Raw genomic sequence first — 56,784 nt, 5'->3', positions numbered from 1 at the left:
GGGCAGGCTAGGCACCTCGGTCTCAACTTCCGCACGAACACGCGCGGCGAGCCCCCCTCGAAGTTAGGCACAGGTTCGGCAGTCTGGTCCTTTCGGGGGCACGCGAAGTGGCGGTGACGCACCACTCGCCGCGCTGATGATCAGCTCGTGCGAAGGGCACTCCTGCGTCGCCGACCCGAGCGGACGGCGTCACCAGCCGCCGCGGGTTGGCGTGTGCCCTTTCCGGCTGTCGTCGGGCATTGGCATTTCGGCCCGCAAGCCCAGAAGTCGGATGGGACGGTCCGGTTCGATTCCGGCCGCGAGGTCTAGGGCCCGGGCGAGGACTTCGGACCGGTCGAAGGTCTCGGCGATTTTGTGGGCGTAAGTCTTGGTGATGAAGGGTGCGTACCGAACCTTCAGGGTCAACCCGATCACGGGCCTACCTTCGGCCGCGACATCCTGCAGGACATGCGCAGCCAGCTCCCTGACAGCGTCCTCCACTTGGGCAGAATCGGTCAGGTCGCGCTGGAACGTGGTCTCACGGCTGTGCCCGCGGGCAACCCACGGGGTGTCGTCCACGACGCTGGCTCCGTCGCCACGTCCGAGCTCTGCGTACCACGGGCCCATCCTGGGGCCGAACTCGGGGATCAGGTACTGGGGGTCGGACGCGGCGAGCTCGGCAACCGTGGTGATACCGAGCTTGGCTAGCCGGGCCGAAACCTTGGCCCCGACGCCCCACAGGTCCTTGGTGGGCCGGGGGCCCATGACGTCGAGCCAGTTCGCGGCGGTGAGGCGGAAGATGCCGGCCGGCTTGCCGAAGCCGGTGGCGACCTTGGCCCTGACTAAAGTGTCGCCGATGCCCACGCTGCAATGCAGCCGCGTTTGCTCGAGGACAGCCGTCTGGATCTGGCGGGCGTAGGCCTCCGGATCCCCGTCTCGATGCCCACGAAGGCTTCGTCCCAGCCCAGCACCTGCACGGTCGCGCCGGGCTGCGCGCGCAGGGTAGCCATTACCGATTCGGACGCCTCTAGGTAAGCCTGGTGATCGACGGGCAGAATCACGGCGTCGGGCACTTTTCGAGCCGCGATACGCAACGGCATTCCGGAGCCGACGCCGAACGCCCGGGCTTCGTAGGACGCGGTAGAGACCACGGCCCGTTCCGTAGGGTCGCCCCGACCGCCGACAATGACCGGCTTACCCGCAATCTCCGGCCGCCGCAGTATTTCGACGGCCGCAATGAACTGGTCGAGATCTACGTGCAGCACCCACCGGGTTCCGGTCACGACACCAGTGTGCCCTATACGTCCCCGGCAGGCATCGACTCTCCCAGCCGCTATGGGGAATCTCAGCCTCGCTCGGGCGGTTCCCGTTACAGTTCTCAGCTTCCTGATGAGCTCTTCGACCGCACGGACATCGCCAACGACACGAGTGAGCCAACTACGAGGACAACTCCGGAAACGACCGACCACGGAGAATCGCCGTGACCAGAGGAAAAAACGTAGATGGAGTAGGAGCCAAGGATAAGTGCGATCAGAAGCCAGATCGTCGAATTGCGATTCACGGAGAATTCCCTAGAGGTTTGGTAGCCGATCGGGCTGGTCGCGACAAACGGGAAACTTCAGCGTCAGTCTGCTTGAAGCGCGCGGACAGGCCCTCAAACCCTGCCGGCTGCAGTCCGCCCTCTCATCCAATCCGCGAGATCGGCGGATGTCAAGTGAAGATTTATGGGGCAAGAAGCAAAGTTAGGCACTTCATAGGCGTGTCGCCCCGACTTCGGCGGAATCACGGGCTTCTCGTCCGTTGAAAGTTGGGCACTCGCGGCGCGTCTTCGGAGCGCCTGAGCCCCGCGACACCCGCCCTCCTAGCGACCAAGCACCGAATCTGCGATCTGCCTTGCCGCCTGGTCCGCTGTGATGTGCGTGGTGTCGACGACCTCTGCCTCATCGTGCAGCCAGGTGCGAGCCGCCTCGGCGTATGGCTCCAGGTACGCGAAGCGGAACGTTGAGGGACCGAGGACCTTGTCGTTCTGGATGCGGTCACGGAGCGTGGCCTGGTCTGCGTGCAGCACGAAATGCTGAATCGGGATGCCGTGCTCGGCGAGACCTTCGCTGATCTCGCGCCAGTAGCTCTCGACCAAGACAGTCATTGGCATCACCAGCGTACCGCCGGTGTACTCGATCACGCGCCGGGCGGTTTCGACAACAAGCGGTCGCCACGGCTCCCAGTGCTGGAAGTTGTCCGTCGCTGGAAGCCCCGGCTTGATGTCCATGAGCACCTCGCCGACCTTCTCAGCGTCGAGGACGCGCGAGTCGGGCAGCAATCGCTGCACCAGCTCGCTCGTCGTCGTCTTTCCCGCTCCATGGGTGCCGTTGAGCCAAACGATCATGGAACGGACTCTAGTGCCAACGTCCGTCCGGCCAGAGGCCAGACTGGAGATGTGGAACTCCGGCATGTGTCCCCTGATGACTGGCAGCTGTATCGCCTCGTGCGCAGGCGCGCCCTGGGCGAAGATCCCCAAGCATTCACCTCCACGCTCGCCCAATGGTCAGGCAAGGGCGACACGGAACAACGGTGGCGGTCGCTGCTTGAGAAACAGAATGTGCTCAATCTGATTGCCATGCTTGACGGACGACCTGTGGGCACGGCAAGTGGCATACCCGGCGACAGCCCCTCGTCGATAACCATCGTCGCGATGTGGGTCGCCCCCGAGGCTAGAGGCAAAGGTATTGCCCGCAAGCTGATCGCCGCAGTGGAGTCATGGGCCGGGAATGGCGGCGCAAGCTCCGTCCGACTTTCGGTGATGTCCGACAACACCTCGGCGATCGGATTCTACGAAAAGCTGGGTTTCGCATTCGACGCGGACGCACAACGGCTCCGATCAAACGACGCGCGGCGTGAGCTTGCGATGACCAAGCCGATCGGTCGCCGGGACTGACTCAGGCGGGCTTGAATCGTGAGGCCACCGCCCCGCGGATCGCGGCGACGTCAACATCACCAGCGGCTTCCTGCAGAAGCTGTTTGACCAGCCTTCGCGGAGACAGCACGGGTATCTCGCGAGTCGTGAACATGCCCCCGATCAGAGGCCAATCCGCCTCCACAAAACAGAGAGCCCCAACGACGCGAGGGCCAGGGACGAGTCTGCGCAGCACGTCGACTTGCTTGAGCACCCCATCGACGAGCTTTGTGCAGTCACGCCGACCGACGAGAAGCTTCTCGGCGCGCGGCCGGAGGATCCCGCCCTCGATCTTCAACTCGGGCCGCCCCTTGTAGCGCTTTGCGTCGATCACCCATATTGCGCTGGGAGTTATCACGATGTGGTCGATGTTGGCTTGCGAGCCGGGGATTCGCCGATCGTGGAGGACTGCGATTCCATGGTCAGCCAAGGAGTCAAGGCGAGCCCCGAGGCGTTCCTCGCCAATCGCACCCCGTTCCCAGGCTTTGGTGCTCTGTCGCTCCTCAGAAAGGGCGACGGCGATGCCTCCGAAGCGGCCCCATTTCTCACGGAGCCTCTGCTCGTCTTTCGCCTTGCGGCGGTCGTATTCACGCCGGGCCGATAAGCCGGCAACACCAGACTCTGCAAGCGAGGTCACGTCGGAAAGAGACTCTAGATCCGCAGCGGGAGGCTCACCGACCTCATTGGCGCACTCCAGGCAGATAACGGTCCTCGTCTCGCTGTCGTAGATCGCTTCCGCCCGAGCCGGAAGCGACTTAGCGCACACCCGGCACGTCCCGGCGTACCGGAGCCTCATCTTCTTCATAGCTCGTCTGGCGACGGTGGTTCGAACTGGATTATCCACTCCTCGAGTTTGGCCTCCGGGATATGAAAGGTGCCCGCCGGAAGCTGGGCATTCCTGGCTCTGATGCGTTCGCGGAGGCATTCTTCGGAGACGTCGGCGAAGTGAACCTTGAATCCCGCACCGAGGTTCTGAGCCTTGGCTCGAAACTCGTTCCGCTCGCTCCTGGCCCAGAACCCGAAGTCCAGGATCACGTCCACACCGAGGGAGAGAACCCTTGACGTCGTTTCCCATAGGAGACGCTCGATCGTGGAGTGCCGAGTGTTATGTGCTAACCAATCCGCCTCGTCGCTTTCATCATGCACGTCAGCTCCGAACAACCGGATGTGCCATTCATCAACGGTGAGGCGTAGGGCGGAGAGCTCGACTTCGAGCTCCCGAGCCAAGGTGGTCTTGCCGCTGCCGGGCAGTCCCACCATCAGATGAAGCGTTGCCATCAACCCCCACCGCGTCTGCGTGAAATTGGAACGCGACCAGCTCCCGCTAGCCGCCGGTGAACACCGCCAACGATAGTGGAGGCGCCTAACCGTCCGATAAATGCTGGACTTCGTCGGACTACGGGTTCAAGAGCTCAGCAGGCTGAAGTCGACGACATCCACCGCGGCGTCGTGAGGCATCTGTGGGTAGTGCTGACGGAGTGCATCAAGGTATCCCTCCGTCGAGCCGCCATCCGGGAGCCGAAGGCGTTCTGCAGTGAGCTCATCGAGGCGGAAGCGGTTCACCGCGCGAATCTCTCCGTTCAGCGAGGCGTGCTCCTCATCGTCCTCGAAGTAGAAGATCGCCTGGCCAACCGCGACTCGCTCGCCCCAGCGGACGGTCGAGGTCTTCTCACCGTTGGCAACGGCATCGTAGTAACGCTTGTTGAAGCGCAGCACGCGGGTAGCGCGAGAATCCGGGAAGAAATAAGTGTCAGGTAGAAGTTCAACGATCTGGCGCATCTCGGGGCCCGTCGCCGTCGGCACCGCCACAATCGCGTCCGGGTGCAGGTCGAGGATCACCTGTCGACATCGGCCGCAGGGCGGGATGAGACCGCGCCCGTCATCACCCGCTGCGGCGATCGCCACAAGAGGACCAGCGTTGACAGCGGCGGCGGCACCGAGCACGACCAGTTCGGCGCACGGGCCGCCGGTGAAGTGATGGACGTTGACGGCGGTGTGGATCCGCCCGCTCGTGTCCATCGCCGCAGCCGCGACGGTGTGGTTGGGGTCTTCACCGAGTGTTCGCGCCATGGCCTCCGCCGCGTCGATCACGCGACGTTCAGAGAGAAGGGGCTCCATGGCCCAGAGTCTCGCATGGTGCGGCTGAGGGTTACGCCACCTTCCCGCGTATGTTCCTGATCCCTCCGCCTCCGGCTAGGCCTACAGCTCTCGCCGGTCTGGCGGGCCTCCATCGTCCGTCGAGAAGCATGAGCGATCGCTTCATTCTTGTCTGCCGACGACTGAGGTCGACTGGAATCGATATTTTCGCCTCCAAATCGCAGATGAGATCTTCTTGCCCTTGGCCAGGCGGCGCATTTCGGCGTTCCCAATTCGCGGCGACGCGACTATGCTGCGACAGGGATTCCCAAGGAGCTGAAATGAGTAATTCCGAGACGAGTTTCCCACCGAGTCGGGGAGCATCAAGAGCCTCCCGATACTGGCTTGCCTTGAGCGCGATCTTCGGCCTCGCTCTCGAGGTGGCAGTCTTCGCAGAACCCGCGTGGTTTTGGCTCTTCGTGCCCGTATTCGCACTCGCGCTCTACTGGCTGGCGAGGCACTTCGGACAAGTAGATGCCTGGGTCCGTGGACGCTCAATGCCCGGATGGCTCAGCGCGCTCACCTTCATGTTCGGCCTAGCCGCGTTCCAACTCCACGGAAACGAGGCTGCGGGCTGGATTGGCACCGGGCTCAGCGTGCTGGGATTCGCCGTGATGCTCGCGCTCTTGAACCGCTTTGGCACCTTCCAGCGGCCAGTTGAATCGACAAATGAGGGGACGGAGTAGCCCAATGGGGGCGATCAAAAGGCGATTCATCTACGTCGGAATCCTCGTGTGGGTTGCCAGCATCGTGCTTGATACGGCGAGCTCTGCCATTCTGCGTGCGATCGCGGTAACACTGACTCAAAATGGAGTGCCCATCGTGGGTGTGACGGAGTCCATCCTCGGTACGGTCAGGTTGGGCCTCGCACCCCTCGGCGCCATTCTGATTGCAATCGGTATCGCACTGCATTGGCTCCGAGATTACCTACCGAATGCGCCTGCCTCGGCTGATCAGGACATCGAGCAAGCGCAACCCTGACGCCCGCACCTGTGCGCTGTGGTCGGTCGGTGGCACGCGCGCAGGGGAGTCTGAGGTCATGACTGTTCTCCGCCTCGTCGTTGCCATCGGCTTCTTCATCGCCGGAACTCTGTCGATCGGCCCAAATCCGCTCGCCGGTAGTCTGGTGCTGTTGGCGAGCACGCTAGCAATTGTGATGCTCAGGCGGTCGCGCCGAGGATCTCGCCCGGGCTCCGCGAGACGCGGCGCCGACTAGAGCCTCGGCTTGGCGACGATCCGATGAGCGTAGGCCGAGCAGCGCGGTCATTCGCGCGACGCCGGAGACTGCGATCGACCGCGGCCGTGCCCACTCTTTGTTGCCTTGCCGGGCCACGGCCATCGATCTTCGCAAAACCAAGGCTCGTGAAAATCGAGGCTCCGAGCCAACCCCACCAGTGGGGTCATGGTCAAACGTAGGGGCCGCCGTTCCGACATCCGGACCACTGAGGGTTCAGATCTCGGAACACGCAGATTGGGAAGAACTACCACTTAAATTCGGCAGGAGAGCCACCGAATCGTGCTGCGGATACCAGGCCGCACCTCATCACGAAATAGGATCCAACCGTCAGCCGACCTGTAATATTGCGGGGCGGACCATCCACACAATCCCGGAATTTGCATTCCGGGCGTAACTGGGGGTGCGTAATCGATGGTTTCAACAACGTTACGACAAACGATTCTGAACATGATTATTGCGGCAATATCGACCTTGGCACTTTTTATGGCTTCACTGACGCCAGCATCCGCGGCTCCGCCGCACACCGCTGACCAGGCCTCCGGCATCGCTATCACGCAGCCAACCCCGCAACAGCGCGAAGCGGCCCTCGCGAAACTTGGGGCCGCCAAGAGTACCGACCCAGTGGGGTTCGGCCAGCGGATGAGAATGCTCCAGAATGCAGATGCGCTGAACCGCTTTCTATTTGCAGACGCCCGGTTCGACGGCAGACAGCAGCAAGAATTCGTGGCTGCATCTATGCCAACAGATGCGCTACAAGGGCTCATCGAAATGACTTACGCTGGCATGCTGAAATTCGAGTTCGTGAAAAACTCGAACGGGCAGCCGGCAGCGAAGGTCTCCAAGGGCCATCCTCGGCCACTGATCGGCGGCGGTCTTGGTACGACATCCATCAGGCCTGCGGGGCTAGACTCGCTGCCGCAGTGCCCATCTGCGTGGGCGGCCTTCTGGGCGTGGTACGCGAACACTACGCTGGTGTGTGAAGCGCTCGGGTTCTTTGGTCCGTGGACTGCCGCCGGGTGCTACCTAGCGCTTGCGCTAGGAGGCATGGTCATCGATTTCAACATGAGCTGCTGATCGAGGAGGGAAAGGACCAATGACGGAATCAAGGAAATCGTCACGTCAGTATTGGCTGGGTCTCTCCCTGGTGTACGCAGTGTCGTTGAGCGTCTTTACGCTCGCCCCTGATTCGTGGCCGCTCGTTTTCGTGATGGCGGCCCTCCTCTTCCTCATCGTTCAAGCGGCCTACTACGGGCAGATCGGTCGGAAAATTCAGGGGACGTTTGCGACGGCCACACCTGGGGTTGGCCTGCTTGCCATGACCGGCGGCGCGATTGCCATATTGCTTCGCGGATCGCAGGCAGCCTATTGGGCCGGTCCCCTACTGAGTGTCGCGGGATTCGTTGCCATGTTCTTCTTCTTGAACCGGTTCGGCCGGTTTTACTCGGGCTCACGAGACGACCAAGGATCGGCGTCGCCATCGTCGTGATGCCGCCGGGCTGCGGCCCCCTTCGATTGACTTAGGGAACCGCCCCATCCTCACGCGAACGCCGCCCGTTCCGGCCGCCTCCGGTTCGCACATGCCGGCCGTGCTCGCCCCCTCGGCCGGCCTCCGCCGTCGTCCGCTCTTTGTCCTCGGATCCGCGCAAGGGGACCTCGCGCAGCGTCAGTACGAGGACGAAGGCGAGCGCGATCGCCGGGATGGCGTAGACGAACATTCCAGTGAGCGCGTTCGAAAACGCAAGCTCGAATCCCTGCCGCAGCGCCGCCGGCAGCCTCGAGATGAGCGCCGGGGTGATCGAGTCCGTGCTCGGCAGGTGGGACGCGGCCGCCGCCGGGAGGTGCTGGGCGAGCTGGTCGGTGAGCCGGCTCGTGAAGATCGAGCCGAATATCGACACCCCGAGGGAGCCGCCCACGAGCCGGGCCACAGTCACGGTCGACGTCGCTGTGCCCACATCCGGGATCGCCGCCGCGTTCTGGGCGATGACGACCATCACCTGCATCGTCAGCCCGACTCCCAGTCCCAGAATCACCATGTACACGCCTGAGGTCAGCCGGTCCGTGTCCACGCCCATGGTCGAGAGCAGATAGAACGCCGTCCCCACCACGAGCGAACCGACAATCGGCGACCACTTGTAATGCCCGGTCCGGCTGATGATCTGACCCGAAACCACGGCCGCCACGATGAGCCCGGCCATCATCGGGAGGAGCAGCAGCCCCGAATTCGTGGCGCTCGCCCCGGAGACGATCTGCAGGAACAGGGGCAGGAACGTGATGCCGCCGAACATCGTGAAGCCGACGATGAAAGTGACGGCTGCGGAGATGTCGAACGCAGGCAACCGGAACAACCGCAGCGGGATGATCGGCACGGTCGCGGCCCGCTCGGCGAACACGAACCCGACCAGGAGCACCGCTCCCGCGGCGCCGAGGCCGTAGATGGTGGGCGAGTCCCAGGCGACGGTCGTGCCGCCCCACGTAGTCAGGAGCACAATGCAGGTCAGGGCCGCGCCGAGCAGGACGGCGCCCAGAAAGTCGATCCGCCGCTCCCCTTCGCGGCGTGGCACCTTGAGCACTTTACTGACGACGGCGAGGGCGACGGCGCCGATGGGCAGGTTGATGTAGAAGATCCATCGCCACGAGACGGAGTCGGTGAGGTAGCCGCCAATGAGCGGGCCTGCAACCGACGCGAGGCCGAACACGGCACCCATGTAGCCCTGGTATCGGCCGCGTTCGCGGGGCGTGACGATGTCCGCGATCGTCGCCTGAGCGCCGACCATGAGCCCGCCGCCGCCCACGCCCTGCAGGGCCCGGAACGCGATGAGCTGCGCCATGCTCTGCGAGAGGCCCGCGGCCACCGAGCCGATGAGGAAGATGACGATCGCGATGAGGAACAGCGGCTTGCGGCCGTAGAGGTCGCCGAGCTTGCCGTACAGCGGCATCACGACTGACGACGCGAGGAAGTACGCCGTCACGACCCATGAGAGTTCCTGGAGGCCGTTGAGCTCGCCGACAATGGTCGGCAGGGCTGTGGCCACGATGGTCTGATCCATTGCGGCGAGGAGCATCCCGAGCATGAGTCCCGACATGGCCGTGAGGACCTCGCGGTAGGTTCGCGGCGCGGGAACGGCAGCGTCGAAAGCGGCTGACATGGCCTCGACCTCCAAACAGCGAGAAGTCTGTTCGCCCTCTGTTCAGGCTACTCGCGGGGGCTTGGGCAGGGAATGACTCTGCCGGTGGCGGTTGGAGCGTCGTGGCTCGCATGCCGTCGGCCGCGCATTGCAATGTAGGCGATCGCGCCGATCAAAAGAACCCAAACGCTCCGGAACCAACGCGTTCGCGGGCCCTCGAGCTCTGGGACCGGTTCAGAGCTCCAGCGCATCCCTGATCGGGTGGTCGGACTTCTCGCGCCGGGCGATGATGTACAGGTACACCACCCAGCCAACGATCCAGACGACGACGGCGACTAAACCGATGGCCCCGACCGGCAAGTCCTTTCCGGTAGCGACCGCCGATGCGACCAGCACCGTGATCAAGAGGGCGCTGAAGACGAGGCTTGTCCACCGCCGGATCCGGCGGGCTCGTGCGTAGGTCATCTGTGCCATGAGTTACCGAAGTGATCCCTTGAATTCCGGTTCTGTTCTTCGATTAGGGTCATGCGGCGAAGCATTTGGAGTCCGTCATCGCATTCTCTTTGCGTCATACTAATCGGAGCGGTCGAGAGCGAGTCAACACTGAGTGGACAAAGCGACCGAAACGCCCTGAAATTCAGTAGTAGCATTCGAAAGTTCCGTGCAATCAGATCTTGAAAATCCGTGGTACTGCAGAGATACAATCCGCGGGATCACTCCTCCGGCAACATTCGAACCGCCAGCTCACCACCGTCCTATGCTCGGAACCATGACCATTCAGCGCATGGACAACGTAGGAATCGTCGTCGAGGACCTGGATGCCGCCGTTGCGTTCTTCACTGAGCTCGGCATGGAGTTGGAGGGGCGGGCCGAGATTGAGGGCCTTTGGGCGGACCGTACGGTTGGGCTCGACGGGATCCGGAGCGAGATTGCCATGATGCGGACCCCGGACGGCCGTGGCCGGCTGGAGTTGTCGAAGTACCACGCTCCTTTGGCCATCGCCCCCGAGCCGCAGAACCCGCCGCCCAACACGCTGGGCCTGCATCGCGTCATGTTCGCCGTCGACGACATCGACGACACCGTCTCCCGGCTGCGCGCCCACGGCGCCGAACTGCTCGGCGAGGTGGCGCAGTACGAGAGCATTTACCGGCTCTGCTACCTCCGCGGCCCTGCTGGCATCATCGTCGCCCTGGCGGAACAGATCGGTTGACGCGTTCCGCCACTGACATCAGGCTGCCGGGGCACTGGAACATCCACGCGTAGCGCTATGGTGCCGGCGCCCACGGGCGGTGAGCCCCGCCGTCGTCGGACTTTCTCCTCTCGACGCTCGTGCCGCGCGGTGGAACCATCTGATGCCATGAGACCGGGGACGGCACTCGGTGCAGCGATCACCGCGGCGGCACTGTTGCTGGCGTCGTGCGCCGGCGGCTCCACAGACGCAGGCGGCAGTGGGGCGTCGGGCGGCGGCAGCGCGACGGCGAGGTCTGCGACGGCGACGGCAACCGTCAGCGCGGGGACAATTGGACCCGGCTCCACCTCGCCCCCTCCGCAGCCATCACGGACGACGACGCCGAGCCCCACCCCGGCGACCACGCCACCCCTCGAGCCGCCGCCGGGCGCGGGCGCCTACGGCTACGTCACCGCAGGGCCGACGTGTCCGGTCGAGCGGCCCGACCAGCCCTGCCCACCGCGACCGGTTACGGCAACCATCGACGCTCGTGATCTGGGCGGCGCCACAGTGGCATCGACCCCGAGCGATTCCTTCGGGCGCTACGCCTTGGCTCTCTCCCCCGGGAGCTATGTCCTCGTCGTCGTCACGCCAAACGGATGGCCGCGCTGCCCAGAGACTCATGTGACCGTGCCATCGGGAACTGCCGTTCGCGCGGATATCTCGTGCGACACGGGGATTCGCTAGCGGCGGAGGGCCCTATGCGGTGTCGGACCGGTTCGCCCCGACGCTGCCCGGCCTCGGTTCGCTCTGATGACTGGCCGCGCGAGCCGACGCGTCGCGAATGACCCATCTGCGCACAAGGATCGTGTCCACCACCGCCTCGATCGCAACGACAGTCCAGAAGACCCAGAGCGGCCACGCCGCAAAGATCGAGGCGGTCAACACCGCGACGACGACCAACGCCGCGCCGTACCCGTACAGCAGCCGCCGCAAAGTCGCACTGCGAGCCTCTGCGTATTCCCTGAAGATGTGAAGGATCCGCATGCTAAACCTCCAGTAGGTCTTCCCTGACAAATGATCGCCACATCAACCCAGGGCCACCGTCCAGCGGATACCATAGCTGACTATCGTGACCAATCGATTTGGCGCCGTGGTTCGCGCGCTCCTTTCTGGAACATGCACGCGGTCGTTCCTCGGCGGCGTTATATCCGTGGAACGATCTGAAATTCAGTGTCCGAACAGATGCCATCTCAGTGATCTTGTCCTTCAACAGCCACAGGCCCTCCGTGTACCCGCTGCGGATGGCCGAATGCGAGTATCAGCATTCTTGGACCGTCAACAGCGGAGCCAGACCATGGATGATGCAACAAAAGTCATAACAGCCCTGCTGCGGACGCTGGCAGGATGGGAGGGTCATGACGTTCTGGTCCACGAAGTGTGGGCCGACTCCCCGTCCAGCGCCTGCGTCGTGTTCGAACATACCAATGGGGATTTTGGACCCATCGGGTACCGAGTCGTCTTCCCTCCGTACGCGGTCGATGGGGATCCAAGCTCCACGGGCGAAGCGTGGGCCCTCGGCCTCATCGAACCGCTTGGCAGCCTAACTAACCAAATTCGTCGCGACGAATTTGGAATAGCCTGGGCCGTGGGTACCGAACCAAGCGGCTCGCTGCCAATTCCCCCGACGTGGCGGCCGACGCCTTCCTGAAATCCGCTGGAAAGGAATGCATTTGGTCACGTGCGACCAAATGCGCGACCCAGCACCGCCCCGACCATCGGTAAAAGTTGATGCACGCAGCTAGCATGAGCGCATGAAACCGCTGGGGCCCGTCGAGTGGCCACCGAACCCTATCCAGACTGAGCGCCTTGTGATCCGCGCGTCCGAACCACAGGACCGCCCGGGAATGATCGACCTCTTCAGCTCGCCAGAGGTGGGTACCTATATCGGCGGCGCTCAGCCCCGCGAGCAACTGGACCGTGCAATGCCGTCGACGCCCGGTCAGCGCGAGGGCTTCTTCGTCGTCGAACTGGGCGGCGCGATGATCGGCATGGTGACGTTCGACCGACGCGATGCACAGCACCCCGGTCACGTTCGCCCGGATGCCGATGAAGCCCAGCTCGGATATATGTTCCTGCCTCACGCCTGGGGATGCGGCTATGCCACCGAAGCCTGCGCGGCGGCGATGCGCTGGTTCGCCAGCGTGCTCCCTGGCGAGCCGGTCGTGCTCTGCGCACAGACTGCCAATGACCCCTCGCTGCGGGTTGCCGCGAAGCTCGGGTTCACTGAAGTGGAACGGTTCGAGGAGTACGGCGCAGAACAGTGGTTCGGGGTGCGGTCACCGACCACACCCCGAACCACCTGATCATTCGACCTACCGCATCCCTCTGGCCACCTGGAACAAGCGACGCAGGGTGAAGAAGCACCCCAACGCCCCGAAGAGGAGCGACATCCAGAAGGCTTTGAAGACTGAATCGTAGAAGCCCGAATCGTGAGTGTACGTGTACGCCATGAGCCGCCATGGATCGGCCTTGAGTGCCCATCCCATCGCGTTCCCACCCAGAGCCTGAGCGGCCTCGAGCCAGATTGCTCCAACAAACCCGAACACTACCGTCACGGCGCACACCACGGAGACGACCACCGCACCAACGATCGTGACGCGACCCGCGCCGAGCGCATAGAGCTTGGCAGCCAGGGCGGCCGCGACGAACGCCGAGAGTGAGCTCATCCAGCCAGCGCTCCAAAGCGCCATCGAGAGGGCAACTCCCACCGGTATGGCGAGGAGGGCGAGCAACGCCCCGCGCCCCGGACTCGGCAGGCTGAGATCCAGCCGCGGCGCGGCAGAACTCTGGTTCTTTAGCGGACCTTCATCCGGCATACGCAGGCTCGGATGAATCATTGAAGCGTATTCGGCGGGCGGGATTTCCCGCCCAGGATTCGCAGGGTCGCTGGACCCCGATACCGATTCATTGCTCACGCCACATCCCCCTTCTCAGAATGACGTCAAATCGTCGCCCTGAGTATCGGGACCAGCATCCCGCCGCCCGAAAACAGGGCACAGCGGAATCGCAAACGTCCCGAAAGCGGGAAGAGAAAATCACGCGAGCAGAAGCCGCATTCAATCCCCCACAGGTGCGAGCGATGGCCCCAGAACCCCCGATAATCCCCGTCTGGCACCAACAACAGAGTCACTGTAATGCGCGTCATAGCGCATGACAAGGCCCAAATAGGCGCTGCCGGCGTTGGTCATACGGAAACCCTTTGGGGGCTCAGCTCTCCGACTGAACAGGCGTGGCGCGAACGACGGTCAACTGACCGTCCCGCGCCCGATGCCACAATGCCGACGAACTGTCTCGGAACGTCAGTTCGGCGCAGTAGTCGGAGTTCTTGAAGATCGGTTCGAGCTGCTCCGGCCCCGCAGGCACGGGAATCGTCTCAGGCTCGCAGAAATAGATGCCGGGCGGGAGTATGGTCATAATGAGGTCAAGTCGGGGGATCGGGACCTTGTTGTTCCGCGAATGGGACAGCGGCCGCTGGATGTCGAGATCGTAGATCGGGTCACCCGACGAGTTCGCCACCGCCACTCCCCAGCGATCCACACCACCTCGATGCAGAATCGCCGGCCAGATGCTGATCTGATGCGCTTGCGCCCGGGCCCGTTCTTGGCGCCGGACATCGTCCCGCGCCCGCTCAACGCTCAGCTGCTGCTCTGCCGCCTCGGCGGCCTTCTTGGCGTGGGCGGTCGATTTTGCAACATAGATGAGGGCCAAGGCCGTCGCGAGGCTTCCCAGCACCTGAAAGATGTCAACCCAATTCACGCGTTCCCCCTTGACGTTCACCGACTTGGCCAAGGCAGCATGCGCAGCCCGGGACTCCACCAACAAGTCAATGACACGCCCACCCCGTCTCCGTGGTGACGCTGTGAATCTAGGTGCCGATCAAGCGCAAGCTCAGTGGCGCCGTCGTCCGTTTGGCGTCCGTCGACGGCGCGGGTCGCCTCAGAAGCGACGCGCGGGCCGCCTACACATGGAAGGCCGTCACCACGGCCGCCATGTCCTCCTCGGCGTGCCCGGCGTCGGCCGCTGCCTCGAAGCTCACGCGCAGCGCCTCCATGAGAACCGGGCTTGTGCCGACGGCCTGCATCGCGTCCGAGATGAGCGACGCGTCCTTCGCCGCGCCCTCGAGCGGGAACGCGGGCGGGAACTCGCCGGCGATCATCGCCTTCCCCTTGAGCTGGGCGTACGCGCAGTCCGTCCCGCCTCCCGCGATCGTCTCGAAGAACACTGCGGGATCGAGCCCCTGGCTCCGCGCGAAGTCGACGGCCTGCGCCGTCGCACCCACGATCGAAAGCACCCACGAATTGACCACGAGCTTGAGCCGCTGCCCGTCCCCCGGCTTCTCGCCGACCCAGACCGTCCGCGCTCCCACGGCGTCGAAGACAGGCTCGACGGCCGGGCGCAGCTCAGTGGGGCATCCCGCCAGCACCGTGAGCGTCCCCTCTTCCGCGGGCTGGCGCGTCCCGAGGACGGGCGCGTCAACGTAGGCGATCCCGGCCTGGTTCGCCTTCGCGGCCAAACGGACGACGGCGTCGACCCCCACCGTGGCGCTCTGGATCCACACGGCTTCAGTGCGCATCGCCGACAGCGCGCGCTGCATGACCTCAGAGACGGCGTCTTCGTCGAAGAGCATCGTGATCACGAAATCGGCCTCGACGACCGCCGCCTCTGGATTCTCGGCGACCTTCGCGCCGACATCCCCTAGGGGCTTGGCCTTCTCGGGGCTCCGGTTCCAGACCGTGACATCGAACCCCGCTTCAACGAGGTTGCGGGCCATCCCACTGCCCATGATTCCGGTTCCCAACACAGCTACGGTCTTCGCCATGGCGCCTCCCATACCAATTTGGACCGAGCGCGCTCCCGCGGGAGCCGCCCCGTCGGTCTCCATCACCGCCACGCTAGTCCCCCAGCCGGACGCGCCTCAACCAGAACGGGACCAGCCGATTGCGGCGACGGGCGGGCGCTGGGACGATGATCGCGTGGCCTACGACACTGAACTTGCCGACCGCATCCGCGATGTCCTCGTCGGCAAGGCCGACTTCACCGAGAAGAAGATGTTCGGTGGTCTCGCCTTCCTCATCGGCGGCAACATGGCCGTGAGCGCGAGCGGGCAAGGCGGGATGCTCCTCCGCGCAGACCCCTCGGCGAGCGACGAACTGTGCTCGAATCCCGGCGTCGAACGCGCCATCATGCAGGGCCGGGCCATGGACGGCTGGCTCCGCGTCGCGGATACGGCGATCGCCTCGGACGAAGAGCTCGAGCGCTGGGTGGACGTTGGCGTCGCCTACGCGGGCTCGCTCCCGCCGAAGTAAGCATGAGCGGACGACGGCGGCCGGACCCGCCGTCGTCCGCCCACGGTCCGGTGTTAAGAACGCGTTCTGAATATTCAGAAGGTTGTGAAAACTCCGTACACTCAAAGTCATGGACACCGTCATTCAGACTGTCGACCTTCACAAGAACTTCGGCCGCGTCAGAGCGCTCGACGGCCTCGACCTCGAGGTCCGCTCCGGCGAGATTCACGGCTTCCTGGGCCCGAACGGCGCCGGGAAGTCCACAACCCTCCGCATCCTCCTGGGGCTGGCCCGCGCGTCGTCCGGTAGCGCGACGGTGCTGGGACGCAACCCGTGGACGGACGCTGTGGAACTGCATCGCCGGGTTGCCAGCGTGCCGGGCGACGTGAACATCTGGCCCAATCTCACCGGCGGCGAGACGATCGACCTCCTGTCCCGCCTGCGCGGCAGCACCTTGGACCGCGCCTACAAGGAGCGCAAGCGGCACCTCAGCGAGATCTTCGATTTCGATCCCTCGAAGCGGGGCCGCGCGTACTCGAAGGGCAATCGCCAGAAAGTCGCGCTCATCGCCGCCCTCGTAACCGACGCCGAGCTGTACCTCTTCGACGAGCCCACGAGCGGCCTCGACCCGCTCATGGAGGCCGTCTTCACGCGCGAGGTCCGCCGCGTGACCCGCGAGAACGGCGCTACCGTGCTGCTCTCAAGCCACATCCTCTCCGAGGTCGAACAGCTCGCCGACCGCGTGAGCATCATCCGCTCGGGCAAGATCGTGGACGGCGGCACGCTCGACGCCCTGCGACACCTGACGCGCACGGAGATCTCCTTCGCGCAGGACAGCGTGGACACCCACGCCCTCGCGACCCTCTCCCAGGTCCACGACCTCACCGTCACGGACGGGCGCGTCAAGTTCGGCGCCGACTCCGACCGCGTCCACGAGGTCCTCCCCCTCCTCGGCAATCTGGGCGTCAAGGGCCTGCTCGTCTCGCCGCCGTCGCTCGAGGAGCTGTTCCTCCGCCACTACGGCGACACGGTCGCGCCGGCCGCCGAAGCGGCCGACGACGGCGACTCTCACCACCGGCGCCACCGCGCCGCAGCGCAGACGGGAGCCTGAGATGATCTGGGTCCTGTACCGGCAGCGGCTCCGCCGTGATCGGTGGCAGCTCATCAGCTGGATCCTCTCGATCGGCGTGCTCGCGTGGTTCGCCGTCGAGGCGATTGGGAAGACGTTCGGGGACGAGGCCTCGCGCGCCCAGGTGCTGCAGCTGGCCACGGCCACGCCCGCGATCCTCGTGCTGCGCGGCCTGGCCCGCGGGCCCCAGCTGGACGCCTTCACGTTCTTCGAGATCTTCTCGTTCATCGCTCTGCTGGCCGCCCTCATGAACACGTTCATGGCCGTCCGGCACACTCGGGCCGAAGAGGAGTCGGGGCGCTCCGAGCTCGTTTCCTCGACCTCGGCCGGACGGTGGACGCCGCTCGTCACGACGATCGTCCACGGGCTCGTCGCGGACGTTCTCGTCGCGGTGGCGACCGCGCTCGGATTCATGGGCGGCGGGCTCGATCCGGCTGGCTCGATCGTTGCCGGCCTCGCCACGGGTGCGGTCGGGTTCGCGTTCCTCGGGGTGGGGCTCCTGGCGGGCGAGTTCTTCAGCACGTCGCGAGGCGCGAACGGCATCTCCTCCGCGGTGGTCATGATCGCGTACCTGCTCCGGGGCTTCGGGGACGCGACCGGGCAGGTCTCGACGGACGGGATGACCGTGACCGCGGCCTGGCCGAGCTGGATCTCCCCGATCGGCTGGGGCCAACAGACGTTCGCCTACACCGGCAACCGGCTCTGGCCGCTGCTCCTTCCGCTCGCGCTCGCGGCGGTGTGCATCGCCGCCGTCGTCGGTCTCATGGAGCGCCGCGACGTCGGCGCCAGCGTCCTCGCCGGGCGGGCCGGACGCCCGGACGCGGGGCCCACGCTCCGCGGGCCGTTCTCGCTCGCGTTCCGTCTGCAGCAGGGGTCGATCATCGGCTGGTGCGTCGGCGGCCTCGCGACGGGTATTCTCACGGGCTCGCTCGGCTCGGCGATCCAGGCGTCGATCACCTCGAGCCCGCAGGTCACGTCGATCCTGCGGGCCATGGTCGAAGCGCAGGGCACCTCGATGACCCAGCTCCTCGTCGCGGCCCTGTTCGAGATTGCCGGCATCCTCGCCGCAGCCTGCGGGCTGCAGGCCGTCATCCGGCTGCGCCAGGAGGAGGCCGCGGGCACGGCAGAGCTCGTGCTATCCCGCCCGCTCGGGCGCGCGCGCTGGCTCGGGAGCTTCCTCGGGCTCGGCGCCGTCTCGATGGTGCTCGTGATGCTGTTCACCGCCCTCGGGGCCTGGATCTCGCTCGTCGCGTCGGGTGACACGTCGAGCGCCGTCGGCGACGTGTGGCAGACCGCCATCGACCAGCTGCCCGCCGCCCTCATCTACCTCTCGCTGCCCGCGGCCGTGTTCGTCGTGTGGCCGCGCGCCACGATCGCCGCCGGGTGGGCGCTGCTCGGGGTGGGCGTGGTGCTCGGCATCTACGGCGGGATGCTCGGCTTCGACCAGAAGGTCCGCGACATCTCGCCGTTCACCCACACGCCAGTCACGACCGGCGCGGGAACCGACTGGAGCGGCGGCTTCTGGATGCTCGGCATCGCCGTGGTCCTCGCGCTCATCGCACTCGTGGCCGTGCGTCGCAGGGAGGTAGGAACAGCGTGACCGAACCAGAAGCGAACCGAATGCCGGACGGCGCCGAGACGTCCGCGGCCGTGCTCACCGCAGCCGGCTTCCCCAAGATGCCGGCGCGGACGCTCATGGCGCTTGTCGTCTCCCCGGAGGGGTCGCTGACCGCGGCCGAGCTCGCCGAGATCCTCGCCGCGAGCCCGGCCGCGGTGTCCGGGGCCGTCCGGTACCTGCAGACGGTCGGCTTCGTGCACCGCGTCTCCCAGCCCGGAAGCCGCCGCGACCGCTACGCGCTGCCGGACAACGCCTGGTACGTCGCGTCGCTCCGGCAGAACCCGGTCTACGAACGGCTCGCCGACCTCGCGGACGCCACGGCACTTCAGCTCCCCGACGGGTCCGCGGCGCGGACGCGCGTCGAGGAGATGGGCCAGTTCTACAGGTTCCTCATGGAGCGGCTGCCGGCGCTCCTCGACGAATGGGAGCACGCGCGGCTCGAGGTCTAGGAACCTGCGCGCTCCCGTCCGGTTGAACTTTCCCAACCGGTCGGGAGCGCGTCGTGTCGCGGCGCGACACGGGAATCCGGCGCTAGAAGCGGACGGGACCACGGATCTGCGGCGGGTGGCTTGCCATGGGGGGGCCACCCGCCGTCGTCCGTTGCGCCTCAGGTTTCAACCCAGCGCAACCCGCACGTCATCTGGAGGTGTAAGGCTCCCCGCGGGGGACTACAGGAAAACTGAAGCCCACAGGGAGGACCATCCATGCCCAGCCTGAACCGCCGTCATTTCCTCCAGCTCTCTGCCGCGGGGGCCGCCACGACGGCGATCGCCGAGATGCTCGGCGAGAGCATCGCGCGCGCCGCCACGATCCCGGCCAACAGGGCCACCGGCTCGATCAAGGACGTCGAGCACGTGGTCGTCTTCATGCAGGAGAACCGCGCCTTCGACCACTACTTCGGCACGCTCAAGGGCGTCCGCGGGTTCGGGGACCCGCACCCGGCCATCCTTCCGAGTGGGAAGGATGCGTTCGCCCAGAACAACGGCACGCGGGACATCCTCCCGTACCACCCGACCGCGCCGAACCTCGGCATGCAGTACATGGAAGACCTCGACCACTCGTGGAAGCTCACGCACGAGGCCTTCAACGCGGGCAAGTACGACAAGTGGCTCCCCGCCAAGTCCGAGGCCACGATGGCGTTCTACGAGCGCGGCGACGTCCCGTTCCACTTCGCCCTCGCTGACGCGTTCACCATCTGCGACCAGTACCACTGCTCGATCCTCGGCCCCACGGACCCGAACCGCTACTACATGTTCACGGGCTGGGACGGCAACGACTACAAGGCCGGCGGCCCCGACCTGTGGAACGCCGAGGTCGGGTACTCGTGGAGCTCGTACCCGGAGGAGCTCGAGAAGGCCGGCGTGAGCTGGAAGGTGTACCAGGATGCCGGCGACGGCCTCACCGCCGCGGGCTATTGGGGCTGGACCGGCGACGCGTTCATCGGCAACTACGGCGACAACTCGCTCCTCTACCTCACGCAGTACCAGAACGCGAAGCCGGGGAGCCCGCTCTACGAGAAGGCTCTGACGGGCACCAACGCGAAGGCCGGCGACGACCTGTTCCGGATCTTCCGCGAGGACGTGGCGAGCGGGAAGCTGCCGCAGGTCTCCTACATCGTGAGCCCTGAGGCGTACACCGAGCACTCGAACTGGCCGCCGAACTTCGGCGCCTGGTACACGGCGAACATCCTGGACATCCTCACGTCCAACCCGGATGTGTGGAGCAAGACCGCCGTGTTCTTCATGTACGACGAGAACGACGGCTTCTACGACCACGTCGTCCCGCCGCACCCCAACACCCCGCAGATCCCGGGCGCCTCGACCGTCTCGACCGAGGGCGAGTGGTACGACGGCCGCATGACGTTCTCGGGCAAGGCCGACGTCCCGGGCCACTACGGCCTCGGCGTGCGTGTGCCGATGATCGTCGTCTCGCCCTGGAGCATGGGCGGGTGGGTGTGCTCGGAGACGTTCGACCACACCTCGATCGTGCAGTTCCTCGAGTCACGCTTCGGCGTGAAGTCGCCGAACATCTCTGCGTGGCGGCGCGCGGTGTGCGGCGATCTCACGAGCGCGTTCGACTTCGCGGCCTCCGGTGGCACCGCTCCCGCGCTCCCGGACACGTCGGCGTTCAAGCCCGCGGACCACAACCGGCACCCGAGCTACGTGCCGACGCCTCCCGCGGTCAACTCGATGCCGACCCAGGAGAAGGGCACGCGTCCGTCCCGCCCGCTCGGCTACGCGCTCGACGTCGCGGCCACGGTTTCCGGCGGGAAGCTCGCCGCGCGCTGGTCCAACGGCGGTGCACTCGGCGCACACGTCCAGGTGCGCTCGAACCTGCTGCCGGCTGGCCCCTACTCGTACACGATCGGAGCGGGCTCGGGGCTCGACGCCTCGTGGGCCCTCGGAGCGGAGTACGACGTGCAGATGCACGGCCCGGCGAGCTGGTACCGCCGCTTCGCAGGGACGACGGCGGCTGCGGACATCCGCGTTTCGGTGACCCGTGACGGGGCCGCCGGCCACGCGCAGTTCCGGATCGAGAACGCCGGTTCGGCTGCGGCAGCGCTCACTCTCACCGACGCGTACGGCTCAGGGTCGCAGGCCCTCGCGCTCAACGCGGGCCAGGCCAAGACCGTGGTGATCCCGACGCAGGGCGGCTGGTACGACCTCAAGGTCACCTCTGCGGCGGATCCGAAGCTCCTGCGCGTCCTTGCCGGGCGCCTTGACAACGGCCGCCCGCTCACGAGCGACCCGCAGCTAGGCCGGTAGGTCCGGACCCTTCGCCGCGGCTGCGCCGCCCTTGTCGCCGCGCTCCTGTCCGGTTGATGTTTCCCAATCGGACGGGAGCGCGGCGCGTTCCGTCCAACACGCGGTTCCGAGCCCTAGAAGTGGACCCGAGCGCTCGCTAGCGTGACTCCTAGCCCCGGAACCGGGGGCCGGCTTGGTGAGGCAGGCCCGAACGGGTCTGCTTGTGTGGCGGGCTGCGCGGGCCTCCCGGTGCGGCTGGCCGGACGGCTGGGAGGGGCGAGCACGCGCCGGCAGGTTTGACGCACAACGAAGGGAGCAGCGCATGGCACGGATAGCCATCATCGGAGGGCACGGGAAGATCGCGCTGCTGCTGGCGCCGCTTCTCGCGGCGCGCGGCGACTTCGTCACCGCCGTGATCCGCAACAGGGACCACACGACGGACGTTGTCGCGGCAGGGGCCCACCCGATCGTCGCCGACATCGAGCAACTCGGCACCGAAGAGATTGCGGACCTCCTCGGGGGCTACGACGCGGTCGTCTGGTCCGCCGGCGCTGGCGGCGGGAATCCTTCGCGGACCTACGCGGTAGACCGCGACGCGGCGATCCGCTCCATGGACGCCGCGGCGACGGCCGGGGTCAAGCGTTACGTCATGGTCTCCTATCTAGGGGCCCGCCGCGATCACGGGGTGCCCCCCGAGAATTCGTTCTTCCCGTACGCGGAGTCCAAGGCTGCGGCGGACGACTACCTGCGGGGCACGGACCTCGACTGGACTATCGCCGCGCCGAGCACCCTCACGCTCGAGCCCGGGACCGGGGAGATCGCGCTCGTGGACCACACAACCCCAGGAACGGTGAGCCGTGCGGACGTTGCCGCGGTCATCGCGGAGGTCCTCAAGCGGCCGGCCACGGTTGGCAAGTTCATCGGGTTCATCCAGGGCACCACCCCTATCCCCGACGCGCTCGCGTCGCTCTGACATGGCCAAGCTCATCTACTCTGCGATCACATCGGCCGACGGCTACATCGCCGACCGCGACGGCCAGTTCGACTGGGCACGGCCCGACGCCGAAGTGCACGCCGCCGTCAACGATCTCCTCCGGCCGGCGGGAACGTATCTCTACGGACGCCGCATCTTCGAGGTCATGCGAGCGTGGGACGACCCTTCCTTCGCGGAAGGCGCCCCGGCAGTCATCGCCGACTTCTCACGCCTGTGGCGCGCGGCGGACAAGATCGTCTACTCGAGCACGCTCGAGGCCGCCTACACCGGGCGGACCCGACTCGAGCGCCACTTCGACGCCGACGCCGTGCGCGAGCTCAAGGAGACCGCACACGCCGACCTCGCGATCGGCGGCGCAGGTCTCGCGGCCGAAGCTTTCACTGCGGGGCTCGTCGACGAAGTCCATCTCTTCCCGGCCCCGGTCTCGGTGGGTGGCGGCACCGCCGCGATGCCCAGCTTCCGGGTAGACCTCGAGCTCGTCGGGCTCCGACGCTTCGCGAGCGGCTTCGCCCACCTCCACTACCGCGTGCGGTGACCGCCGCGGCACTGCGCTCAGCGCGGAGGCTCAGCACGGCGACTCGGCACGGAGACCCGGAGCCGGGTTCCACTGAAATCGCGCATCGGCACCACGGATCACGGCGCGCGCCCACCATGGGCGTCGGCTTGTGCGCAGAACGCGACCGGCCGCAGCGACCGGCCAACGGGTGACTGCCGGCAACGGGCCTTGCGACCTCGCCGGCAAGGGCCTTGGGCCGACGTGCAGTGGGATGATGTTCGCATGGGTACCGTCACGGACTACCTCAGCACGCTCTCCGGACCGAACCGCGAGACGCTCGAACGGATCGTCGCCGTCGCCAGGGAGACGGCCCCCGAGGCCATCGAAGGCACCAGCTACGCGATGCCCGCCCTCCTTATAGAGGGCAAGGGACTTCTGAGCGCACTGCAGACGAAGAAGCACCTCGCTATCTACCCGTTCAGCGGGCAGGTCCTGCCGCAGCTCGCGGACGAGCTAGAAGGATTCGACTGGGCGGCGGGCACCCTGCGGTTCTCTGCAGAACACCCCGTCCCGGACAGCGTGATTCGCAAGATCATCCAGCTTCGCCTCGCCGAGATCGAGGCGAAGCTCCGCCGAATCTGAGATTCCGCTCTCCCCAGCTGGACTCAACACCTGTTAGCCGCTAGGTCATTTTGACGTGATCTAATTCTCGGGTGCCCACCCCCCAGCACGATGCGCAGAGAGCAGGAAACATGGCGGACGCGAGCGTTCCCGAGGGTCAGTATTGGTTCGTCGGGTCGTACTACTCGGACCGGGAGCCTCAAGACCAGATGGCGAGATTCATCGCCGAGGGGATCTGGGAAAACGGCTTCGAGGACCGGTATTTCGACACGGTGAAGTCGATGAAAATCGGCGACCGCATCGCGATCAAGTCCTCCTACGTCCGCAAAGACAGCGATCTTCCGTTTGACGCTCGGGGCCACGCCGTTCCCGTCATGGCGATCCGCGCCACCGGAACGATCGTGGCCAATCCAGGGGACGGACGCCGCGTCGCGGTCGACTGGACGCTCCTCCCCGAGCCGCGCGAATGGTTCCTCCACACGGGCCGCCACACGATCTGGAAGGTGACGCCGAGCAATTGGATGCGTGAGGCGCTCATCCGCTTCGCGTTCTGGGATGGGGATCAGGACACGGATCGATTCCGCAACGATCCTGCATGGGCCAAGCGCTTCGCCGACCTCGATCCGAAGCCCGAGCAGCACTTCGAGTGGACTGCGTTCTACGAGGAGATGGCCACGGCCCTCGTCGCCTACCGCGACCGCCGCGACGAACTCCTGGCCCATCTCGCCGTCCTCCAGGAGCGTCACGAGGAGCTCAGCTTCCTCGTGGACCGCGACCGGCGAGACAACCCGATGCCGCTCAAGGACATCTGCCCCTTCACGGTCATGGGCACGTTCAACCGGGGCGCCACCCCGACCAAGCGCACGGAGATCGCCGCGGGCTGGGCCGAGCTGCTGGGAATCCAGACCCCCGCGCCGACGAGCTTCGACGGCATCCCGCTCCTGAACAACCAGAACTCCTGGTTCTTCCCGACCGCGGCCACGCGCCACAAGCACGACGTCGACAACCTGTGGGACGTGTTCGAGGCGGCCCTCGCCGCTGCGGACTCGAGCGAGGACCACAACCGCTTGCGCTTTGCCGAGGCCTACAGCCGCGCTCGCGACATCTACCGCGTGGGCACGAAGCTCACCATGGGGCTGTTCTGGATCCGACCGTGGAACTTCGTGCCGCTTGACGGCCGTTCGCGCCAGTACCTCAAGACCGAGCTCATGCTCGACCAGGACTTCTTCGCCGCGGACGGCATCGCGTACGTGCAGCTCCTCGACACGCTCGTGTACAAGTTCGAGGACCCGCAGTTCGCCGTGCACTCGTTCCCCGAGCTCTCGTGGACCGCGTACCTCGAGCGGGACGGCCGCGGAGCCCACACCGAGAAGGCCGAGACGACCGAGATCGAAGACGACGACGATCCGACGCCCGTCTCGCCTCAGGCGAGCTACACGGTCCGCGACATCGTCACGGACGGCTGCTTCATCCCCGAACCCGCCCTCCACGGCTACCTGGCCCGGTGGCGTTCGAAGAAGAACCTCATCCTCCAGGGCCCTCCCGGCACCGGCAAGACCTGGCTGGCCCGCCGCCTCGCGTACGCGCTCATCGGCACCCGGGACAACAAGTCCGCGCTCCGCGCCACGCAGTTCCACCCGAACTCGAGCTACGAGGACTTCGTCCGCGGCTGGCGCCCCGGCTCCGACGGCAAGCTGACCCTCGTTGACGGACCGTTCCTGGAAATGGTCGAGCGTGCCAACGCGCACCCGGACGTGCCTCACGTAGTCCTCATCGAGGAGATCAACCGCGGCAACCCCGTGCAGGTCTTCGGTGAACTCCTGACGCTCATCGAGGCGGGCAAACGCTCCCCCCGCGAGTCCCTTCAGCTCGCGTACCCGCGGTCCGGCTCGGAGTCCGTTCATGTGCCGAGCAACCTGTACATCATCGGCACCATGAACCTCGCCGACCGTTCCCTCGCGATCATGGACCTCGCGTTCCGCCGCCGCTTCGCGTTCGTCTCGCTGGAGCCGAACGTCAACGACGCGTGGGAAGACTGGATGGCGAAGCGGCACAACGTCGGCTCCGACGACCTCGAGCTGGTGCGAACGCGCTTCGAGGCGCTCAACGACCGCATCGCCGAGGACCCGTCGCTCGGCGGCGAGTTCCGCCTGGGCCACAGCTTCGTGACGCCTCCGGCCGAGGAGCACGTTCCGTCCTTCCACGACTGGTTCCGCGGGGTCGTGGACACCGAGATCGTGCCGACGCTCGAGGAGTACTGGTTCGACGACGCCGCCAAGGCTAGCGCCGCGACCGAGGCGCTCCTGGAAGGCTTCGAGTGACCTCTTCGTCGGCATGGACGACGGCGGAGGATGGCGGCCCGGGCGTAGTCATTGCGGGCGGGGTAGAGATCCCGCTCCGCAACGTGTGGCTCCTACTCCTGTACGCGTCCGAGTTCTACCAGTCTGGTCCTGAGGCATTCGACGGCATCGAGGAATACCCGGAGAAGCTGCCCGAACTGCTGGCCGAGCTTCTGGTCGCGAGCACCGAGGACCGACTCAAGCGACCGCTGACCCCGGCGTTCGCACCGACATCCCGAGACCTCAGCCGCGTCCGTGGAGCCATCGACACCCTGCGCACCGAGTCGCATCAGCTGCTCTCGCGTGGGCTCGTCGCGTGCCGGTTCGAGGAGCTCACGGTTGACACGTCGCGCAACCGGATGATCCGGACCGCCCTCGAATCGGTTGCTCCCCTGTGCGCGCCTGAGGAGCTCTCGCGCCGCTGCCGCGCACAGTCGCTGCGACTCGGGCGCCTCGGCGTGGGTCTCCTCAACCTTCGCGCGGGCGAACGCGATCCTGAGCTGCGACTCACCCGGAACGACGCCCGCGACCGGTCCGTGCTCCTCGCGGCGAAGCTCGCGCTTCAGCTCGCACTTCCTTCGGGCTACATGACCCCCGGGCACGGCCGCGGGACCCTTTCGGAGCGCCAGTTCCGGCATCTGTTCGAGCGGGCGGTGGCGGGCTTCTACACGGCCCACGGCCGGAGCCGCCGCTGGACGGTCCAGCGCGGACGCAAGGTCGACTGGAAGGCCTCGGAGGTGACCGTGGGGCTCGCTGCCGTCCTCCCCCACACAGTGACCGACGTCTGCATCGACGACAGGGCCGAGGGACGCCGCCTCATCGTCGACACGAAGTTCACCGCTGCGATCTCGAAGAGCCGGTTCGCGCGCGAGACCCTGCGCAGCGGCCATCTCCTTGAGCTCTACGCGTTGGTGCGCGCTCAGGAATCCCCGTCGGATCCGCTCGGGGCGGAAGCCGGCGGTCTGCTCCTGTATCCGGCCGTCAACGGTTCGCTGACCGAGTCGTTTGTCACGGCGGGCCATCGTCTCGGGGCCGCGACCGTGGACCTCTCGCTCTCCTCGGTCGAGGTTCGCGATCAACTCATCGCGGCTGTGAAGCCCTATCTCGGCTAGCACGCTCAGCCGACCCTGCACTGGCCGAGAAGCTCTCCGGCCTTCCGCCGCTCCGCGTCCGTCATCCCGAGCCCGTACTTCGCCTTGATCTCGACGATCCGGACGGTGTACTCGCACCGGAACGATCGGGCGGGAGGAAGCCACACCGAGAGGTCGGCGTCGCCTTTCTGCTGGTTCGCGCCGCCGTCGACCGCCAGCAGGTTCGCCGGGTCATTCGCGAAGGCGAGGCGCTGCTCGGCGGTCCACCGCTGGGCGCCCTTCTGCCAGGCGTCGGAGAGGGGCACGACGTGGTCGATCTGGACCTCCGCCGAGCGCTCGCCCCGCGCGAAGGCGATGAGGCGCCCGGTATAGGGATCGCTCAGCGAGCCCGAGGCCACGAGGCAGTCGGCCGTCCCCTTCACGAATACGAGCCCCCGGAGATCGCGCGCCAGAACGTCGTTGCGCGTGTCGCAGCCGTTCCTGTCGACGTCCTCCCAGGCAGTGCCGAAACGCTCGCGGGCATAGCCTGCCTTCGAGGGCCTCGGCTCGACGGCCAGCGAGGCGAAGGCCACCCTGGCCGCGTCGAGCCGCGCGGTGGGAACCGACCCGATCTGCGACGCCGCCCACGGCGCGGGCGAGGCGAGGCCCGGCGGATCCACGATGCCGGCAAGCCACGCCGCAACCACCAGAAGGACAGCGGCGAGGGCGAAGCCGACAGCCTTCAAGGCAGGCCGTTGTCGACGCAGAGCGGGCGACGTCCCCAGCATTGATCCCCCCGAAGACCGATTGTGTGGTCGTTTCACCCTAGGCAGGCGAGGGAGGCCGCCGTCGTCGGTCTCTGGGGCGATGTGGACGATAACCGGTGGGGAATAGCTGTGGAGGACAAACGCCTCAAAAGGTGCCGGGCCCCGCAGGAAGCAGTCCTGCGGGGCCCGGCCTACGCGTCAGGAGAAGGCGACGTCCTTCGTGGCGTGGTCGTACTCGATGGTGACGGTGCCGCCGCCGTGCTTGAGCTCGTGGTTCGCCCCGCCCGGGAATCCGAACGCACCATAGTTCTCGTCCCAGGAGCGGTCGATCGCGATCTTGAACGCGTACGTGCCGGCCGGGAGTTCGACCGTGCGGCGCCAGCGGCCCGCACTGGCGTCGAGCTCCATCTGGACGGCGTCCAGATCCGGCTCCCAGTCGGCCTCGGCGCCCAGGTGGGCGCCGAAGTCGCCAGCGATCGCCACAGCGTGCGGCTGCGCGACGTCAGCCACGATGGCCTCCTCCGCAGCCTCCTCCGCAGCATCCTCGGCGGCCTGCGCCACGACCTCAGCGGCCTCGGCGTCGACCGCGGACGGAGCCGCCTTCGCAGCGGCGCGCATCGCGGTCGCCTTGGCCGTCTTCCTGGCCGGCTTCCTCGAAGCAGGCGCCTCGGCTGGCACGGCCACGCTCTCGGGGATCGGCGTGCCCTCGGCCAGCGCCTGGGTCAGCGACTCGACGGTCGGGAACGCGACGAGCGCCCGAAGGCCCTCGTCCGTAATCGACCAGCCCGACCGCCCCTTGACCATCCAACCCGCCTTGGCGAGCTTCGCGGTCGCGGTCGTGAGGTTCTTGTGCCCCCGCGGGATCCCGCCCGATAGCAGGAACGCCTCGTGCTCATCGAACGGCACCAGCTCCACGGCCGCTGCCAGAACCGCGCCGGCGTTCGGGGTCTCCCCCGCCCAGCGCGCCTCAGCCAGACCGTCAAGCACCGCCTTGAGTCGAGCTTCCAGCTTGTCGGATGCGTTCTTCGGCATCCCATCCCCTCTCATTGCATGGATCGTCCTTGCCCACCCATGCTCGCGGGTTACTCGCGAGTCCGGGAGGCAGGTGACTGACTGTGACGAGCGTCATCGGCCAGCCATTCAAGAGTCTGACATGCGGGTTTCCGGAACGTTAAGCTGGCGCAACACTTGGGCGCGCTTCGCCGGCAAAATTGTCGGACCCCAGTGGTGAGATGGTCTCGGGCAGTTTTTCGGGGAGCGATCGAAACACCAGGGGGTCTCGTGTTCTTCCTCGGCGACCAGACCGAGTTGGTGATCTCGGCGTCGGACATTGTGACGGCGGCGAAGTGCGAGTTCGCGCTGCTGCGGCAGCTCGACGAGAAGCTGGGCCGCGCGCCGAAGCTCACTGTCGGGGATCCGATGCGCGAACGGGCGGCCAGGCTCGGTGACAGGCACGAGATTGCGGTGCTTGAGCGGTTCCGCGCGCAATACGGGCCATGGCGTCCAGGGCAGCCGGGAGGGGTCGCGGAGATCGAGCCGGCGGAAACCATGGAGCGCTCGGTCCTTCTGGCGAAGCACGCCGAATCCCTCAGCGCCCTGCATTCCGGGGCGGACGTGGTCTATCAGGCGGGATTCTTCGACGGCGTGTTCCACGGTCGCTCGGACTTCCTGGTGCGCCAGCCGAGCGGCCGATACGAAGTGTTCGACACGAAGCTCGCGCGGCACGCCAAGGTCGAGGCCCTCCTCCAGCTTGCGGCGTACGGCGAACAGCTCGAGCTCGCCGGCTTCGAGCCCGCGGACCAGGTGACGCTCATCCTCGGCACCGGAGACTGGGCGTCCTTCAGCCTCCCGGACCTCCTTCCTGCCTACCGCGAACGACGGCGCCGGGTCGCCGAGCTGACGGCAGCGCACCTCGCGCAGGCCGTCCCCGCGGACTGGGAGGCCCCGGGCGTCGCGGCGTGCGGGCGGTGCGAATACTGTTCGGTCCAGGCCGCCGAGCGCCGCGACGTGCTGCTCGTGGCGGGCATGAGCCTCTCTCGGCGCAAGAAACTGCGCGACGCCGGAATCCGGACGGTCGAGGAGCTCGCGGCGTCCGCCCCGCCGTCCGCGGATCCGACGCTCGCACGGCTGCGCGAGCAGGCGCGGTTCCAGGCGGGTCTTGAGAGGGGCGACGGCGGCGCGACCGTCCCCGCGCACGGAGAAGTCCCGGAACACGAGATGCGGTTCGCGGTGCTGCCGGACCACACGATTGCGGCCCTGCCGCCGTCGAGCCCGGGCGACGTGTACTTCGACTTCGAGGGTGACCCCCTGTGGCAGGACACCACGACCGGGCTGTGGGGGCTCGAGTACCTCTTCGGCATTGTCGAGCCCGCCGAGGCAGGCGGGCGCCCGCAGTTCCGGTCTTTCCTCGCCCACTCCCTCGCCGAGGAAAAGCAGGCCCTCCTCGACTTCGTCGCGTACATCGAAGAGCGCCGAGCGCGGCACCCCGATCTGCACGTCTACCACTACGCCGCCTACGAGAAGTCTGCCCTCAGGCGGCTGTCCCAGCGGCACGCCGTCGCCGAGGCAGAGATCGATGCCTGGCTGCGCGAGGGCGTCCTCGTCGACCTCTACGAGACAGTACGGCACAGCATCCGCATCTCGGAGCGTTCGTACTCGATCAAGAAGCTCGAACCCCTGTATATGGGCGCCGACCTGCGGACAGCCGAACTCCAAACCGCGGCGGGCTCCGTCGACATGTACGCGGGGTTCTGCACGGCGCGCGAACTCGGGGATGCGGCAGAGGCTGACCGGCTTCTCGGGCTCATCCTCGAGTACAACGAGGACGACTGCGTCTCGACGTTGCGCCTCGACGCATGGCTCCGCGGGCTCGCGTCCGTGAGGCCGGGCGCGCGGCCCTCCGCACCGCGGCGCGCCGAGCCCCCGCCCGAGATCGCATCCGATCCCGCGGAGGCGCGGCTTCTGGCCCACCTCGCGAAGCGCGGCGAGGACGGGACCGAGGCCGGCGACGGCAGGGCCACTGCCAACGACACCGCCCTGGCCCTCCTCGCGGCTGCTGTGCGGTACTGGCCGCGCGAGAAGAAGTCCTACTGGTGGGCCCACTTCGACCGGCTTGAGCATCCCGTGGCGGACCTCGAAGGCGCGCGAAACGCGTTCGTCGTGCGGTCCGCGGAAGTTGTATCCGACTGGGCCCCAGACAAGCAGACGTTCGGCCGGACGCTGCGGTTGAAGGGCCAGATCACGCCTGGCTCGGACTTCCGCGAAGGCAGCACGTGGTTCCGGGAGTTCGAGCAGCCACTCCCCGAGCCGCTCGAGCCGACCGATTCGCAGGGGCTCGGCCGGAACGGGTGGGACGGGACGAAATTGCTCGAGATGAGCTCCGAGGACGGCGATGACGTACTCATCGTGTCGGAGAAGACGAAGCGGAACGTGCGTCCGTACCCCCAGCTTCCCGTGGCACTCACGGAGGAACAACCGCTCGGGACGAAGAGCATTGAGGCCGCGCAGGCCCATCTCGCTGCCAGGGCCGCCGACGCCCTCCCGGACATGCTCGAGCATCCCGCCGTCGATCTCCTTCGCCGTATCGCCCCGCGGACCATCGCGGGCGAGCCGCTCCCGGCCCCGACTGACGTCGCGCGACTCCCCGAGACGATCGAGGCAGCCGTCCGGCTGCTGGACCGCTCGTATCTCGCCGTCCAAGGGCCGCCCGGGAGCGGGAAGACGTTCGTGGCGAGCCGAGTCATCGCGCGGCTCGTGGCCTCAGGCTGGAAGGTCGGGGTCGTCGGCAATTCGCACGCGGTCGTCGAGAACGTGCTGCGCCGAGGGATCGAGGCCGGCGTTCCCGCCGGGGCGGTCGCGAAGAAGCCGAAGGAGGGCTCGGACTTTGGCTCCGACCCGCTGCCCTGGCCGCTCGCCAACCAGGGCAACGAGGCCATCGAGACGCTTCTCGGAAAGCCGGGCGGATGCCTCATCGGCGGGACCACGTGGACCATGACGGGCGCGTCGGTGCCGCCTGACTCGCTCGACCTCCTCGTCATCGACGAGGCCGGCCAGTTCTCGCTCGCGAACACGATCGCGGTGAGCCGAGCAGCCGCACGCCTGCTCCTCCTCGGTGACCCACAGCAGCTCCCCCAAGTCAGCCAGGGCCAGCACCCGGAGCCGGTAGACGACTCGGCTCTCGGGTGGCTCGCGCACGGCGCAGCGGTCCTACCATCCGAGTACGGCTACTTCCTTCCGCAATCTTGGAGGATGTCGGCTCAGCTCACCCGCGCTGTTTCCCGGCTCTCCTACGCGGGCCGCCTCTCGGCAGCCGCCGCGACCCAGTCCCGGACCCTCTCTGGCGTTGCGGCGGGAGTCCACACGGTGTTCGTCGAGCACTCCGGCAACGCGACTGCGTCCCCCGAGGAGGCCGACGAGGTTGTCCGTCAGGTGAAGGACCATGTGGGCCGTATCTGGACCGACGAGGCCGGTTCGCGGCCCGTCGAGCCGAAGGACGTCATCGTCGTGGCCCCCTACAACGCGCAGGTCAATCTCATCCGGGAGACGCTCGATGCCGCGGACCTCAAGGCGACTCCGGTCGGCACAGTCGACCGGTTCCAGGGCCAGGAGGCGGTGATCGCGATCGTGTCGCTCGCGTGCTCCGACCCGGGCGAGGCCCCTCGCGGCATGGAGTTCCTGCTCAACCGGAACCGCATCAACGTGGCGGTGTCACGCGCGAAGTGGCGCGCGGTCATCATCCGCTCCCGGCACCTGACGTCCTACCTCCCGCCGAAGCCGGAAGCTCTCGAAGAACTCGGAGCCTCCATCTGCCTCTGCGGCGGATGACGCCGCAAAGCGAGCGCCTCGACCGGCCGGGCCGCGCTCACGCTCGACCCAGCCCAACGTCGAGCTGCGCGGTCCTACGCTCCGCCGCGCTGCTGCACGATGCTGATCGCGATCACCATGAGCGTGATCGAGAGGGCGAGCGCCACGACACTGAGGCTGATCCCGACGATCGGGAGCACCCGGCCTGCACGACGCCGCACGAGGGCGATGATCCCGCACGTCACGGCGGCCAGGGCCAGGAGGATCGAGAGGAGAGGGATGATGCTCAGGAGCAGCGCGACGCCGCCAAGCACGACGGCGACGACCCCGAGAGTCTTGCTCTGGCTCTGCGCCCCCGGCAGGGCTCCTTCGGCGCCGCTGTACATCGGAGCGGCCGGCATCTGAGGTTCCCCGGAAGGCTGTGGTGCGGTAGTCATGGAATCCCCTTACGAATCGAAGGCGGGGCCACCGGCTCCAGTCCGGCGGTCGCGCGCGCCCATCGCATCCTTGCAGGCACGGGCGCCACGGAGAAGGTCTCGAGGACGACAACTGCGTGTCCACTACGTGGGGGGCGCCCCTCAGCGCTCGAACACGCCCCTGCCCACGTAGGGAGCGAGCCGTTCGCGCTGGATCTCCGTGAGCCGCAGCAAGCGACCGGACGGCTCATCGACGAAGGCGAGCGCCGTCGTCGCCCGCACGCATTCGTGCCCGTCGACGGGGTCGTGGACCACGTAGTCGAGCGTGAGGGAGGCCGCCTTGAGCCCGCTGACCCACACGTCCACCTCGGCCGCGACGTTGCGGTAGTCAAGGGGCTTGACGTAGCGCACGCGATGTTCGACGACGAGGGCGAGGGTTCCGGCGGGAACGTCTGAGAAGAGCGGGATGACGGGGTCGACGCCCGAAGCGCCGGTACCCCCAGGAGGGCCGAAGGCCGCGATGCGAGCCTCCTCGAGCATGCGCACGATCTGCACGTTGTTGATGTGCCCGTAAGCGTCCATGTCGCCCCAGCGCATGGGGACCCGTACCCGGAGACGGTGTCCGGCGTCCGCCGCTGGTGCCGCGGGCGAGGCGCCGAGGGGCTCCGCTGTCGTCATGGTGTCCGGTCTATCACAAGCCTGGCCAGCCGATGTCCCCGACCGGCGGGGCCGCACCCGGAGCGCTGAGTGCTCCGCCGGCACGGCCCCTGCGGGGAGTCCTGCAGACCCGGCGCCGGGACCCGAGCTCGCCGCTCGGCCGCCCCGGCCGGTTCGTTGGTTCCAGCTTAGGAGGATCAGCTTGCAGAGCAGTGTCGCCGGTGTTTAATCGCCGTTACGCAGGCAGCCGGGTCACAGCTTCCTGAGCGAAACGGGCCCCTCCCCGTGCCACGCGGCGCGCATCCAGTCGAGCGCTGCGCGGATCACGGCTTCCGCGTCTTCGGTCGAGTCCGCGATCGCGCGGAGCGCAAAACCGGGCACCGCGAGCCGCGTCACCCCGACGAGGGGCGCGGCGCGGGAGCCAGCCTGCTCCGCGCCGGAGCGGCCCGCCCGACCGTCCAGCGGTGCCGGGAAGCGGTCCGCGATGAGCGTACGAAGGGCGACGACGGCGGCATCGTCCGCGCGCGGGTCCACCACGAGCAGCGAGCCCAGATGCGAGCGGCCGCCGAGCATGAGCGGCCCGACCCCGCCCTCGCCGGGGCGGATGAGCAGATTGTCGACAACGGCGAGCCGGCCCCCGACCTGCACCCGCGTCCTGAGGGAGACCTCCTCGAAGCGGAACGGCTCCCCGTCGGGCGACCAGCCATGCGTGACGACCTCGGCGAGCGCGAGGGACGCGTCCGGGGCCAGGTCCGCGAGCGTGTCCTGGTGATACGTCGCGTCGCGATACGCGATGAGGGCGTCCGGCACCGACTCGAGCCGGGATCCGGGCCCCAGCTCTATCAGGAGCTCGGCCCGTGCGGGCCCCTGCGGGGTCCGGTACACCTTGGTGGCGGACTGGGTCGTGAGGAGCGCGGACGCGCCGGCCAAGACAGTCACGCGCGTCGAGTAGGCGTCCCCGCCAAGGTACCCGCCGCCGGGGTTGACCACCGTGAACGCTGGGTGGCCCGCGTCCGGGTAGTGCGCCCGCAGCACGCGCAGCGACCCCGTGTGGAACTGCTCGACGGCCACGCTCCCCGCCCCTCGGCGAGCGACGCAGAGCCGCAGCTCGCCCGTGAGGCGAGGCCCCGCCGTCGTCCGTTCGCCGGGGTCCGCCGCCCCGCCCGCCGGGCCCTGACCCGCCGGGGAGACCGCGCAGGCATCGGACGGCTCGGCCGGCGGCGGGAGAGACTCGGAGGCCTCCGCCGTCACGCGAGATCCGTCATGAGCACGTCGCGGCGGATCCAGTCGAGGACGTAGTCGAGCCCTTCGTCCGTCTTGAGGTTGGTGAAGCAGAACGGCTTGTCGCCCCGGAACGACCGCGAGTCCCGCTCCATGACGTCGAGGTCGGCGCCCACGAACGGCGCGAGGTCGGTCTTGTTGATCACGAGCAGGTCCGACTTGATCATGCCCTGCCCCGCCTTCCGCGGGATCTTCTCCCCTTGGGCGACGTCGATGATGTAGATGGAAAAGTCCACGAGCTCCGGGCTGAACGTCGCGGAGAGGTTGTCGCCGCCGGATTCGACGAAGATGAGCTCGACGTCGGGGTGCCGCTCCTTGAGCTCTTCGATCGCGGCCGTGTTCATCGACGTATCCTCGCGGATCGCCGTGTGGGGGCAGCCGCCCGTCTCGACGCCGATGATCCGATCCTCGGGCAGCACGCCATTGCGCGCGAGGATCTTGGCGTCCTCGATCGTGTAGATGTCGTTGGTGATGGCGGCCATGGACAGCTCGCCTGCGAGCGCCCGGGTCACGCGCTCCACGAGCTGCGTCTTGCCGGCCCCGACCGGCCCACCGATACCGACGATGATGGGATCGCACGGACCATTGCCCGCGTCAGGCGTGTTCTCTTCGGCAGTCATCGGGGCTCCTAACTCATGAACATGCGGGCGCGTTGGTGCTCGTGCCGCATCTGGTGGATTTCGAGGGCGGGTGCCGCGGCGCCGAAGTGCCTCGGATCCGCAGCGCCTGAACGGACGACGGCGGCCGGCACCTGGGCGCGCAGGCTCGCCAGGACCCGCTGGCCGGCCAGCTGCCCGAGCGGAATGGCACGGACGGCGTTGTAGGTGAGGGACGTGAGAGTCGAGTACAGGTACGCCTCGACGAGCGTCTCCTCGTCGAGGCGGTGACCGGTGTGGTCCGGCCCGGCTCCGGCGAGCGCGAACGCGATTGCGTAGTGGCCCCCGCAGCGGCCGTCAGCGACCGCCTGCGAGTACTGGGCCACACCCTCGGAGGGGAAGGCCTCACGGGCGATCTCGAGCATGCGGCGGCCCATCTTGAGGCTCGCCGAGCGGAGCTGGGCCGGGACGAGGAGTGCCGTGAGTTCGGCGTCGAGGGCCTCGATGGCTGCGAGGCCAGCCGACGACCCGCCAGACGCGCGGACCGTCCGCCGCACCGCGACCGCGTCGATGCGCTCGAGCTGGGTCGCGAGGAAGCCCTCGAGCCACGCGAGCAGCGTCGGCTCGTCGTGGACCTCGCCGGACTCCAGGTAGGCCTCGAGCCCGAACGAGTGGCTGAACGCGCCCGTGGGGAGCGCGGAGTCCGTGAGCTGGAGAAGCGTCAACCCGGACATCAGTGCGTGTGCTCTGCGTGGCGGAACGGGACGGCCATGACCCGTTCCTCGCGCGAATACGGGATGCCGTGGCGGTCGAGGAAATCCTGCACGGTGTGGTCGTACTGGCAGACCATGACGTCCTGGCCCGACTGCCCGCCCTCGCCGCTGTCCACGCTGAAGAACTGCGCCTGGAGGTGCCGGTTGCCGAGCGAGTGCGCCGCAAAGAGCGCCTCGCCGATGGTGCGCGGCGCGATGACGAGCACGTCGGTCGCCTCGACGGACACGACGACGATGCTTCCCAGCGCGCCGGCTGCAGAGCCGCCGCCTTGGTGCACGGCGAGGATGTCGCCGTCGCGGAGGTCTGGTGCACCGGGCGGGAGCCGGATCCCGAGCTCGGTCCCGTGGTCGGAGCGGACGCGCTGGATCCGCTTGGCCAGGGCCGCGCTCGGCAGGACGACCCGTTCGCGATGGCAACCGTCATACGCGGCGGAGGCTCCGCCGTCGTACACGTTGCCGAGAATCTCGGTGACGATCATGCTCCCCCCGGAACTGGATCAGAACAGAAAAGCGCGCGTCAGAACAAGAAATAGCGCTGCGCGAGCGGCAGGGTGTCTGCAGGATCGCACGTGGCGAGCTCGCCGTCGACCCTCACCTCGTACGTCTGCGGATCGACCTCGAGCCGAGGGGTCTCGCCGTTGAACGGGAGGTCCGCTTTGCGGAGCGAACGGATGCCGCCCACGGCGCGGATGTGCTTCCGCAGCCCGAGTTTCTGGGGCACGCCGGCCTCGATCGCTGCCCTCGAAAGGAACGTGATCGACGAGCTCTCGACGCTGCGCCCGTACGCGGCCCACGCCATCCGGAGTGTCTGGGGCTGCGGGGTCGGGATCGACGCGTTCGGATCGCCCATGACCGAATTCGCGATGGTCCCGCCCTTGACAACGAGGTCCGGCTTGACCCCGAAGAACGCGGGGTCCCACAGGACCAGGTCAGCGAACTTGCCCACCTCGACGGACCCTACGGAGTCCGCGATGCCCTGCGCGATCGCGGGGTTGATGGTGTACTTCGCGACGTAGCGCTTGATCCGGAAGTTGTCGGCGCGGCTGTCGTCTGGGCTGTCGTCCCAGCCGACCGCGCCGTCGGCTGGGCCGTTGCTGGGTGCAAGCACCCCGCGCTGGGCCTTCATCTTGTCGGCGAGCTGCCACGTGCGCGTGATGACCTCGCCCACGCGGCCCATGGCCTGGGAATCGCTCGACATGATCGAGAAGACGCCGAGGTCGTGGAGCACGTCCTCCGCGGCGATCGTCTCGGGCCGGATGCGCGAATCGGCGAAGGCGACGTCCTCGGGGATCCGCGGGCTCAGGTGGTGGCACACCATGAGCATGTCGAGGTGCTCCTCCGCGGTGTTGCGCGTGAACGGGACCGTGGGATTCGTCGAGGCCGGGAGGACGTTCGGCTGCCCCGCGATCGCGATGATGTCCGGGGCGTGCCCGCCGCCCGCGCCCTCCGTGTGGAAGGTGTGGATCACGCGGCCGCCGATCGCCTCAATCGTGTCCTCGAGGAAGCCGCACTCGTTGAGCGTGTCGGTATGTATCGCGATCTGGACGTCGTATTCGTCGGCGACGCGGAGCGACGCGTCGATCGCCGCGTGCGTCGCGCCCCAGTCCTCGTGGATCTTCAGGCCGATCGCGCCCGCCTCGATCTGCTCGGTGAGCGGCTCGGCGCGGCTCGCGTGGCCCTTGCCGAGGAAGCCGAAGTTCATCGGCAGGCCCTCGGCGGCCTCGAGCATGCGGGCGAGGTGCCACGCCCCGGGCGTGACCGTGGTCGCCTTCGTGCCCTCGGCGGGTCCGGTGCCGCCGCCGATCATCGTGGTGATACCGGACGCGAGCGCCGTGGGCACCTGCTCGGGCGAGATGAAGTGGATGTGCGTGTCGATGCCGCCCGCGGTGAGGATCTTCCGCTCCCCCGCGATGATCTCCGTCGAGGCACCGACCACGATGTCCACGCCGTCCTGCACGAGCGGGTTGCCCGCCTTGCCGATGGCCTGGATGTGCCCGTCCCTCAGCGCGACGTCCGCCTTGTAGATCCCCGTGTAGTCGAGGATGAGCGCGTTCGTGATGACGGTGTCCGGGACCTCGGGGCCGCCGGCGCCGCCCTCGGCCCCCGCGTCCGAGGCACCCGAGCGCGTCACGCGCCCGTTCTGCCCCATCCCGTCGCGGAGCACCTTGCCGCCCCCGAACACGACCTCCTCGCCATACGTCGTGAGGTCGCGCTCGATCTCGGCGAACAGGCCGGTGTCGCCGAGGCGCACGCGGTCGCCGGTGGTGGGGCCGTACAGCTGCGCGTACTGTGCGCGCGGGATCGCGCGATTCGGAATCAGCCGGGAGGCTTCGGCGGGCAGAACGAACGACGCCGGCCCCGCGCCTCCCGCGGCCCGCGCGCCTGAGGCGGCGGCGCCGTCGTCGTCCTCGCCGAGCGGGCCATTGGTGAGGTTCCGCAGGCCGTAGACCTCGCGCGCGCCCCCGAGCGGCACGAGGCGCACGCTCTTGCGGTCCCCTGGCTCGAAGCGGACGGCGGTGCCCGCCGGGATGTCGAGGCGGCGACCGCGCGCGGCTTCGCGGTCGAAGTCGAGGGCTCGGTTCGTCTCGGCGAAGTGGAAGTGGGAGCCGACCTGGATGGGCCTGTCGCCCGTGTTGGTCACCGCGAGCTCGGTGACGGGACGGCCCGCGTTGAGGATGATCTCGCCGAGGGCCGTGACGGTCTCGCCCGGGACGAAGCCCTCCGCCGGATTCAGTGCGTCCATGTCGGTCTCCTAGCGGATCGGCTCGTGGACGGTCACGAGCTTCGTGCCGTCCGGGAACGTGGCCTCGATCTGGACGTCGTGGATCATCTCCGGCACGCCCACCATGACGTCCTCGCGCGCGAGGATCGTGGTGCCCCAGCTCATGAGCTCGGCTACCGTCCTCCCGTCACGGGCGCCCTCGATGAGCTCGTAGCTAATGATCGCGACCGCCTCGGGATAGTTGAGCTTGAGCCCACGCGCCTGCCGCCGCCGCGCGAGATCAGCGGCCACGACGATCATGAGCTTGTCCTGTTCACGCGGGCTGAGCCTCATGGTTCTCCTCAAGATGGGCGGAGGGACCTAGTCTGGGACGCTAGGCGGCTCATGTTACGTCATGGCTGTTACGTCAGGGCTGTTACGTCAGGGCGCCTGCTTCCGTGGGAGTACGGAAACCTACTCCACTCGGGCGCAGACGTGAGCCGCTATGGAGAGAACAATTGTGAGTGGCACGTCGCGACTCCAAGGAGATTCGATGAACACGTCCATTCCGGCCACTCCGTCCAAACTCCTGCGCCGCTCACGCGAGGCATTGTCCGTGCTCGGCCTCCAATTCCTGCTCGGCATGGGGACCAATCTCTTGGGCGGCTCCCAGGACAGCGCGGCGATGATCACCGATGGAATCGTGCTGGGGCTGCACATCCTCGTCGGCATCGGCGTGATCGTCGTGGCCATCCGCCTGCTCCTCGCGGCACGGCAGCAGCAACTCGGCGTGCGGGGGGCAGTCTGGGCCCTCGTGATCCTCTCGGCGACGTTCCTGATCGGCGTCGGCACCCTGATCACCGGCAGCGGGTGGCTGTCGTTCCTCATGGCGCTCGGCTGGCTGGCCGGCGTGGGCCTGTACATCCAGACCTTCGTCCTTGCCACGCGGACGGCCGCAACGTCCTTCCGATGAAGGGAAATCTTGTGATCCGGCCGATCCGATCGGTGCGTGCGGTCGCCGTCGTCGTCAAGTAGCGCCTCGGCGGGCTCCGGGTTGCGGGACCGGACCGGCGGCGCTTTAGGGACGTCTGGGCCTCTCCGGGGCGTCGGAGGGCGGGAGCTCATCGCGGCGGGCGGCGAGGAAGTGGCGCTCCGTATCGTTGGCGGACAGGAGGAGTGCCTCGTCGTACGCGAGCCGGGCCTCGTCATGGCGGTCCAGGCGGCGGAGGTATTCGGCTCGCGCCGCCGCGAGATAGTGGTAGCCCGCCAGCTCCGGTTCGCCGGCGATCGCGTCCAGAGCGGCTAGGCCCGCGGCCGGACCGTTGGCCTCACCCACGGCGACGGCGCGGTTGAGGGCGACGATCGGAGACGGCCACACCGCGATCAGCTCGTCGTACAGGGAGAGGATCTGGGCCCAGTCCGGGGTGCCAGGTGTCAGAGCGGTGGCATGGGTGGCGGCGATGGCGGCCATGAGCGGATAGCGAGAGTAGGGACGGCGGAGAAGGGACTCGCGGACCAATTCCAGACCCTCATGGATCTCGCTCTCGTCCCAGCGCGAACGGTCCTGCTCGGCGAGTCGCACGAGCTGCCCGTTCGCGTCCGTGCGGGCGTGGCGGCGGGCGTCGGTGAGGAGGATTAGCGCAAGCAGCCCGGCCACGGCGGGCTCGTCCGGCAGCAGGAGGCGGAGCATGCGCGCTAGATCCAAGGCGCGCTCGGCCAGATCGCGGCGCTGCAAGGTGCCGCCCGACGGCGCGGTGTGCCCGGTGGCGAAAACCAAGTGCACCACGTCGAGCACCGTCGCCAGACGGTGCGGCAACTCGTTGGGCCCGGGCACCCGGTAGGGGATCCGGGCGGCAGCGATCTTCTTCTTGGCCCGTGTAAGCCGCGCCGCCATGGTCGGCTCGCTGGTCAGGAACGCGTTCGCCACTTCGGCAGTGCTCAGCCCGCACAGGAGCCGTAGGGTCAGTGCGACTCGCGCCTCGGGAGCGAGGGCCGGGTGGCAACAGGTGAAGATCAGACGCAGCCGGTCGTCGGGAAATGTCTCCTCCGTGCCGGCCGCGTCGGGGCCGTCGCCGGCGTCGCGGCCGGCCAGCAGCGGGAGCTTGCCGCGAAGCAGGTCACGACGCCGGATGATGTCCATGGCCCGCCTCCTGGCCACCGTGGTCAGCCACGCGCCGGGACGGTCCGGCACCCCCGTCCCGGTCCACGAGCCAAGTGCCTCTGCGAAGGCTTCCTGGGCGCATTCCTCCGCCGTGTCCAGATCGCCCGTCAGCCGGGCAGCGGCGGCGAGAATGCGTCCCCATTCGGTGCGGTGCGCGTCAGCCACCGCCGCCGCGACGACCGGATCCATTGCCGGGCCTGCTGGTTCAGCTCGTCGGCAGCACCGGGCGCAGTTCCACGCCGCCGAACGGAGCCGGGACGTCCGCCGCGATACTCAGGGCCTCATCGATGTCGGCAGCTTCGATCAGGTAGAACCCGCCGATCACTTCCTTGGTCTCTGAGAACGCGCCGTCGCTGATGGCGACGCCGCCGTCCGGCGTGTGCCGGATCGAGGTCGACGCACCGCTCGGGTGAAGCCGATTGCCGCCCCGGAGGGCAGAGGCGTGGCGGCTCACGAACTCCCGGTGTGCGGCCATGGTTCGGTCCATCGTGCCCGGGTCGGATCGTTCCACGGCCTGCTCGTCACTCCAGATGAACACCATGTACTCGGCCATCACCGCGACCTCCCTCGCCGATCCGATGTCATGATGGCACGGCCGCGGTCAGCTGGGAACGACCTCGGCCACCTCGACGTCAACTCCGTCGGCTAGCCCAGGGCAGCCTGCCGCGAGCCCGGCCGCGGCGTCGAGATCGTCGGCTTCGATGACGAAATAGCCGCTGAGGACCGCAGTGCGGGGATCGCCGGGGTGCTCGGCCGTCAGAGTGCGAGTCGCCCCTACTCGGTTGCCCCTGTCCGTGATCGCCGGCCCAAGCTGGCCGAACCAGGCGCCCCAAGCCTGCTCTCCCTCGGCAGACGTGGTGCGGCTGGGCTGTCCACGGAAGGCTACGACGTACTTGCTCATGGTGACGCTCCTTTGGGAAACGGCCAGCGGCGGTCGCCGGCCTGCACCCCTTACGTCGCACACCGGACCCCTGAATCGACAAGAGGTGGCCGGGCAGTATCTGTACCCGAGACGGGGCGGCCGTGGAGTATCTGTACCCGAGGCGGAAAAGCCGGGAAGTAGCTGTACCCGAGACGCACAAGCCGGGCAGTATCTGTACCCGAGACGCAACAGCCGGGGAATATCTGTACCCGAGACGGAATGGGGCGGCCCGCCCAGGAATTGCCTGGACGGGCCGACTTGATCGGTGCTGTGACGCGCGAGTCCCGCTGTCCAGCGGGAGTCCCGCTATGTGGCGCTCCCGCCATACGGCGGGACCCGCTATGTGGCGCTCCCGCCATACAGCGGGAGCGCCCCTATACAGCGGGTGTCCCGCTACGTGGCCGGCGTCCCCACGCTTGCGGTCCCGCCTGCCGTGGCCGCTGCGGCCTCGGCATCGAGGTCGAGGCCGCCCGCGAACTGGCTCATGTAGAGCCGGTGATACGGCCCGCCGCGATCGAGGAGCTCCTCGTGGCTGCCCTGCTCGACGATCTTGCCGTCCTCCATGACGAGGATCGTGTCCGCGTCGCGGATCGTCGAGAGGCGGTGGGCGATGACGAACGAGGTCCGGTCCGTGCGGAGGGCCCGCATCGCCTTCTGGACAAGCAGCTCGGTCCGGGTGTCCACCGAAGACGTCGCCTCGTCGAGGATCAGCAGCGACGGGTTCGCGACGAACGCGCGGGCGATCGTGACGAGCTGCTTCTCGCCCGCCGCGATGTTCGTGCCTTCCTCGTCGATCACGGTGTCGTAGCCATCGGGGAGCAGGCGCACGAAGCGGTCCACGTACGTCGCCTTCGCGGCGGCCATGACCTGCTCGTCCGTCGCGTCGAGGTTGCCGTAGCGGATGTTGTCGTAGATCGTCCCACCGAACAGCCACGCGTCCTGGAGCACCATGCCGATCTTGGACCGCAGCTCGGAGCGGGAGAGCTCGCGGATGTCGACGCCGTCGAGCATGATCCGGCCGCCCTGGATCTCGTAGAACCGCATGACAAGGTTCACGAGGGTCGTCTTGCCAGCACCGGTGGGCCCGACGATCGCGACCGTGTGTCCGGGCTCGGCGGTCAGCGAGAGGTCCTCGATGAGCGGCTTGTCCTCCGAGTAGGAGAACGTGACGTTCTCGAAGTCCACGTGCCCGTCCGTCACTCCGGGCAGATGGTTCGTGGCCGTCTCGGGCTCCTGCTCCTCCGCGTCGAGCAGCTCGAACACCCGCTCGGCCGAGGCGACGCCGGACTGGAGCATGTTCGCCATGCCCGCGATCTGCCCGAGCGGCTGGGTGAACTGACGGGAGTACTGGATGAACGCGGTCGCGTCGCCGAGCGTCATGAGTCCCGCCGCGACCCGCAGCCCGCCCACGACCGCGATGCCGACGTACGCGAGGTAGCTGATCCAGTTCATGATCGGGAACATCATGCCCGAGACGAACTGGGCCCCGAACGACGCCTTGTAGAGGTCCTCGTTCTTGCCGTCGAAGCCCTTCACGAGGTCGTCGCTGCGGCCGAACAGGATCGCGAGCTCGTGCCCCGAGAAGGATTCCTCGATGTGGCCGTTGAGGACGCCCGTGTTCTTCCACTGCGCTTGGAAGAGCTTCTGGCTCCGCGATCCGATCACGCCCGTCACCACCGCCGAGAGCGGGAGGGCGATGAGGGCGATGAGCGCGAGCTCCCACGACACGATGAACATCATCACCACGATGCCCAGCACCTGCAGGATCGACGAGAGCAGCTGGGAGAACGCCTGCTGGAGCGCCTGCTGGACGTTGTCGACGTCGTTCGTCACGCGGGACAGGAGGTCGCCGCGCTGGCGCGTGTCGAAGTAGCCGAGCGGCAGCCGGTTGAGCTTCGCCTCGACATCGCGCCGCAGCCGGTAGACGACGCGCATCACGACGCGGTTGAGGATGAAGCCCTGGAGCCACATGAACAGGCTCGCCACGAAGTACATGACGAGGATCACGGAGATCAGGTACGTGAGCTGGTTGAAGTCGATGCCCTGACCTGGCACCAGATTGATGGCGGAGAGCATGTCCGCGAGGTTGCCCTGGCCCTGAGACCGGAGGCCCGAGATGACCTGATCCTTCGAGACGCCAGCCGGCATCTGCTTGCCGATGACCCCCGCGAAAATGACGTCCATCGCGTTGCCGAGGATCTTCGGCGCAATGACCGAGAGCACGACCGAAATCACGATGAACACGATGACGACGGCCATCCAGCCGGACTCCGGCCGGATCAGGCCGAGCAGCCGCTTGGCGCTCCCCCGGAAATTCTTCGCCTTCTTCGCGGGGACCTGCTGCCCGAAGCCGCCGCCTCCACTTTGCGAGCGCCCCGCCTCGACGTCGTCGTCCTCCTCGACCGGTGGATTCACGGCGGCCGACGTCTTGTGCTTGCTTGCGTCGTTCTGGCTCATGCCTGCTCCCCCGCGATTCCCGTGCCGGCGCCCGCGCCCGCGACGCTCTCGGCTTCTTCCGCCGTGATCTGCGACTGGACGATCTCCTGATACGTCGGCGACGTCTCGAGGAGCTCCTCGTGCGTGCCGCGGTCCACGATCTTCCCGTTGTCGAGCACGAGGATCTGGTCCGCGTCCACGATCGTCGAGACGCGCTGCGCGACGATGATGACGGTCGCGTCATGCGTCCGCGCCTTGAGTGCACGGCGCAGCCGGGCGTCCGTCGTGACGTCGAGCGCGGAGAACGAGTCGTCGAACAGGTACACCTTCGGCTGGGCGACGAGCGCCCTCGCGATGCAGAGCCGCTGGCGCTGCCCGCCCGAGACGTTCGTGCCGCCCTGGGAGATCCCGGCCTCGAGGCCATGGGGCTTCGCCCGCACGAAGTCTGCGCCCTGCGCGACCGTCAGGGCGTCCCACAGCTCCTCGTCCGTCGCAGTCTGCTTGCCGAAGCGGAGGTTGTGGCCGATCGTTCCGGAGAACAGGTAGGGACGCTGAGGAACCATCGCGACGCGGGAGGTAATCTCGTGGCGCGGCAGCTTGTCCACGGGGACGCCGTCGATCAGCACCTCGCCGTCGGCAGAGTCGTAGAGCCGCGGCACGAGGCTCAGGAGCGTCGACTTGCCCGAGCCGGTAGACCCGATGATCGCGACCGTCTGCCCGGGACGCGCCGTGAAGGAGACGTTGTTCAGCACGGGCGCCTCGGCGCCGGGGTACGCGAAGGAGACGTTCCGGAACTCGACGACCCCCTCGTTGCGGGCCGGGGTCACCGGCTGCGCGGGCTCGGCCATCGAGGGCTCGACGTCGAGGACCTCGCCGATGCGGTCGGCGCACACGCTCGCGCGCGGGATCATCATCGCCATGAATGTGCCCATCATGACCGCCATGAGGATCTGCAGGAGGTACTGCATGAAGGCGGTGAGCGAGCCAATCTGCATGTCCCCCGAGTCCACGCGTTGGCCGCCGAAGTACAGGACCGCCGCGGTGGCCGCTTGTAGGAGCAGCATGATGATCGGGAACATCAGCACGAAGATCTGCCCGACCTTGAGCGAGACGTCCGTGAGCGCCTTGTTCGCGGTGGCGAAGCGACCCTCCTCGTAGACCTCGCGGACGAACGCGCGGACCACGCGAATGCCGATGATCTGCTCGCGCAGCACGCCGTTGATCGCGTCGATCTTGCCCTGCATGGTGCGGAACAGCGGCATGAGCAGGTACACGAGGAAGCCGACGACCGCGAACAGCACGCCGACGGAGACCCACACGAGCCACGAGAGCCCGGCGTCCTCGCGCAGCGCCATGATGATGCCGCCCACGCACATGATCGGCGTGGACACCATGAAGTTGAGTCCCATGAGCAGGACCATCTGCACCTGCTGCACGTCGTTCGTGCCGCGCGTGATGAGGGTCGGGGCGCCGAAGCGCTGGACGTCCTGGGAGGAGTACGAGGCGACGCGCCGGAACACACCGCGCCTCAGGTCCCGGCCGAACGCCATCGACGTCCGCGAGCCGAAGTACACGGCGAGGATCGCCGTGATGACCTGCGCGAACGCCACGGCGAGCATGACGCCGCCCTGCTGCCAGATGTAGCCGGTGTCGCCCTTGGCGACGCCCTGGTCGATGATCTGCGCGTTGAGGCTCGGAAGATAGAGGGTCGCGATGGTGGTCGCGAGCTGGAAGACCGCTACGGCGAGAATCCACGGCCAGTAGCGGGCGCCGTAGCGCCTGAGGAGGGTGACGAGCATCGGGTTCCTTCGGTCAGGCCCGTTTCGGGGCAGCACTCATCGAAGCCGGCTCGGTGGATCGGACTCCGTAGAGCACGATTCAGAGTAGACCCGGAACCCCTGTGGGGGATCCTCCCTAGGGAGTAATCCGGCAGGCTGCGGACAGCGCGTGTCCGCTGGCCTCCCGGCGGCTCGGGTTGCGGGGTCCCGTCCAAGCCGTTGCGGGGTCGATGTAAGAACATAGACCCCACAACCCACGGGACGGGACCCCACAACCCACGGGACGGGACCCCGCAACCCGAGGGACGGGACCCCGCAACCCGAGGGACGGGACCCCGCAACCCACGGGACGGGACCCCGCAACCCGAGGACCGGGACCCCGCAACCCGAGGACCGGTCAGTTGCCGCTTGCGCTGTGCCGGCCGCGGGTTGCGAGGTAGAGCGCGGCTTCCTTCTGGAGCTGCCGCTCCGCGTCGAGCTCGCGCCGGATCTCGGCGAGCTGGGCCGCGGTGGCCTCCTGCCGCTCGGCCAGGGCCTGCTGCTTCGAGGCGAGCTCCTGCTGCTCGGAGAGCTGGTCAGCGAGGCGGGACATGAGCCCCGTGAGCTGCGACTGCTGGGTCGCGAGGAGCCGCTGCGTCTCCTGCAGCGCCTCGATCGCCTGCACAGTGCTCGGCTGGACCAGATCGAGCGAGCGCCCGTCCACCTCGGCGAGCAGGAGCTGCAGCTCATTGTCGAGCTCCGAGTCCTCGCCTGACCGCGCGGCGAGCGCTGCCCGAGCCGCCGCACGGCGCGTCTGGCTCAGCTCGCGCTCCCCCGCTTCGCCGTCAACGGACGACGGCGCGCTGGGCGCCTCGGGCGAGCGGCCGCCGTCGGGCGCGGGAACCAGGGCGAGCTTCGCGACAGGTGCCGCGACCCCCTCCGGCGTGGCCACGCCGTCGGCCGGCTTCGCCATGTCCACGGTGCGCCGCAGCGGGACCTCCTTGATGAAGATGACCGCGAGGAAGGCCACCACGGCGACGATGCCCGCGATGAGGAAGGCCTGGGCCGACGCGTCGCCGAACGCGGCGCGCACGATGTTCGCGATGGGTGCCGGCATGTCGTTGAGATCGAGGCTCGCGCCCCCACTGCCGGCCGGGGCGTGGATCCCCTTCGCGGCGAGGCCCTGCGTGATGAGGTCGCTCGAGCGATTATTCAGCACCGTTCCGAGGACCAGGACGCCGATCGCGCCGAAGACGGAGCGGAAGAAGGCCACGGTGGAGCTGGCCGCTCCGATGATCGAGACGGAGACGGTGTTCTGGACCGCGAGGACGAGGTTCTGCATCGTCATGCCGAGGCCGAGGCCGAGCACGAACGAGTAGATGCCGGTCACAGTGAGGTCGGTCGAGTGGTCGATCGTGCCGAGCAGGCCCATGCCGCCTGCGATGAACACGGTGCCGGTGACGAGGTAGGCCTTCCAGCGGCCGAAGCGCGTGATGAGCTGACCCGTCACGACCGAGCCCAGGAAGTTGCCCGCGATCATCGGGAGCGTGAGCAGACCGGCCTCGGTGGGAGTCGCGCCGCGGGCCACCTGGAAGTACTGGCCGATGAAGGACGTCGACGCGTACATCGAGACACCCACCGCCGACGAGGCGATGATGCTGAGCGCCGTCGTGCGGTTGGCAATGATCTTGAGCGGGATGATCGGCTGCGAGACGAGCGACTCGACGATGACGAGCAGGATGATGCCCACAAGCGAGCCTCCCACCATGACCGCGGTCTGCCACGACCACCAGTCGTAGTAGTCCGGCTGGCCAGCGAAGGAGACCCAGATGAGGAGGGTGCTCACGGAGGCCGTGAGCAGGATCGTGCCGAGCCAGTCGATCTTCGCCGGGCGGCGCACATGCTTGAGCTTGAGAGTGGCCTGAATGATGATGAGCGAGACGACCGCGAGCGGGACACAGACGAAGAACGTCCAGCGCCAGCCGAGCGGCGAGTCCACGATGAAGCCACCCAGGAGCGGGCCGCCCGCCGTTCCGACGGCCATGACCGCACCCATGTAGCCCGAATAGCGGCCACGGTTGCGCGGCGGGATGAGCGTGCCGAGGATGGCCTGGGCGAGGGCCATGAGGCCGCCCATGCCGATGCCCTGGATCACGCGGGCGCCGATCATCTCTGGGATGGTCTGCGAGATGCCGGCCCCGACGGAGCCGATCACGAAGATGACGATGTTGAGCTGGGTCAGGACCTTCTTGTCAAAGAGGTCGGCGAGCTTGCCCCAGATCGGAACCGTGACGGCGCTCGCGAGCAGCGAGGCCGTGATGATCCATGCGAAGTCGGTCTGGTTGCCTTTGAGGTCCGCCATGATCGTGGGGAGCGCGTTCGAGACGATCGTGCTCGAGAGGATCGCCGTGAAGAACGCGGCGAGGAGGCCCGAGAGGGCCTCGAGGATCTGACGGTGGCTCATTTCGGGAGCCGGTGCATCAGCGGGCAGCAAGCTCTTCCTCCTTCGTGGTTTCGGTGTGGTCAAGGGAACCGCCCTTGAGCGTGTGGCTCTTGGCGCGCATGGTGTCCGTGAGGCGGCGGATCGAGGCCGCGCAGGACTCGACCTCGGCCTCGTCCCAGCCCTCGAGGAGCTCGAGGATGAGCGAGATGCGGGCCTCCTCGATCTCCGCGAGCCGGGCCTTCCCCGTCTCCGTGAGCTCGAGGAGCTGCGCCCGGCGGTCCTCCGGATCGGGGCGTCGCGTCACGAGGCCCCGATCATGGAGCTCGGCGATGTGCCGGCTCAGCACGGGGGCACTCACGCTGAGCTTCTCCGCGATGTCCACCGCGCGCCCGCCGAACTCGCTGATCATGCGGAGCACGCCGGCTTCCGCCGATCCGACCTCAGAGGACTTGTGCTCTTGGGCGACGCATCGAAGAACCCGCTGGAGGTCAAACACCCCGTGGATCAGCGCCCGGACTTGCTGCGGCTCGACGGCCATGGCTACTTCCCTTGATTGATTGCTTACCGCAACTATATATCCAAAACAGTTGCTTAGGCAAACTAATGTGAGGGATGCGACAGCGGCTGGCCGCGACACACGAAAGGGCCGCGTCCCGCGGGTGGTGACCCGGGAACGCGGCCCTTGGTGTGTCGCCTCTGAGTGCGAGGCTTCTGAGTGCCGGGCCTCTAACCGCCCAGCCTCTGAGCGCCCAGCCTCGGAGCGCGAGGCTTCTGAGTGCAGGCTGCTACTGCACCGCCAGATGGGTCGGCGCGAACATCTTCAGAAGCGTCTCGACTACGACGACGTTGGGGCCGTCCGCGGCGAAGCCCGCCTCGAGCGCCTCCCGCACCTGCTCCGGCGCGACCCTGCGAGCGGGAACTCCGAACGATTCCGCGAGCTTGACGAAGTCCGGACGGGCGAGCTCGGTCGCGGTGGCCTGGCCGAACGCGCCGACCATGTATTCGCGCAGGATCCCGTAGCCGCCGTCGTCGACAATGAGCCACGTGACCGGCACGTTGTGCTGCTTCGCGGTGGCGAGCTCGCTGATCGAATACATCGCCGAGCCGTCGCCGGAGACGGCGAGGACCCGCGAGGGCTTCCCGATCGTCTCGAGCCCCACGGCCCCGCCGATGGCGGACGGGAAGCCGAAGCCGAGCCCGCCGGCGCCCTGCGCCGAGTGGAACTGGCCCGCGCGCGAATCCCAGCAGCTCCAGCCCCAGTACGCGGCGATGGTCATGTCCCAGAACGTCTGCATCGCGTCCGGAACGGCGGCGCGGATGTCCGCCATGAAGCGGAGCTCCTTGCCCAGGTCCTGCGCCTCGAGGCGCTCGCGGACCGCAGCGAGGGAATCCGCGACGAGGGCCTCGGGCGTCCTGCCGTGCCAGTCCGGCGAGAGCGGCTTGCCGCCCATGGCGGTCTCGAGGGATTCCTCGAGCGCCGTGAGCGCCTGCCCCGCGTCGGCGCGGATCCCGAGGCCGGGCCGGTTCGACTCGAGGACGCGCGGCTCGGCATCGATCTGGAGGATCCGGCCGCGCGGCTCGAACGTGAAGTAGTTCGACGTCACCTCGCCGAGCGAGGAGCCAACGACCACGAGCACGTCCGCGTCTTCGAGCACGTCCGTCATGTGCCGGTCCTCGACCCACGACTGGAGCGACAGCGGGTGCGTCCAGGGGAACGCGCCATTGCCGCCCGGGGTGCAGATCACGGGGGCGCGGAGCAGCTCCGCGATCGCCAGAAGCTGCTTCTCTGCGTGGCCTCGGCGCGTTCCGCCTCCCGCGATGATGGCGGGGCGCTGGGCGCCGGCGAGCCACTTGACGGCCTCGCGGACGAGCTCGACGCGCGGCGGGTTGTCCGCGGCGACCGCGAGCGCGTCCTCGACCGGCGGAACCACAATCGGGTCGAGCAGGACGTTCTGCGGGATCTCGACCCACACGGGTCCCTGCGGGGACGAGATCGCGTCCGTCCACGCGTCCTGGATCGCCGACGGGATGCCGGACGCATGCTGGATGAGCCGCTGGCTCTTCGTGACGTTGGCCGCCGACGCCTTCTGGTCGTCAAGCTGGTGCAGCATGCCCTTGCGCCGCGCGCCGAGGCCCTCGAGCGGGATCTGGCTCGCGATCACGACCATCGGGACGCCGGTCGCATAGGCCTCCTGAAGCCCCGCGAGCGAGGTCAGCGCGCCGGGACCGGTGGAAAGGAAGAGGACACCGACCTCGCCCGTCGCGCGGGAGTAGCCGTCCGCCTCGAACGCGGAGTTGTTCTCGACGCGGCTCGAGACGAACTTGAGGTGTCCGCGGCCCATGGCGTCGAACAGGCCGAGCGCGTGCTGCCCCGGGATGCCGAAAACGGTCTTCGCGCCGAGCGCCTCGAGCGTCTCGACCACGAGGTCGCCGCCGTTGCGCTGGTGATCCGCGGCCGTTGCCGCCGCCGCTGTGTTCATCGGGCGGCCTCCACTGCCGTCGTCTGGTCGCCCCCAGAGGGACCGCCACCCGCCGTCGTCCGCTGGTCCTCGGAGCCGCCGCGCGCCGTCGTCCGGCTTTCCTCGGGTGCGCCGCCGCGGCGGGGCTGCTCGCTCAGGAGCGAGACGAGGTCGTACGCTACGTGGCTCGCGGCGATGCCCGTGAGCTCGGCGTGGTCGTACGCCGGGGAGACCTCGACGACGTCCGCGCCCACGAGGTTGAGCCCGCGGAGGCCGCGGATGATCTCGAGGAGCTCGCGGCTCGTGATGCCGCCGGCTTCCGGCGTGCCCGTGCCCGGGGCGTGCGCGGGGTCGAGGACGTCGATATCCACAGAGATATAGAGGGGACGCCCGCCGATGCGGTCGCGCAGCTTCGCCACGACCTCGCGGACGCCCTGGTAGTACACGTCGGAGGACGTGACGATCCCGAAGCCGAAGCGCCTGTCGTCCTCGAGGTCCTTCTTGCCGTACAGCGGGCCTCGCGTGCCGACGTGGCTCAGCGCGTCGGTGTCCAGGATGCCCTCCTCGACGGCCCGCCGGAACGGGGTGCCGTGGGTGTATTCGGCGCCGAAGTACGTGTCCCAGGTGTCGAGATGGGCGTCGAAGTGGAGGAGTGCGACCGGGCCGCCCGCGCGCTCGGCGGCCGCGCGGAGCAGCGGGAGCGCGATCGTGTGGTCGCCGCCGAGCGTGAGGAGGCGCGTGCCGCCTGCGGTCAGGTCAAGCGCGTCCTGCTGGATCGCCTCGATGGCCTCGTGGATGTTGAACGGGTTCACGGCCATGTCCCCCGCGTCGGCGACCTGCGCCTCGGCGAACGGCGAGAGGTCGAGCGCGGGGTTGTACGGGCGGAGCAGTCGGCTCGCCTCGCGCAGGTGGTTCGCGCCGAAGCGCGCGCCGGGACGGTAGGAGACGCCCGAATCGAACGGGACGCCCACGATCGCGACATCGGCGTGCGCGACCTGGTCGAGCCGCGGGAGGCGGGCGAACGTCGCGGCGCCCGCGAAGCGCGGAATGCGGGAGGAATCGATGGGGCCGAGCCGGCCGTTGTCCTCGATCCGGAGCTCTTTCAAGGGGCTGACCTCCGTAGGCTGGTTCTGTTGTGATTCAGGCTACCGCAAAGTTTCCTGTCATGCACCTAAAGTTTCCGAGAAGAGAGGCGAGGACGACGACGGCGGCGCTCGCCTGAGCGCGCTCGGTGTGGTGTGATCGTGGTGTGATCGTGGTGTGAGGAGGCCGACACGGGCTGTTAAGGATGCATCAAGAATCAGGGCCTTCCGAGACTCCGCGACTACTCTCCCTGCAGGACTTCGCACAGATCAGGGAACAATGACTACTCTCACTCGGCCGCCGGCTGAACCGTCGGACCGCAACAAGCGCACCAACCACGGCTTCCGCCGTTGGCTCCTCGAGGGCCTACCCGAGGTCTCGGGGCAGCGGCAGGGGCCGCACGGCGTTCCGCAGGAGCACCACAAGGCACAGTCGTGGTGGAAGGTCATGTGCCTCACGGGTGTCGACTACTTCTCGACCCTCGGCTACCAGCCCGCCATCGCCGCCGTCGCCGCGGGCCTGCTCTCGCCGATGGCGACGATCATCCTCGTCGCCGTGACGCTCGTCGGCGCGCTACCGGTGTACCGGCGCGTGGCGAAGGAGAGCCACCGCGGCGAGGGCTCGATCGCCATGCTCGAGCGGCTCATGCCGCGGTGGACGGGCAAGCTCTTCGTCCTCGCACTCCTGGGCTTCGCGGCGACCGACTTCATGATCACCATGACGCTCTCCGCCGCCGACGCGAGCGCCCACCTCATCGAGAACCCGTTCGTGCCGGAGGCCCTCCACGGCCAGCAGGTGATCATCACCCTCGTGCTCCTCTCGGCGCTCGGCATCGTGTTCCTCCGCGGGTTCCGCGAGGCGATCAACGTCGCGGTGGTGCTCGTGGGCGTGTACCTCGTGCTCAACGCGGTTGTCGTGGTGGTCGGCTTCGGGCACCTGTTCGGCGAGGGCTTCGCGGTGGTCGACTGGTGGAAGGCCCTCACCGCCGAGCACAGCGACCCGTGGATGATGATCGGGATCTCCCTCCTCGTGTTCCCGAAGCTCGCACTGGGCCTCTCCGGCTTCGAGACGGGCGTCGCGGTCATGCCGCAGATCAAGGGCGATCCGAGCGACACCGAGGAATACCCGGCCGGGCGCATCCGGGGGGCGCACCGCCTGCTCACCACCGCCGCGTCGATCATGTCCGCGTTCCTCATCACGACGAGCTTCATGACCGTGGTGCTCATCCCCCAAGCGGAGTTCCAGAGCGGCGGAAAGGCCGACGGCCGTGCCCTCGCGTACCTCGCGCACCAGTTCCTGGGCGATGGCTTCGGCACCGTGTACGACATCTCCACGATCGCCATCCTGTGGTTCGCCGGGGCGTCCGCCCTGGCCGGCCTGCTGAACCTCGTGCCCCGCTACCTCCCGCGCTACGGCATGGCGCCCGGATGGGCGCGCGCCGTCCGCCCGCTCACCCTCGTCTTCACGGCGATCGGGTTCCTCATCACGCTGGTCTTCGACGCGAACGTGGACGCCCAGGGCGGCGCGTACGCGACCGGCGTCCTGGTGCTCATGACCTCGGCGGCCATCGCCGTGACGCTCTCGGCGTGGCGCAAGAGGCAACGCGGGCTCACGTGGGCGTTCGGCGTCATCAGCGCCGTGTTCCTCTACACGACCGTGGCCAACTCGCTCGAGCGCCCCGATGGCATCCGGATCGCGGCTCTCTTCATCCTCGGCATCATCGTGGTGAGCTTCGCGTCCCGCGTGCGGCGGTCCTTCGAGCTCCGCGCCACCCTCGTGCGGCTCGACGAGCAGGCGCTCGAGTTCCTCGCCGAGGTGGAGCAAGGCCCGATCCGCCTCATCGCGCACGAGCCCCAGCGCCTCGACTCCGAGCGGTACCGCAGCAAGCTCGAACACGCCCGTGCGGCGAACCACCTGCCCGAGGACGCGGACATCCTGTTCATCGAGGTCGTGGTGGGCGACAGCTCGGAGTTCGAGCAGGAGCTCGATGTGCACGGTGTGAAGCGCCACGGCTTCAAGGTGCTCGAGGTCCACTCGAACAACGTCCCCAACACGCTCGCGGCGATCCTCCTGCACCTGCGGAACGTGACCGGACTCATGCCGCACATCTACTTCCGCTGGACCGAGGGCAACCCGGTCACGAACCTCACGAAGTTCCTGTTCTTCGGCGAGGGCGAGATCGCTCCGGTCACGCGCGAGGTGCTGCGCGAGGCCGAGCCCCGCGTGACCGAGCGCCCCTGGGTGCACGTGGGCTGAGCCCTGCCGGTCCGCCGGCGCCCGGTCCTCCAGCGCCCGGTCCTCCGGCGCCCGGTCCTCCGGCGCCCGGTCCTCCGGCGCCCGGTCCTCCGGCGCCCGGCTGCGCTCCTGTCCGGTTGTCGCTCCTCAATCGGTTGGAGCCCCCGCGCGTCGCGGCGCCACGCCCAATCCGAGCAGATGAACCGGACAGGAGCGCAGACGTGCCGCGGGCCGCGATAGCCCTCCACAGCCACGGTTGCGGCGCGTTGTCCACATAGCCTGACGTGGGCCAGCTTCTCGCGGCATTCCATGGCCTGCTGAAGGGATGGATCCAGTTCACGTCCTCCGCTCGCTCGGTGGCGTCGCCCGGACGGCCACGCTTCTCGACGCAGGGCTCACCCGGCATGAGGTCTCCCTGCTCGCACAAAAGGTTGATCGACCGAAGCGTGGGGTTCTTGCGCTGAGGGATTGCCGGCGGGACTTCCTGACAGCCATCTTGAATAACGCCGTCCTCACGTGCGCATCGGCCGCGCAAGACTACGGCCTGTGGCTGAGGAACGTCCCCGCCACGGTTCATCTCGGCTGCGACCACGGCTATTCGAGGGGCACGAGCCGCTTGGCGAAAGTGGCGAGAACGTTCCATCGGGGGCTCCGCTACCCCAAGCACCACACCCTTCCGCTCGCCGCGATCGAAGACGTGATATTCCATGCACTCGGGTGCCTTCCCGAGAACGCCTCGATCCCACTCGTCGCGTCCGCGGTGCGTGGTCACGGCCTTCGGCCGGAACTCCTCGAGGAGGACCTGATCGCCCGGAAGTGCGGGCCGGTGTTGGGCAAACTTCGGAGGGTCGATAGCCGGGTCGAGTCGCTCCCTGAGGCGGAAGCCCTGTTGCTGCTCGCTCCTCTTGCGGCCGCCCTCGGGCTGCAAATCCAGCCTCAGGTCTTCATTCCTGGGATAGGCCGCGTCGATTTCCTCATAGGAGGATTTCTCATCATTGAAATTGACGGCGTTGCCTACCACTCCGATCGCGCGTCCGTGCGGAGGGACCGACGTCGCGACAACGCCTCCACCCTCATGGGCTACATCAAGCTGCGCTACCTGCCGGAGGAGATCTGGAACGAGCCTGAGCGTGTTGTGGCCGAGGTGGAGGCGATCCTGACGGGCCGCGTCCTCTGAGCTCCGCGGTCCTGTCCGGTTGTTACTTCCCAACCAGTCAACCGGGCGGCGTGCCGCGACATCTGGCCGTGTCGCGGGCCAAGAACCGGACAGGAGCGCGCGGTCGCCGACCCTACCGACTCGCAGCGGGCACGAGGACCCACAACAGGGTGGCCGGATCGTCCGTGGGATTGACCCACGTGTGCGGCTCGCGCCCCGGGAAGGTGAGGGTGTCCCCCGCCGACAGCTCGTAGCGGTCATTAGTCATGATGAGCTCGACCCGTCCGCGGACCACGTGAAGTACGTCCACGTCGCAATCCACGGCGTACAGCTCGGACTCGCCGGTTCCCCGCGGCTCGATCTCGGCCTGGATGATCTGCAGCCGCCGCTCAGACCGCGCAGTGAGCAACCGCTCGACGATCCCCTCGCCGCCGAGCGAGATGCGAGGGGCCTCCGTCGCGCGAGTGAGGTGCGTCTCGGGAGTTGCGAAGAGGTCGCCGATCGGAAGCGAGAGCACTTGGCAGAGGGACACAAGCGAGGCCACGCTAGGGGACGATTCATCGCGTTCAACCCTGCTGAGAAAGCCCTTCGAGAGGCCAGCCGCTTCGGCCACCTGCTCGATGGTCATGCGCTGCGACTCGCGCGCCGCACGGATTCTCGAGCCGATGGCCACGGACACGTTGCTGGGCTCTACCGGCAGGGCTTTCATGGATCGAGTTTACGACAACGGTCGATTCCTATTAGGAATCGGCGCAGAGGACGGCGACGCCGCTGAAGGCCCCACGGGCGACTCCCATGCCGGCATCGTCACAGATTGACTGTCACGTCCATCACATTTAGTCTGCTGGGCAACACCTGTTGCACCACAGGAAAATCCCCCGACCGAGAGAGCTACCATGGACGCTAGCGCGATCAACTCGGCCATCGTCATCGCCTATCTCGCAGCGATGCTGGCCTTCGGATGGTGGGGCAAGAGCCGCACCAAGAACAACAGCGACTACCTTGTGGCGGGCCGCCGCCTCGGGCCGCTCCTCTACACAGGCACCATGGCCGCCGTCGTCCTCGGCGGTGCTTCCACCGTCGGCGGCGTGGGCCTCGGCTACAAGTTCGGGATCTCGGGCATGTGGCTCGTGGTCGCGATCGGCTCCGGCGTGCTCCTCCTGAGCCTCCTGTTCGCTGGG

General features: G+C 67.6%; 52 protein-coding genes and 1 pseudogene (1 of these 53 running past the window's edge). 23 read left to right on the top strand and 30 right to left on the bottom strand.

Features of this window, described 5'->3' with window-relative positions; genetic code table 11:
* Positions 1-189: 189 nt before the first annotated feature.
* Positions 190-1,262, bottom strand: a pseudogene (locus E6A26_RS01030) (DNA polymerase IV).
* A 578-nt stretch (positions 1,263-1,840) separates the two neighbouring features.
* On the bottom strand, positions 1,841-2,365 hold the full coding sequence (locus tag E6A26_RS01025) for an AAA family ATPase (RefSeq protein WP_136609321.1): 525 nt from the start codon (positions 2,363-2,365) through the stop codon (positions 1,841-1,843).
* A 51-nt stretch (positions 2,366-2,416) separates the two neighbouring features.
* Here E6A26_RS01025 and E6A26_RS01020 point away from each other — a divergent pair, with 51 nt between their 5' ends.
* On the top strand, positions 2,417-2,914 hold the full coding sequence (locus E6A26_RS01020) for a GNAT family N-acetyltransferase (RefSeq protein WP_168928642.1): 498 nt from the start codon (positions 2,417-2,419) through the stop codon (positions 2,912-2,914).
* Position 2,915: 1 nt separating this feature from the next.
* On the opposite strand, the gene E6A26_RS01015 is transcribed toward E6A26_RS01020, so the two are convergent.
* From E6A26_RS01015 to E6A26_RS01005, 3 genes are all read right to left on the bottom strand, one after another.
* Positions 2,916-3,737 carry a nuclease-related domain-containing protein gene (locus E6A26_RS01015; protein WP_234864842.1) on the bottom strand — a complete coding sequence of 274 codons (822 nt, stop codon included), beginning with the start codon at positions 3,735-3,737 and terminating at the stop codon, positions 2,916-2,918.
* On the bottom strand, positions 3,734-4,192 hold the full coding sequence (locus E6A26_RS01010; protein ID WP_136609319.1) for an AAA family ATPase: 459 nt from the start codon (positions 4,190-4,192) through the stop codon (positions 3,734-3,736). The genes E6A26_RS01015 and E6A26_RS01010 overlap by 4 nt, the downstream gene beginning before the upstream one ends.
* Before the next feature lie 144 nt (positions 4,193-4,336).
* Complete coding sequence (locus tag E6A26_RS01005) at positions 4,337-5,050, bottom strand: ASCH domain-containing protein (RefSeq protein WP_136609318.1); 714 nt, start codon at positions 5,048-5,050, stop codon at positions 4,337-4,339.
* Between the two features lie 368 nt (positions 5,051-5,418).
* On the opposite strand from E6A26_RS01005, the gene E6A26_RS01000 reads away from it, so the two are divergent.
* The 4 genes from E6A26_RS01000 (at position 5,419) to E6A26_RS00985 (ending at position 7,791) form a co-directional block, all read left to right on the top strand.
* Positions 5,419-5,754, top strand: a complete 336-nt coding sequence (locus E6A26_RS01000; RefSeq protein ID WP_136609317.1) for a hypothetical protein — start codon at positions 5,419-5,421, stop codon at positions 5,752-5,754.
* 4 nt (positions 5,755-5,758) lie between these two features.
* The gene (locus E6A26_RS00995) at positions 5,759-6,049 is read left to right on the top strand and encodes a hypothetical protein (protein WP_136609316.1); all 291 of its coding nucleotides are present in this window, start codon (positions 5,759-5,761) and stop codon (positions 6,047-6,049) included.
* Positions 6,050-6,752: 703 nt separating this feature from the next.
* Positions 6,753-7,379, top strand: coding sequence for a hypothetical protein (locus E6A26_RS00990; protein WP_136609315.1), 627 nt, complete (start codon positions 6,753-6,755; stop codon positions 7,377-7,379).
* A gap of 19 nt (positions 7,380-7,398) precedes the next feature.
* Positions 7,399-7,791: a hypothetical protein gene (locus tag E6A26_RS00985; RefSeq protein ID WP_136609314.1), complete on the top strand. Its 393-nt coding sequence runs from the start codon at positions 7,399-7,401 to the stop codon at positions 7,789-7,791.
* Positions 7,792-7,822: 31 nt separating this feature from the next.
* Here the strand turns inward: E6A26_RS00985 and E6A26_RS00980 are convergent, their stop codons facing one another.
* Entirely contained in the window at positions 7,823-9,451 is a 1,629-nt protein-coding gene (locus E6A26_RS00980; protein WP_136609313.1) for an MDR family MFS transporter, read from the bottom strand.
* A gap of 213 nt (positions 9,452-9,664) precedes the next feature.
* Positions 9,665-9,895 carry a hypothetical protein gene (locus E6A26_RS00975; protein ID WP_136609312.1) on the bottom strand — a complete coding sequence of 77 codons (231 nt, stop codon included), beginning with the start codon at positions 9,893-9,895 and terminating at the stop codon, positions 9,665-9,667.
* A gap of 304 nt (positions 9,896-10,199) precedes the next feature.
* On the opposite strand from E6A26_RS00975, the gene E6A26_RS00970 reads away from it, so the two are divergent.
* The 3 genes from E6A26_RS00970 to E6A26_RS00965 all read left to right on the top strand — a co-directional run bounded on the left by E6A26_RS00970 (position 10,200) and on the right by E6A26_RS00965 (position 12,964).
* Complete coding sequence (locus E6A26_RS00970) at positions 10,200-10,640, top strand: VOC family protein (RefSeq protein WP_136609311.1); 441 nt, start codon at positions 10,200-10,202, stop codon at positions 10,638-10,640.
* An 826-nt stretch (positions 10,641-11,466) separates the two neighbouring features.
* Positions 11,467-11,634: a hypothetical protein gene (locus tag E6A26_RS17530; protein ID WP_168928641.1), complete on the top strand. Its 168-nt coding sequence runs from the start codon at positions 11,467-11,469 to the stop codon at positions 11,632-11,634.
* A gap of 778 nt (positions 11,635-12,412) precedes the next feature.
* Positions 12,413-12,964: a GNAT family N-acetyltransferase gene (locus E6A26_RS00965; RefSeq protein WP_136609310.1), complete on the top strand. Its 552-nt coding sequence runs from the start codon at positions 12,413-12,415 to the stop codon at positions 12,962-12,964.
* Between the two features lie 9 nt (positions 12,965-12,973).
* On the opposite strand, the gene E6A26_RS00960 is transcribed toward E6A26_RS00965, so the two are convergent.
* From E6A26_RS00960 to E6A26_RS00950, 3 genes are all read right to left on the bottom strand, one after another.
* Entirely contained in the window at positions 12,974-13,327 is a 354-nt protein-coding gene (locus E6A26_RS00960) for a hypothetical protein (protein ID WP_136609309.1), read from the bottom strand.
* Between the two features lie 541 nt (positions 13,328-13,868).
* A complete protein-coding gene (locus E6A26_RS00955; RefSeq protein WP_136609308.1) occupies positions 13,869-14,450 on the bottom strand; it encodes a hypothetical protein in 582 nt (193 codons plus the stop codon).
* 169 nt (positions 14,451-14,619) lie between these two features.
* A complete protein-coding gene (locus E6A26_RS00950; protein ID WP_136609307.1) occupies positions 14,620-15,480 on the bottom strand; it encodes an NAD(P)-dependent oxidoreductase in 861 nt (286 codons plus the stop codon).
* A gap of 154 nt (positions 15,481-15,634) precedes the next feature.
* On the opposite strand from E6A26_RS00950, the gene E6A26_RS00945 reads away from it, so the two are divergent.
* The 10 genes from E6A26_RS00945 (at position 15,635) to E6A26_RS00900 (ending at position 26,999) form a co-directional block, all read left to right on the top strand.
* On the top strand, positions 15,635-15,967 hold the full coding sequence (locus tag E6A26_RS00945; RefSeq protein ID WP_136609306.1) for a TfoX/Sxy family protein: 333 nt from the start codon (positions 15,635-15,637) through the stop codon (positions 15,965-15,967).
* 109 nt (positions 15,968-16,076) lie between these two features.
* Entirely contained in the window at positions 16,077-17,057 is a 981-nt protein-coding gene (locus tag E6A26_RS00940; protein ID WP_136609305.1) for an ABC transporter ATP-binding protein, read from the top strand.
* 1 nt (position 17,058) lies between these two features.
* Positions 17,059-18,675 carry an ABC transporter permease gene (locus tag E6A26_RS00935; protein ID WP_136609304.1) on the top strand — a complete coding sequence of 539 codons (1,617 nt, stop codon included), beginning with the start codon at positions 17,059-17,061 and terminating at the stop codon, positions 18,673-18,675.
* Positions 18,672-19,142, top strand: a complete 471-nt coding sequence (locus E6A26_RS00930; protein ID WP_234864841.1) for a GbsR/MarR family transcriptional regulator — start codon at positions 18,672-18,674, stop codon at positions 19,140-19,142. The genes E6A26_RS00935 and E6A26_RS00930 overlap by 4 nt, the downstream gene beginning before the upstream one ends.
* Positions 19,143-19,397: 255 nt before the next feature.
* Complete coding sequence (locus E6A26_RS00925; protein ID WP_136609303.1) at positions 19,398-21,458, top strand: phosphocholine-specific phospholipase C; 2,061 nt, start codon at positions 19,398-19,400, stop codon at positions 21,456-21,458.
* A 301-nt stretch (positions 21,459-21,759) separates the two neighbouring features.
* A complete protein-coding gene (locus E6A26_RS00920) occupies positions 21,760-22,410 on the top strand; it encodes an SDR family oxidoreductase (protein ID WP_136609302.1) in 651 nt (216 codons plus the stop codon).
* A gap of 1 nt (position 22,411) precedes the next feature.
* The gene (locus E6A26_RS00915; RefSeq protein WP_136609301.1) at positions 22,412-22,966 is read left to right on the top strand and encodes a dihydrofolate reductase family protein; all 555 of its coding nucleotides are present in this window, start codon (positions 22,412-22,414) and stop codon (positions 22,964-22,966) included.
* Between the two features lie 243 nt (positions 22,967-23,209).
* On the top strand, positions 23,210-23,569 hold the full coding sequence (locus E6A26_RS00910) for an iron chaperone (RefSeq protein WP_136609300.1): 360 nt from the start codon (positions 23,210-23,212) through the stop codon (positions 23,567-23,569).
* 71 nt (positions 23,570-23,640) lie between these two features.
* Positions 23,641-25,869: an McrB family protein gene (locus E6A26_RS00905; protein ID WP_211128863.1), complete on the top strand. Its 2,229-nt coding sequence runs from the start codon at positions 23,641-23,643 to the stop codon at positions 25,867-25,869.
* Entirely contained in the window at positions 25,866-26,999 is a 1,134-nt protein-coding gene (locus E6A26_RS00900) for a 5-methylcytosine restriction system specificity protein McrC (RefSeq protein WP_136609299.1), read from the top strand. The genes E6A26_RS00905 and E6A26_RS00900 overlap by 4 nt, the downstream gene beginning before the upstream one ends.
* Positions 27,000-27,004: 5 nt before the next feature.
* Here E6A26_RS00900 and E6A26_RS00895 read toward each other — a convergent pair whose 3' ends face one another.
* A complete protein-coding gene (locus E6A26_RS00895; protein WP_234864839.1) occupies positions 27,005-27,703 on the bottom strand; it encodes an HNH endonuclease family protein in 699 nt (232 codons plus the stop codon).
* Between the two features lie 219 nt (positions 27,704-27,922).
* Positions 27,923-28,756, bottom strand: a complete 834-nt coding sequence (locus E6A26_RS00890) for a pullulanase X25 domain-containing protein (protein ID WP_136609297.1) — start codon at positions 28,754-28,756, stop codon at positions 27,923-27,925.
* A gap of 249 nt (positions 28,757-29,005) precedes the next feature.
* Between E6A26_RS00890 and E6A26_RS00885 the strand changes: the two genes are divergently transcribed.
* Positions 29,006-32,548, top strand: coding sequence for a TM0106 family RecB-like putative nuclease (locus tag E6A26_RS00885; protein WP_136609296.1), 3,543 nt, complete (start codon positions 29,006-29,008; stop codon positions 32,546-32,548).
* Positions 32,549-32,622: 74 nt separating this feature from the next.
* Here the strand turns inward: E6A26_RS00885 and E6A26_RS00880 are convergent, their stop codons facing one another.
* The 8 genes from E6A26_RS00880 to E6A26_RS00845 all read right to left on the bottom strand — a co-directional run bounded on the left by E6A26_RS00880 (position 32,623) and on the right by E6A26_RS00845 (position 39,305).
* Entirely contained in the window at positions 32,623-32,964 is a 342-nt protein-coding gene (locus tag E6A26_RS00880; protein ID WP_136609295.1) for a hypothetical protein, read from the bottom strand.
* A 141-nt stretch (positions 32,965-33,105) separates the two neighbouring features.
* Positions 33,106-33,540, bottom strand: a complete 435-nt coding sequence (locus E6A26_RS00875; RefSeq protein WP_136609484.1) for an acyl-CoA thioesterase — start codon at positions 33,538-33,540, stop codon at positions 33,106-33,108.
* 312 nt (positions 33,541-33,852) lie between these two features.
* Positions 33,853-34,851: an urease accessory protein UreD gene (locus E6A26_RS00870; protein WP_234864837.1), complete on the bottom strand. Its 999-nt coding sequence runs from the start codon at positions 34,849-34,851 to the stop codon at positions 33,853-33,855.
* The gene (ureG, locus tag E6A26_RS00865) at positions 34,848-35,501 is read right to left on the bottom strand and encodes an urease accessory protein UreG (RefSeq protein WP_136609294.1); all 654 of its coding nucleotides are present in this window, start codon (positions 35,499-35,501) and stop codon (positions 34,848-34,850) included. Before ureG ends, E6A26_RS00870 begins: the two co-directional genes overlap by 4 nt.
* Positions 35,502-35,509: 8 nt before the next feature.
* Positions 35,510-36,211 carry an urease accessory protein UreF gene (locus E6A26_RS00860; protein WP_136609293.1) on the bottom strand — a complete coding sequence of 234 codons (702 nt, stop codon included), beginning with the start codon at positions 36,209-36,211 and terminating at the stop codon, positions 35,510-35,512.
* Positions 36,211-36,729, bottom strand: coding sequence for an urease accessory protein UreE (ureE, locus tag E6A26_RS00855; protein WP_136609292.1), 519 nt, complete (start codon positions 36,727-36,729; stop codon positions 36,211-36,213). The genes E6A26_RS00860 and ureE overlap by 1 nt, the downstream gene beginning before the upstream one ends.
* A gap of 38 nt (positions 36,730-36,767) precedes the next feature.
* Positions 36,768-38,993, bottom strand: a complete 2,226-nt coding sequence (gene ureC, locus E6A26_RS00850) for an urease subunit alpha (RefSeq protein ID WP_136609291.1) — start codon at positions 38,991-38,993, stop codon at positions 36,768-36,770.
* 9 nt (positions 38,994-39,002) lie between these two features.
* The gene (locus E6A26_RS00845) at positions 39,003-39,305 is read right to left on the bottom strand and encodes an urease subunit gamma (RefSeq protein WP_136609290.1); all 303 of its coding nucleotides are present in this window, start codon (positions 39,303-39,305) and stop codon (positions 39,003-39,005) included.
* A gap of 199 nt (positions 39,306-39,504) precedes the next feature.
* Between E6A26_RS00845 and E6A26_RS00840 the strand changes: the two genes are divergently transcribed.
* Positions 39,505-39,924, top strand: a complete 420-nt coding sequence (locus E6A26_RS00840) for a hypothetical protein (protein WP_136609289.1) — start codon at positions 39,505-39,507, stop codon at positions 39,922-39,924.
* Between the two features lie 105 nt (positions 39,925-40,029).
* On the opposite strand, the gene E6A26_RS00835 is transcribed toward E6A26_RS00840, so the two are convergent.
* The 9 genes from E6A26_RS00835 to speB all read right to left on the bottom strand — a co-directional run bounded on the left by E6A26_RS00835 (position 40,030) and on the right by speB (position 52,235).
* On the bottom strand, positions 40,030-41,301 hold the full coding sequence (locus E6A26_RS00835) for an RNA polymerase sigma factor (protein WP_136609288.1): 1,272 nt from the start codon (positions 41,299-41,301) through the stop codon (positions 40,030-40,032).
* 16 nt (positions 41,302-41,317) lie between these two features.
* A complete protein-coding gene (locus tag E6A26_RS00830) occupies positions 41,318-41,665 on the bottom strand; it encodes a YciI family protein (RefSeq protein WP_136609287.1) in 348 nt (115 codons plus the stop codon).
* Positions 41,666-41,713: 48 nt separating this feature from the next.
* A complete protein-coding gene (locus tag E6A26_RS00825) occupies positions 41,714-42,013 on the bottom strand; it encodes a YciI family protein (RefSeq protein ID WP_136609286.1) in 300 nt (99 codons plus the stop codon).
* A 414-nt stretch (positions 42,014-42,427) separates the two neighbouring features.
* Positions 42,428-44,491, bottom strand: a complete 2,064-nt coding sequence (locus E6A26_RS00820) for an ABC transporter ATP-binding protein (protein WP_136609285.1) — start codon at positions 44,489-44,491, stop codon at positions 42,428-42,430.
* Positions 44,488-46,269, bottom strand: coding sequence for an ABC transporter ATP-binding protein (locus E6A26_RS00815; protein ID WP_136609284.1), 1,782 nt, complete (start codon positions 46,267-46,269; stop codon positions 44,488-44,490). The genes E6A26_RS00820 and E6A26_RS00815 overlap by 4 nt, the downstream gene beginning before the upstream one ends.
* 376 nt (positions 46,270-46,645) lie before the next feature.
* The gene (locus tag E6A26_RS00810; RefSeq protein ID WP_136609283.1) at positions 46,646-48,691 is read right to left on the bottom strand and encodes an MDR family MFS transporter; all 2,046 of its coding nucleotides are present in this window, start codon (positions 48,689-48,691) and stop codon (positions 46,646-46,648) included.
* A gap of 16 nt (positions 48,692-48,707) precedes the next feature.
* A complete protein-coding gene (locus E6A26_RS00805; RefSeq protein WP_136609282.1) occupies positions 48,708-49,208 on the bottom strand; it encodes a MarR family winged helix-turn-helix transcriptional regulator in 501 nt (166 codons plus the stop codon).
* A gap of 247 nt (positions 49,209-49,455) precedes the next feature.
* Entirely contained in the window at positions 49,456-51,150 is a 1,695-nt protein-coding gene (locus E6A26_RS00800) for a thiamine pyrophosphate-binding protein (RefSeq protein ID WP_136609281.1), read from the bottom strand.
* Complete coding sequence (gene speB, locus E6A26_RS00795) at positions 51,147-52,235, bottom strand: agmatinase (RefSeq protein WP_136609280.1); 1,089 nt, start codon at positions 52,233-52,235, stop codon at positions 51,147-51,149. The genes E6A26_RS00800 and speB overlap by 4 nt, the downstream gene beginning before the upstream one ends.
* A 256-nt stretch (positions 52,236-52,491) precedes the next feature.
* Here speB and E6A26_RS00790 point away from each other — a divergent pair, with 256 nt between their 5' ends.
* The gene (locus E6A26_RS00790; protein ID WP_136609279.1) at positions 52,492-54,468 is read left to right on the top strand and encodes an APC family permease; all 1,977 of its coding nucleotides are present in this window, start codon (positions 52,492-52,494) and stop codon (positions 54,466-54,468) included.
* Positions 54,469-54,772: 304 nt separating this feature from the next.
* The gene (locus E6A26_RS00780; RefSeq protein ID WP_136609277.1) at positions 54,773-55,624 is read left to right on the top strand and encodes a DUF559 domain-containing protein; all 852 of its coding nucleotides are present in this window, start codon (positions 54,773-54,775) and stop codon (positions 55,622-55,624) included.
* A 112-nt stretch (positions 55,625-55,736) separates the two neighbouring features.
* Here the strand turns inward: E6A26_RS00780 and E6A26_RS00775 are convergent, their stop codons facing one another.
* Positions 55,737-56,312: a helix-turn-helix domain-containing protein gene (locus tag E6A26_RS00775; RefSeq protein WP_136609276.1), complete on the bottom strand. Its 576-nt coding sequence runs from the start codon at positions 56,310-56,312 to the stop codon at positions 55,737-55,739.
* Between the two features lie 187 nt (positions 56,313-56,499).
* Here E6A26_RS00775 and E6A26_RS00770 point away from each other — a divergent pair, with 187 nt between their 5' ends.
* Positions 56,500-56,784 carry the start of a sodium:solute symporter gene (locus tag E6A26_RS00770; RefSeq protein ID WP_136609275.1) on the top strand. 1,233 nt of this gene lie beyond the right edge of the window, so the window shows 285 of its 1,518 coding nt (coding positions 1-285); it begins with the start codon at positions 56,500-56,502; its stop codon lies beyond the right edge, outside the window.

It is taken from the genome of Sinomonas albida (assembly GCF_004919045.1).
GTDB classification, from domain to species: domain Bacteria; phylum Actinomycetota; class Actinomycetes; order Actinomycetales; family Micrococcaceae; genus Sinomonas; species Sinomonas albida.
The sequence above is the reverse complement of the archived record's forward strand: the minus strand, read 5'-3'. Positions and strand labels throughout refer to the sequence as shown.

What these genes read in the sequence shown, in the direction of transcription:
- E6A26_RS01005 (WP_136609318.1), bottom strand. Translation starts at nt 5,050, where the DNA reads ATGGAGCCCCTTCTCTCTGAACGTCGCGTGATCGACGCGGCGGAGGCC.
- E6A26_RS00950 (WP_136609307.1), bottom strand. Translation starts at nt 15,480, where the DNA reads ATGGCGAAGACCGTAGCTGTGTTGGGAACCGGAATCATGGGCAGTGGG.
- E6A26_RS00920 (WP_136609302.1), top strand. Translation starts at nt 21,760, where the DNA reads ATGGCACGGATAGCCATCATCGGAGGGCACGGGAAGATCGCGCTGCTG.
- E6A26_RS00790 (WP_136609279.1), top strand. Translation starts at nt 52,492, where the DNA reads ATGACTACTCTCACTCGGCCGCCGGCTGAACCGTCGGACCGCAACAAG.
- ureG (WP_136609294.1), bottom strand. Translation starts at nt 35,501, where the DNA reads ATGACTGCCGAAGAGAACACGCCTGACGCGGGCAATGGTCCGTGCGAT.
- E6A26_RS00940 (WP_136609305.1), top strand. Translation starts at nt 16,077, where the DNA reads ATGGACACCGTCATTCAGACTGTCGACCTTCACAAGAACTTCGGCCGC.
- E6A26_RS00965 (WP_136609310.1), top strand. Translation starts at nt 12,413, where the DNA reads ATGAAACCGCTGGGGCCCGTCGAGTGGCCACCGAACCCTATCCAGACT.
- E6A26_RS00975 (WP_136609312.1), bottom strand. Translation starts at nt 9,895, where the DNA reads ATGACCTACGCACGAGCCCGCCGGATCCGGCGGTGGACAAGCCTCGTC.
- E6A26_RS00775 (WP_136609276.1), bottom strand. Translation starts at nt 56,312, where the DNA reads ATGAAAGCCCTGCCGGTAGAGCCCAGCAACGTGTCCGTGGCCATCGGC.
- E6A26_RS00995 (WP_136609316.1), top strand. Translation starts at nt 5,759, where the DNA reads ATGGGGGCGATCAAAAGGCGATTCATCTACGTCGGAATCCTCGTGTGG.
- E6A26_RS00800 (WP_136609281.1), bottom strand. Translation starts at nt 51,150, where the DNA reads ATGAACACAGCGGCGGCGGCAACGGCCGCGGATCACCAGCGCAACGGC.
- E6A26_RS00780 (WP_136609277.1), top strand. Translation starts at nt 54,773, where the DNA reads ATGGATCCAGTTCACGTCCTCCGCTCGCTCGGTGGCGTCGCCCGGACG.
- E6A26_RS00875 (WP_136609484.1), bottom strand. Translation starts at nt 33,540, where the DNA reads ATGCGCTGGGGCGACATGGACGCTTACGGGCACATCAACAACGTGCAG.
- E6A26_RS01025 (WP_136609321.1), bottom strand. Translation starts at nt 2,365, where the DNA reads ATGATCGTTTGGCTCAACGGCACCCATGGAGCGGGAAAGACGACGACG.
- E6A26_RS00915 (WP_136609301.1), top strand. Translation starts at nt 22,412, where the DNA reads ATGGCCAAGCTCATCTACTCTGCGATCACATCGGCCGACGGCTACATC.
- E6A26_RS00970 (WP_136609311.1), top strand. Translation starts at nt 10,200, where the DNA reads ATGACCATTCAGCGCATGGACAACGTAGGAATCGTCGTCGAGGACCTG.
- ureE (WP_136609292.1), bottom strand. Translation starts at nt 36,729, where the DNA reads ATGATCGTCACCGAGATTCTCGGCAACGTGTACGACGGCGGAGCCTCC.
- E6A26_RS00810 (WP_136609283.1), bottom strand. Translation starts at nt 48,691, where the DNA reads ATGAGCCACCGTCAGATCCTCGAGGCCCTCTCGGGCCTCCTCGCCGCG.
- E6A26_RS00880 (WP_136609295.1), bottom strand. Translation starts at nt 32,964, where the DNA reads ATGACTACCGCACCACAGCCTTCCGGGGAACCTCAGATGCCGGCCGCT.
- E6A26_RS00820 (WP_136609285.1), bottom strand. Translation starts at nt 44,491, where the DNA reads ATGAGCCAGAACGACGCAAGCAAGCACAAGACGTCGGCCGCCGTGAAT.
- E6A26_RS00845 (WP_136609290.1), bottom strand. Translation starts at nt 39,305, where the DNA reads ATGAGGCTCAGCCCGCGTGAACAGGACAAGCTCATGATCGTCGTGGCC.
- E6A26_RS00890 (WP_136609297.1), bottom strand. Translation starts at nt 28,756, where the DNA reads ATGCCGAAGAACGCATCCGACAAGCTGGAAGCTCGACTCAAGGCGGTG.
- ureC (WP_136609291.1), bottom strand. Translation starts at nt 38,993, where the DNA reads ATGGACGCACTGAATCCGGCGGAGGGCTTCGTCCCGGGCGAGACCGTC.
- E6A26_RS00860 (WP_136609293.1), bottom strand. Translation starts at nt 36,211, where the DNA reads ATGTCCGGGTTGACGCTTCTCCAGCTCACGGACTCCGCGCTCCCCACG.
- E6A26_RS00990 (WP_136609315.1), top strand. Translation starts at nt 6,753, where the DNA reads ATGATTATTGCGGCAATATCGACCTTGGCACTTTTTATGGCTTCACTG.
- E6A26_RS00825 (WP_136609286.1), bottom strand. Translation starts at nt 42,013, where the DNA reads ATGAGCAAGTACGTCGTAGCCTTCCGTGGACAGCCCAGCCGCACCACG.
- E6A26_RS00960 (WP_136609309.1), bottom strand. Translation starts at nt 13,327, where the DNA reads ATGAGCTCACTCTCGGCGTTCGTCGCGGCCGCCCTGGCTGCCAAGCTC.
- E6A26_RS00985 (WP_136609314.1), top strand. Translation starts at nt 7,399, where the DNA reads ATGACGGAATCAAGGAAATCGTCACGTCAGTATTGGCTGGGTCTCTCC.
- E6A26_RS01015 (WP_234864842.1), bottom strand. Translation starts at nt 3,737, where the DNA reads ATGAAGAAGATGAGGCTCCGGTACGCCGGGACGTGCCGGGTGTGCGCT.
- E6A26_RS01010 (WP_136609319.1), bottom strand. Translation starts at nt 4,192, where the DNA reads ATGGTGGGACTGCCCGGCAGCGGCAAGACCACCTTGGCTCGGGAGCTC.
- E6A26_RS00935 (WP_136609304.1), top strand. Translation starts at nt 17,059, where the DNA reads ATGATCTGGGTCCTGTACCGGCAGCGGCTCCGCCGTGATCGGTGGCAG.
- E6A26_RS00910 (WP_136609300.1), top strand. Translation starts at nt 23,210, where the DNA reads ATGGGTACCGTCACGGACTACCTCAGCACGCTCTCCGGACCGAACCGC.
- E6A26_RS00835 (WP_136609288.1), bottom strand. Translation starts at nt 41,301, where the DNA reads ATGGATCCGGTCGTCGCGGCGGCGGTGGCTGACGCGCACCGCACCGAA.
- E6A26_RS00815 (WP_136609284.1), bottom strand. Translation starts at nt 46,269, where the DNA reads ATGCTCGTCACCCTCCTCAGGCGCTACGGCGCCCGCTACTGGCCGTGG.
- E6A26_RS00925 (WP_136609303.1), top strand. Translation starts at nt 19,398, where the DNA reads ATGCCCAGCCTGAACCGCCGTCATTTCCTCCAGCTCTCTGCCGCGGGG.
- E6A26_RS00830 (WP_136609287.1), bottom strand. Translation starts at nt 41,665, where the DNA reads ATGGCCGAGTACATGGTGTTCATCTGGAGTGACGAGCAGGCCGTGGAA.
- E6A26_RS00980 (WP_136609313.1), bottom strand. Translation starts at nt 9,451, where the DNA reads ATGTCAGCCGCTTTCGACGCTGCCGTTCCCGCGCCGCGAACCTACCGC.
- E6A26_RS00805 (WP_136609282.1), bottom strand. Translation starts at nt 49,208, where the DNA reads ATGGCCGTCGAGCCGCAGCAAGTCCGGGCGCTGATCCACGGGGTGTTT.
- E6A26_RS00840 (WP_136609289.1), top strand. Translation starts at nt 39,505, where the DNA reads ATGAACACGTCCATTCCGGCCACTCCGTCCAAACTCCTGCGCCGCTCA.